General features: G+C 66.1%; 56 protein-coding genes, 1 tRNA gene and 1 pseudogene (1 of these 58 running past the window's edge). 26 read left to right on the forward strand and 32 right to left on the reverse strand.

Translation table 11 applies throughout. The features are described from left to right. Positions 1-263: 263 nt before the first annotated feature. Genes trpS through secB form a run of 3 tightly spaced genes read right to left on the reverse strand, consistent with a single transcriptional unit; the run spans position 264 to position 3,384 of the window. The gene (trpS, locus tag C8J40_RS15535) at positions 264-1,271 is read right to left on the reverse strand and encodes a tryptophan--tRNA ligase (RefSeq protein ID WP_132897795.1); all 1,008 of its coding nucleotides are present in this window, start codon (positions 1,269-1,271) and stop codon (positions 264-266) included. 9 nt (positions 1,272-1,280) lie between these two features. Then, positions 1,281-2,846 (reverse strand): murein biosynthesis integral membrane protein MurJ, encoded by a 1,566-nt coding sequence (murJ, locus tag C8J40_RS15540; protein ID WP_132897796.1) that lies wholly within the window; start codon positions 2,844-2,846, stop codon positions 1,281-1,283. Between the two features lie 25 nt (positions 2,847-2,871). Next, positions 2,872-3,384: a protein-export chaperone SecB gene (secB, locus tag C8J40_RS15545; RefSeq protein WP_132897797.1), complete on the reverse strand. Its 513-nt coding sequence runs from the start codon at positions 3,382-3,384 to the stop codon at positions 2,872-2,874. 164 nt (positions 3,385-3,548) lie between these two features. Between secB and C8J40_RS15550 the strand changes: the two genes are divergently transcribed. From C8J40_RS15550 to C8J40_RS15560, 3 genes are read left to right on the forward strand one after another with little or no spacing between them, the layout of a single operon-like run. Then, positions 3,549-4,193 (forward strand): Tim44/TimA family putative adaptor protein, encoded by a 645-nt coding sequence (locus C8J40_RS15550; RefSeq protein WP_132897798.1) that lies wholly within the window; start codon positions 3,549-3,551, stop codon positions 4,191-4,193. Continuing rightward, positions 4,190-5,569, forward strand: a complete 1,380-nt coding sequence (locus C8J40_RS15555) for a murein transglycosylase A (RefSeq protein ID WP_243693424.1) — start codon at positions 4,190-4,192, stop codon at positions 5,567-5,569. Before C8J40_RS15550 ends, C8J40_RS15555 begins: the two co-directional genes overlap by 4 nt. After that, positions 5,544-6,194 (forward strand): Smr/MutS family protein, encoded by a 651-nt coding sequence (locus C8J40_RS15560; protein ID WP_165911479.1) that lies wholly within the window; start codon positions 5,544-5,546, stop codon positions 6,192-6,194. Before C8J40_RS15555 ends, C8J40_RS15560 begins: the two co-directional genes overlap by 26 nt. A gap of 181 nt (positions 6,195-6,375) precedes the next feature. On the opposite strand, the gene dapE is transcribed toward C8J40_RS15560, so the two are convergent. The 9 genes from dapE to C8J40_RS15605 form a co-directional block, all read right to left on the reverse strand. Continuing rightward, the gene (gene dapE, locus C8J40_RS15565; protein ID WP_132897799.1) at positions 6,376-7,491 is read right to left on the reverse strand and encodes a succinyl-diaminopimelate desuccinylase; all 1,116 of its coding nucleotides are present in this window, start codon (positions 7,489-7,491) and stop codon (positions 6,376-6,378) included. Between the two features lie 13 nt (positions 7,492-7,504). Continuing rightward, entirely contained in the window at positions 7,505-8,176 is a 672-nt protein-coding gene (locus tag C8J40_RS15570) for a glutathione S-transferase (RefSeq protein ID WP_132897800.1), read from the reverse strand. Between the two features lie 67 nt (positions 8,177-8,243). Then, entirely contained in the window at positions 8,244-9,671 is a 1,428-nt protein-coding gene (locus C8J40_RS15575; RefSeq protein ID WP_243693425.1) for a S41 family peptidase, read from the reverse strand. Between the two features lie 157 nt (positions 9,672-9,828). Then, positions 9,829-10,446 carry a ribosome biogenesis GTP-binding protein YihA/YsxC gene (gene yihA, locus C8J40_RS15580; protein ID WP_056052878.1) on the reverse strand — a complete coding sequence of 206 codons (618 nt, stop codon included), beginning with the start codon at positions 10,444-10,446 and terminating at the stop codon, positions 9,829-9,831. Positions 10,447-10,517: 71 nt separating this feature from the next. Further along, positions 10,518-12,227 (reverse strand): membrane protein insertase YidC, encoded by a 1,710-nt coding sequence (gene yidC, locus C8J40_RS15585; RefSeq protein ID WP_132897801.1) that lies wholly within the window; start codon positions 12,225-12,227, stop codon positions 10,518-10,520. Then, complete coding sequence (yidD, locus tag C8J40_RS15590) at positions 12,224-12,472, reverse strand: membrane protein insertion efficiency factor YidD (RefSeq protein WP_132897802.1); 249 nt, start codon at positions 12,470-12,472, stop codon at positions 12,224-12,226. Before yidD ends, yidC begins: the two co-directional genes overlap by 4 nt. 178 nt (positions 12,473-12,650) lie before the next feature. Then, complete coding sequence (rnpA, locus tag C8J40_RS15595) at positions 12,651-12,989, reverse strand: ribonuclease P protein component (RefSeq protein ID WP_243693426.1); 339 nt, start codon at positions 12,987-12,989, stop codon at positions 12,651-12,653. 56 nt (positions 12,990-13,045) lie between these two features. Further along, the gene (gene rpmH / locus C8J40_RS15600) at positions 13,046-13,180 is read right to left on the reverse strand and encodes a 50S ribosomal protein L34 (protein WP_031393806.1); all 135 of its coding nucleotides are present in this window, start codon (positions 13,178-13,180) and stop codon (positions 13,046-13,048) included. Between the two features lie 87 nt (positions 13,181-13,267). After that, the gene (locus C8J40_RS15605; RefSeq protein ID WP_243693427.1) at positions 13,268-13,570 is read right to left on the reverse strand and encodes a hypothetical protein; all 303 of its coding nucleotides are present in this window, start codon (positions 13,568-13,570) and stop codon (positions 13,268-13,270) included. Between the two features lie 130 nt (positions 13,571-13,700). Here C8J40_RS15605 and C8J40_RS15610 point away from each other — a divergent pair, with 130 nt between their 5' ends. Next, positions 13,701-15,209 carry a YifB family Mg chelatase-like AAA ATPase gene (locus C8J40_RS15610; RefSeq protein ID WP_132897804.1) on the forward strand — a complete coding sequence of 503 codons (1,509 nt, stop codon included), beginning with the start codon at positions 13,701-13,703 and terminating at the stop codon, positions 15,207-15,209. Positions 15,210-15,275: 66 nt separating this feature from the next. Next, positions 15,276-15,360 (forward strand) — tRNA-Leu (locus C8J40_RS15615). Positions 15,361-15,473: 113 nt separating this feature from the next. Here the strand turns inward: C8J40_RS15615 and C8J40_RS15620 are convergent. The 13 genes from C8J40_RS15620 to C8J40_RS15675 form a co-directional block, all read right to left on the reverse strand. After that, positions 15,474-16,073: an SAM-dependent methyltransferase gene (locus tag C8J40_RS15620; RefSeq protein WP_132897805.1), complete on the reverse strand. Its 600-nt coding sequence runs from the start codon at positions 16,071-16,073 to the stop codon at positions 15,474-15,476. Continuing rightward, a complete protein-coding gene (locus C8J40_RS15625) occupies positions 16,063-16,749 on the reverse strand; it encodes a PIG-L family deacetylase (protein WP_243693428.1) in 687 nt (228 codons plus the stop codon). The genes C8J40_RS15620 and C8J40_RS15625 overlap by 11 nt, the downstream gene beginning before the upstream one ends. Further along, positions 16,743-17,843 (reverse strand): acyl-CoA dehydrogenase family protein, encoded by a 1,101-nt coding sequence (locus C8J40_RS15630; RefSeq protein ID WP_132897806.1) that lies wholly within the window; start codon positions 17,841-17,843, stop codon positions 16,743-16,745. The genes C8J40_RS15625 and C8J40_RS15630 overlap by 7 nt, the downstream gene beginning before the upstream one ends. Next, positions 17,840-18,874: a glycosyltransferase gene (locus C8J40_RS15635; protein WP_132897807.1), complete on the reverse strand. Its 1,035-nt coding sequence runs from the start codon at positions 18,872-18,874 to the stop codon at positions 17,840-17,842. Before C8J40_RS15635 ends, C8J40_RS15630 begins: the two co-directional genes overlap by 4 nt. Beyond that, complete coding sequence (locus C8J40_RS15640) at positions 18,871-19,818, reverse strand: glycosyltransferase family 2 protein (RefSeq protein WP_243693429.1); 948 nt, start codon at positions 19,816-19,818, stop codon at positions 18,871-18,873. Before C8J40_RS15640 ends, C8J40_RS15635 begins: the two co-directional genes overlap by 4 nt. 44 nt (positions 19,819-19,862) lie before the next feature. Beyond that, on the reverse strand, positions 19,863-21,035 hold the full coding sequence (locus C8J40_RS15645) for a glycosyltransferase (RefSeq protein WP_132897808.1): 1,173 nt from the start codon (positions 21,033-21,035) through the stop codon (positions 19,863-19,865). 300 nt (positions 21,036-21,335) lie between these two features. Continuing rightward, a complete protein-coding gene (locus C8J40_RS20395) occupies positions 21,336-21,527 on the reverse strand; it encodes a hypothetical protein (RefSeq protein WP_165911480.1) in 192 nt (63 codons plus the stop codon). Positions 21,528-21,679: 152 nt separating this feature from the next. Then, complete coding sequence (locus C8J40_RS15650; protein ID WP_132897809.1) at positions 21,680-23,116, reverse strand: hypothetical protein; 1,437 nt, start codon at positions 23,114-23,116, stop codon at positions 21,680-21,682. Positions 23,117-23,512: 396 nt separating this feature from the next. Beyond that, positions 23,513-24,907: a dihydrolipoyl dehydrogenase gene (lpdA, locus tag C8J40_RS15655; RefSeq protein WP_132897810.1), complete on the reverse strand. Its 1,395-nt coding sequence runs from the start codon at positions 24,905-24,907 to the stop codon at positions 23,513-23,515. Further along, the gene (locus tag C8J40_RS15660; RefSeq protein WP_132897811.1) at positions 24,900-25,571 is read right to left on the reverse strand and encodes a hypothetical protein; all 672 of its coding nucleotides are present in this window, start codon (positions 25,569-25,571) and stop codon (positions 24,900-24,902) included. Before C8J40_RS15660 ends, lpdA begins: the two co-directional genes overlap by 8 nt. Further along, positions 25,568-25,915, reverse strand: coding sequence for an acyl-CoA thioesterase (locus tag C8J40_RS15665; protein ID WP_132897976.1), 348 nt, complete (start codon positions 25,913-25,915; stop codon positions 25,568-25,570). The genes C8J40_RS15660 and C8J40_RS15665 overlap by 4 nt, the downstream gene beginning before the upstream one ends. 44 nt (positions 25,916-25,959) lie before the next feature. Further along, on the reverse strand, positions 25,960-26,172 hold the full coding sequence (locus tag C8J40_RS15670; protein WP_132897812.1) for a hypothetical protein: 213 nt from the start codon (positions 26,170-26,172) through the stop codon (positions 25,960-25,962). 126 nt (positions 26,173-26,298) lie between these two features. After that, positions 26,299-27,651, reverse strand: a complete 1,353-nt coding sequence (locus C8J40_RS15675; protein ID WP_132897813.1) for a pyruvate dehydrogenase complex dihydrolipoamide acetyltransferase — start codon at positions 27,649-27,651, stop codon at positions 26,299-26,301. A 122-nt stretch (positions 27,652-27,773) separates the two neighbouring features. On the opposite strand from C8J40_RS15675, the gene C8J40_RS15680 reads away from it, so the two are divergent. Beyond that, positions 27,774-28,229 carry a universal stress protein gene (locus C8J40_RS15680; protein ID WP_132738806.1) on the forward strand — a complete coding sequence of 152 codons (456 nt, stop codon included), beginning with the start codon at positions 27,774-27,776 and terminating at the stop codon, positions 28,227-28,229. A 61-nt stretch (positions 28,230-28,290) separates the two neighbouring features. Here the strand turns inward: C8J40_RS15680 and C8J40_RS15685 are convergent, their stop codons facing one another. Continuing rightward, positions 28,291-28,977: a PAS domain-containing protein gene (locus C8J40_RS15685; RefSeq protein ID WP_347812477.1), complete on the reverse strand. Its 687-nt coding sequence runs from the start codon at positions 28,975-28,977 to the stop codon at positions 28,291-28,293. A 172-nt stretch (positions 28,978-29,149) separates the two neighbouring features. Between C8J40_RS15685 and C8J40_RS15690 the strand changes: the two genes are divergently transcribed. Beyond that, positions 29,150-30,475, forward strand: a complete 1,326-nt coding sequence (locus tag C8J40_RS15690; RefSeq protein ID WP_132897815.1) for a M20/M25/M40 family metallo-hydrolase — start codon at positions 29,150-29,152, stop codon at positions 30,473-30,475. 67 nt (positions 30,476-30,542) lie between these two features. Here the strand turns inward: C8J40_RS15690 and C8J40_RS15695 are convergent, their stop codons facing one another. Both C8J40_RS15695 and C8J40_RS15700 read right to left on the reverse strand, forming a co-directional pair. Beyond that, positions 30,543-32,900: an EAL domain-containing protein gene (locus C8J40_RS15695; protein WP_132897816.1), complete on the reverse strand. Its 2,358-nt coding sequence runs from the start codon at positions 32,898-32,900 to the stop codon at positions 30,543-30,545. Between the two features lie 120 nt (positions 32,901-33,020). After that, positions 33,021-34,784 (reverse strand): fatty acyl-AMP ligase, encoded by a 1,764-nt coding sequence (locus C8J40_RS15700; protein ID WP_132897817.1) that lies wholly within the window; start codon positions 34,782-34,784, stop codon positions 33,021-33,023. Positions 34,785-34,880: 96 nt separating this feature from the next. Between C8J40_RS15700 and C8J40_RS15705 the strand changes: the two genes are divergently transcribed. The 5 genes and pseudogenes from C8J40_RS15705 to C8J40_RS20790 form a co-directional block, all read left to right on the forward strand. Then, positions 34,881-35,588, forward strand: a complete 708-nt coding sequence (locus C8J40_RS15705; protein ID WP_347812478.1) for a RecX family transcriptional regulator — start codon at positions 34,881-34,883, stop codon at positions 35,586-35,588. 93 nt (positions 35,589-35,681) lie between these two features. Beyond that, entirely contained in the window at positions 35,682-36,377 is a 696-nt protein-coding gene (locus tag C8J40_RS15710) for a cold shock domain-containing protein (RefSeq protein WP_347812479.1), read from the forward strand. 68 nt (positions 36,378-36,445) lie between these two features. Further along, positions 36,446-36,871: a DUF192 domain-containing protein gene (locus tag C8J40_RS15715; protein WP_207901255.1), complete on the forward strand. Its 426-nt coding sequence runs from the start codon at positions 36,446-36,448 to the stop codon at positions 36,869-36,871. 343 nt (positions 36,872-37,214) lie between these two features. Next, on the forward strand, positions 37,215-37,607 hold the full coding sequence (locus C8J40_RS15720) for an NADH:ubiquinone oxidoreductase subunit NDUFA12 (RefSeq protein ID WP_132738795.1): 393 nt from the start codon (positions 37,215-37,217) through the stop codon (positions 37,605-37,607). Positions 37,608-37,804: 197 nt separating this feature from the next. Continuing rightward, positions 37,805-38,131: pseudogene (locus C8J40_RS20790) on the forward strand (DUF2155 domain-containing protein); the annotation flags it as partial. Here the strand turns inward: C8J40_RS20790 and aat are convergent. From aat to C8J40_RS20400, 4 genes are all read right to left on the reverse strand, one after another. Beyond that, complete coding sequence (gene aat / locus C8J40_RS20795; RefSeq protein WP_132897819.1) at positions 38,074-38,805, reverse strand: leucyl/phenylalanyl-tRNA--protein transferase; 732 nt, start codon at positions 38,803-38,805, stop codon at positions 38,074-38,076. The pseudogene C8J40_RS20790 and the gene aat overlap by 58 nt on opposite strands. Continuing rightward, positions 38,802-39,512, reverse strand: a complete 711-nt coding sequence (locus C8J40_RS15735; protein WP_132897820.1) for a ParA family protein — start codon at positions 39,510-39,512, stop codon at positions 38,802-38,804. Before C8J40_RS15735 ends, aat begins: the two co-directional genes overlap by 4 nt. A gap of 108 nt (positions 39,513-39,620) precedes the next feature. After that, complete coding sequence (locus tag C8J40_RS15740) at positions 39,621-40,004, reverse strand: hypothetical protein (protein ID WP_132897821.1); 384 nt, start codon at positions 40,002-40,004, stop codon at positions 39,621-39,623. Positions 40,005-40,126: 122 nt separating this feature from the next. Beyond that, positions 40,127-40,297, reverse strand: coding sequence for a hypothetical protein (locus C8J40_RS20400; RefSeq protein WP_165886524.1), 171 nt, complete (start codon positions 40,295-40,297; stop codon positions 40,127-40,129). A gap of 155 nt (positions 40,298-40,452) precedes the next feature. Here C8J40_RS20400 and C8J40_RS15745 point away from each other — a divergent pair, with 155 nt between their 5' ends. The 14 genes from C8J40_RS15745 to murB form a co-directional block, all read left to right on the forward strand. Continuing rightward, positions 40,453-41,421 carry a cysteine synthase A gene (locus tag C8J40_RS15745; protein ID WP_132897822.1) on the forward strand — a complete coding sequence of 323 codons (969 nt, stop codon included), beginning with the start codon at positions 40,453-40,455 and terminating at the stop codon, positions 41,419-41,421. A gap of 59 nt (positions 41,422-41,480) precedes the next feature. Beyond that, entirely contained in the window at positions 41,481-41,750 is a 270-nt protein-coding gene (locus C8J40_RS15750) for a hypothetical protein (protein ID WP_243693430.1), read from the forward strand. Between the two features lie 833 nt (positions 41,751-42,583). Further along, on the forward strand, positions 42,584-43,111 hold the full coding sequence (locus C8J40_RS15755) for a division/cell wall cluster transcriptional repressor MraZ (protein ID WP_243693431.1): 528 nt from the start codon (positions 42,584-42,586) through the stop codon (positions 43,109-43,111). Further along, entirely contained in the window at positions 43,108-44,058 is a 951-nt protein-coding gene (gene rsmH / locus C8J40_RS15760; protein ID WP_132897823.1) for a 16S rRNA (cytosine(1402)-N(4))-methyltransferase RsmH, read from the forward strand. Before C8J40_RS15755 ends, rsmH begins: the two co-directional genes overlap by 4 nt. Beyond that, positions 44,055-44,744: a hypothetical protein gene (locus tag C8J40_RS15765; protein WP_056060249.1), complete on the forward strand. Its 690-nt coding sequence runs from the start codon at positions 44,055-44,057 to the stop codon at positions 44,742-44,744. The genes rsmH and C8J40_RS15765 overlap by 4 nt, the downstream gene beginning before the upstream one ends. Continuing rightward, entirely contained in the window at positions 44,741-46,459 is a 1,719-nt protein-coding gene (locus tag C8J40_RS15770) for a penicillin-binding protein 2 (protein ID WP_132897824.1), read from the forward strand. The genes C8J40_RS15765 and C8J40_RS15770 overlap by 4 nt, the downstream gene beginning before the upstream one ends. Positions 46,460-46,469: 10 nt before the next feature. After that, positions 46,470-47,885: a UDP-N-acetylmuramoyl-L-alanyl-D-glutamate--2,6-diaminopimelate ligase gene (locus C8J40_RS15775; protein ID WP_132897825.1), complete on the forward strand. Its 1,416-nt coding sequence runs from the start codon at positions 46,470-46,472 to the stop codon at positions 47,883-47,885. Between the two features lie 127 nt (positions 47,886-48,012). Beyond that, positions 48,013-49,404 (forward strand): UDP-N-acetylmuramoyl-tripeptide--D-alanyl-D-alanine ligase, encoded by a 1,392-nt coding sequence (gene murF, locus C8J40_RS15780; RefSeq protein WP_132897826.1) that lies wholly within the window; start codon positions 48,013-48,015, stop codon positions 49,402-49,404. Then, positions 49,405-50,475 (forward strand): phospho-N-acetylmuramoyl-pentapeptide-transferase, encoded by a 1,071-nt coding sequence (gene mraY, locus C8J40_RS15785; RefSeq protein WP_132897827.1) that lies wholly within the window; start codon positions 49,405-49,407, stop codon positions 50,473-50,475. It begins immediately after the preceding gene. Next, positions 50,472-51,872, forward strand: a complete 1,401-nt coding sequence (gene murD, locus C8J40_RS15795; RefSeq protein WP_243693432.1) for a UDP-N-acetylmuramoyl-L-alanine--D-glutamate ligase — start codon at positions 50,472-50,474, stop codon at positions 51,870-51,872. Before mraY ends, murD begins: the two co-directional genes overlap by 4 nt. 5 nt (positions 51,873-51,877) lie before the next feature. Beyond that, entirely contained in the window at positions 51,878-53,119 is a 1,242-nt protein-coding gene (locus C8J40_RS15800; protein WP_243693452.1) for a putative peptidoglycan glycosyltransferase FtsW, read from the forward strand. After that, positions 53,116-54,258 (forward strand): undecaprenyldiphospho-muramoylpentapeptide beta-N-acetylglucosaminyltransferase, encoded by a 1,143-nt coding sequence (murG, locus tag C8J40_RS15805; protein ID WP_132897828.1) that lies wholly within the window; start codon positions 53,116-53,118, stop codon positions 54,256-54,258. The genes C8J40_RS15800 and murG overlap by 4 nt, the downstream gene beginning before the upstream one ends. Continuing rightward, complete coding sequence (murC, locus tag C8J40_RS15810) at positions 54,255-55,673, forward strand: UDP-N-acetylmuramate--L-alanine ligase (RefSeq protein WP_132897829.1); 1,419 nt, start codon at positions 54,255-54,257, stop codon at positions 55,671-55,673. Before murG ends, murC begins: the two co-directional genes overlap by 4 nt. Before the next feature lie 41 nt (positions 55,674-55,714). Beyond that, positions 55,715-56,525: the 5' portion of a UDP-N-acetylmuramate dehydrogenase gene (murB, locus tag C8J40_RS15815; protein WP_243693433.1), read on the forward strand. 257 nt of this gene lie beyond the right edge of the window; the window shows 811 of its 1,068 coding nt (coding positions 1-811); the start codon lies at positions 55,715-55,717; its stop codon lies beyond the right edge, outside the window.

Here is a 56,525-nt window from a genome sequence, read left to right on the forward strand (position 1 = left end):
TGCTCATCCGTCAGCCAGTACAGGTCGCTCATCCACGCTCTCCTCACGGAGCCTGAATCAGATCGCGCCTCTCATATCAATGGGTCCTGACCCTAGCTGAACCCCACCCCAAGTCCGTCATCCCAGCGAAAGCTGGGATCTAGTCGTGTGGCGGGTGTTGCGTGCAACGGGGGAGACCCCAGCTTTCGCTGGGGTGACGATCATATTGTTAGGTGACGGGCAGCGCTTAGCTCGCGGACAGGGCTTAGGTCGCGGGCAGGGGTTTAGACCTGCAACCCCATCGCGTCCTGCGTCGCCTTCAACACCGGTGCCGCCAGCGCGCGCGCCTTCTCGGCGCCCGACTGCAACACCGCCGTCACCGCGTTGCGGTCATCCAGCAACCGCACCATCTCGTCACGGATCGGCCCGAGCTTGGCCACCGCGAGATCCGCCAGCGCAGGCTTGAACGCGCCGAAGCCCTTGCCGCCGAACTCGCCGAGCACGGTCGCGACATCGCTGTCCGCCAACGCCGCGTAGATCGTCAGCAGGTTGCGCGCTTCGGCGCGGTCGCCCAGTTCCTCGACCGTCGCGGGCAACACGTCCGGATCGGTCTTCGCCTTGCGGAACTTGTCCGCGATCGTGTCGTCGCTGTCGATCAGCTTGACCACCGACTGCTCGGACGGGTTCGACTTCGACATCTTCGCCGACGCATCGCGCAAGCTCATGATTCGCGGCGCCGCCTTGCTGATCAGCGGCGCGGGGAGCGTGAACAGGTCGACGCCGTAGTCGCCGTTGAACTTGGTCGCGATGTCGCGCGCGAGTTCGAGATGCTGCTTCTGGTCCTCGCCGACCGGCACGTGGGTCGCGTTGTAGAGCAAAACGTCGGCCGCCATTAGCACCGGGTAGTCGTACAGCCCGACGCTCGCGCCCTCGCGGTTCTTGCCCGCCTTGTCCTTGAACTGCGTCATCCGGTTCAGCCAGCCGACGCGCGCGACGGTGTTGAGCAGCCACGCCATCTCGCTATGCGCCGGCACGCGCGCCTGGTTGAACAGGATCGACTTGGCCGGATCGATCCCTGCCGCGATCATCGTCGCGGCGACCTCGATCGTGTGCGACGACAATTCCGCCGGCGCGATCCATTCGGTCGGCGCGTGGAGATCGGCGATGAAGAACATCGACTCGCCGCCCTGCGCCGCGACGTCGTCCTGCAGCGTCACCCACTGCTTCACCGCCCCCAGGTAATTGCCGAGATGGAGATTACCGGTAGGCTTGATGCCGGACACGACGCGCATGGAAAAACCTTACTTGGAACGACGCAGAAGCGTGGAGATGTCGCCCAACCGAAACGCGCCGGTGAGCAATGTCGCGATCGCATAGACCACCCCGCCGGTGGTAACCAGCACCAGCATCGCGCCCCAGCGCTGGATACTGGTGCCGGTCACGAACGGCTGGAACAGGTCGTTGAGGAAAAACATCACGACCCCCATGATCAGCGCGGCGACCAGCAGCCGCCACGTCCGCCTGCGCAGCCGCGCGTCGGGGGTGAAGTGCCCGCGACGGACCAGCGTACGGTACAGCATCGCGACGTTGACCGTGCTCGCGATCGCGGTGGCGAGTGGCGGCCCCATATGGCCGAGCGGCTTGATGAAGGCGAGGTTGAGGACGAGGTTCACGACCATCGACATCGTCGCGTAGCGCACCGGCGTGCGCGTGTCGGAGCGCGCATAATAGCCGGGTGTGAGGACCTTCACGAGGATGTACGAGGGCAGCCCGATCGAGAAGGCGGCGAGCGCCTGCGCCGTCAGTACGCTGTCCTCCAACGCGAACTTGCCGTGCTGGAAGAGCGCGCCGACGATCGGCACGCCGCACACGATCAGCGCGACCGTGGCGGGGAGAGTCAGGAACAGCGCAAGCTCCATGCCGCGGTTCTGCGTCGTCATCGCCTCCGCATCCTCGCCGCGGCCGAGCTGGCGCGAGATCGTGGGAAGCAGGACGGTACCAAGGCCGATGCCGATCAGCCCGAGCGGCAACTGGTTCAGCCGGTCTGCGAAATAGATGTACGAAACCGATCCTGCCGGCAGCAACGCGGCGGCGAGCGCGGTCGAGACGACGAGGTTGATCTGCACCGCGCCAGCCCCGGCGGCGGCGGGCCAGATCAGCGACATGAGCTTCTTCACGTCGGGATTGAGCTGCGGACGCTTGAGGCGAAGCTTCACGCCGGACGCGCGACACGCCCAGATCAGCCACCCGAGCTGCAACGCCCCCGATATCGTCACCGCGATGGCCTGGTTGCGTGCGGTCAGCAACGGCTGGTGCTCGTGGAACAGCAGCAGCGCGGCTATCAGCGTGGCGTTCAGGAGGATCGGCGCGGCGGCATTGATCCAGAACTTGTGCAACGAATTGAGGATACCGCCGAGCAGCGACACGAGGCTGATCAGCGGCAGATAGGGCAACATGATCCGCGACAGATGGACGACATAGTCGAACCGCTCAGCGCTCGCGCCATTGAACCCGAAGGTCAGCAGCCACGTCATCGGCCACGCCGCGAGTTCGAACAGCACCGTCATCAGGATCAGCGTCGGCAGCAGCACCGACAGCGCGTCCTCGGCGAACGCGATCCCGTCGGGCAGCCCGCGGCCATCCTTGTCGCCGACCTTCCGATTGAACATCGGAATGAACGCGGCCGAGAACGCGCCCTCCGCGAACAGCGCGCGGAACATGTTGGGGAGGCGGAACGCGATCAGGAACGCGTCCGACGCGAAGCCGGCACCGACGAACCGCGCGAACAGCGAGTCGCGCACCAGCCCCAGGACCCGGCTGGCAAGCGTCAGCCCGCCGACCGATCCCAGCGCCTTGGTCAGGTTCATCTAATTACGCTCCGCCTCCGGTCGATCAGGCCTGGCCGAAGTCGCCGACGTTCGGCTGGATGCCGGCCTGCTCCGACTGCGTCAGGTACAGCTGGCCGAAGTCGATCGGCTCGAGCAGCAGCGGCGGGAAACCACCGTCACGCACCGCATCCGACAGCACGCGGCGGGCGAACGGGAACAGCAGGCGGGGTGCCTCACCGAGCAGGAACGGCTGGACATGCTCGGCGGGGATGTTGCGCAGTCCGAACAGGCCTGCATAGGAAAGGTCGACGATGAACGCGACCTGGCCTTCGCTCTCGGCGCGGACGTCGATCTTCAGCACGACCTCATGCACCTCGTCGCCGACCTGCGCCGCGCCGATGTTGAACTGCACGTCGATCGCCGGCGGGGTCTGGTTCTGGTAGACCGCGGGAGCGTTCGGGTTCTCGAACGACAGATCCTTGACGTACTGCGAGATCAGCCCGGCGGCTGGGATCGTGTCCTCGCCATTCGCGATAGCCTGGTCCGGCATGGTGATGCCGTTGTCCTGATCGTCCATTCGTCATGTCCTTGAAATGCGCAAAGATGGGACCGAAGCGGAATGCTCGTGCGTTCCATTGGGTCGAGGCGGTGCGATTAGCAGTGCCCGAGGGGCGTTTCAACGGGCGCGGGTTTGAATAAGCGCAGCTTTGGCCTATGTTAGCCCGAAGATCGGAGGCACGGTTGTTTTACGTAGTACTTCTCGCGATGGTTGCAGGCTTTTTAGCGATGCGACTGTACAGCGTGCTCGGTAAGCGGACGGGGCATGAACAGCCCTTGCCGCGCGCAGCCGAAGACCGGCCTGCGCTTGCCGCAGTTCCGCGAACGGTCGATGCGACGCCAGAGCCGCGCGAGGTCGTCAGCCGCAACATCGAGCCGCGCGCCGAAGCAGGCCTGCGTTCGATCGTCGCCGCCGAACCCGGGTTCGACGTCAACCAGTTCCTCGAAGGCGCACAGGCGGCGTACCGCATGGTGCTCGAGGCGTTCTGGAAGGGCGACGAGGAAGAACTGGGCTATCTGGCCGAAGACGATGTCCGGACGGCCTTTGCCGAGGCGATTGCGGCCCGGATTGCGGCGGGCGAAGTGCTCGACAACCGTCTTGTCTCGATCGAGCGTGCGGTAATTTCGGATGCGAGCGTGTCGGGTCGCGACGCGCGGATCACGGTGCGGTTCGACGCGGATATTGCTGCCGTTACGCGTGATGGCGAGGGTAATGTACTGGCCGGCTCGCTGACCGACGCGGTGGAGACGCACGACGTCTGGACCTTCGCACGGACGCTGAAGAGCAGCGATCCGAACTGGAAGCTTGCCGACACCGACGAGGCGTGACCGTGCGTTTCAGGGGGGCGGGGCTTAGCGCACTGGGTCTAGCTCTGGCGCTTAGCGCGTGCGTCGGCGGCGTCGAGCCACCGCGTGCAGGCCCCGCGCCGGTCGATCGCGGCGGCAATTCCGACCGAGAGCCTTCGCGCGAGCCGGTCCGCGTCCACCCGTCGCGTGATACCGGAGCCTCGCCTAACATCCGTGGCATTCAGATGCCCGCGCGGATCGTCGGCGCGGTGCCGCTGTTACCGGCTCCCGTCCTTGCACCTGCGGCCCCCGTCAACGCGGCGTCCGCCGGCATCACCGCTGGTCCGGCGATAGCGAGCCTGCCGATCGACGATACGCAGGCGCAGTCCGCGCTCGCGGCTTTCGTCACGAGTTGCCCGTCGCTGATGCGCCGCAACGATGCGTCGGGGCTGACGCGCGGTGCCGATTGGCAGCCGGCCTGTGCGGCGGCGGCGTCCGTCCCCCGCGGTGGCGCGCGGAATTTCTTCACGCAGTGGTTCGAGGCGGTCCAGGTCGGTGACGGCAAGGCGTTCGCGACGGGCTATTACGAGCCCGAGATTGCCGGCTCGCTCGAGCGTCGCGACGATTATGCGCCGATCTACGGGCGGCCGAACGATCTGATCGATGTCGATCTCGGCGCGTTCTCGACAAGCTTGAAGGGCAAGAAGATTCGCGGTCGTGTCGATCGCAGCAATCTGGTGCCCTATTACGACCGCACCGCGATCGAGCAGGGCGCTATCTCCGGGCGTGCACCGATCCTCGCCTGGGCGCGCGATCCGGTGGAGTTGTTCTTCCTCCAGATCCAGGGGTCGGGACGGCTTCGGCTGCCCGATGGCGAGATCCTGCGGATCGGCTACGCGACGCAGAATGGCCGCGATTACACCGGCATCGGTGCGCTGATGAAGTCGCGCGGGCTTCTGCAACCGGGACAGACCTCGATGCAGGGGATCGTCGCTTGGTTGCACGCGCATCCGGCCGAGGGGCAGGCGATCATGCGCGAGAACAAGAGCTTCGTGTTTTTCCGCGAGTTGGAGGGCGCGCCTTTGGGGGCGCTCGGATTGCCGGTGACTGGCCAGGTCAGTGCCGCGGCGGACGTTAAGTTCGTGCCGTTGGGCGCACCGGTGTTCCTGTCGCTCGATCGGCAGGATGCAAGTGGCTTGTGGGTCGCACAGGACACCGGCGGCGCGATCAAAGGGAGCAACCGCTTCGACACGTTCTGGGGCGCAGGGCCGGCGGCAGAGTCGACCGCGGGCGGCATGGCGGGGCGCGGCACCGCGTTTCTGTTGCTGCCGATCGGTACCGTCCAGCGCCTCAACAGCCAGCGGTTCAACGGTCTAGCGAATGGGGCGCAAGATGGCGGGTCGACCCCTCAACCCTGACCCCCTCACCCCCGAGGAGGCGCAGCTCTGGGCACGCGTGATGGCGAGCGTCCGGCCGATGCGCACGGTCGCAATCCGCATTCCAGAGCGCGCCCCGCCGCTGCCGCCTCCACCGAAACCGGTGATCGGACCCAATGGCAAGGTCGTGCCGCTGCCCCCTGCACCGATGGGGCGGGTAAAGCCCATCGTTCGTACCGCGGTAACACCGTTCGCCAGCCGACCGGGTGCGAAGCCGGTGGCGGCACCGCGGCCGGTTGCCAAGCCGATCACCGCGAACACGCTCGATGGCGGCTGGGACAAGCGGCTGACGCGCGGCGTGGTCAGTCCCGACAGTTCGATCGACTTGCACGGGCATACGCTGGCGTCGGCGCATGCGATGCTCGACGTCGGGCTCGGCCGGGCGATCGCACGCGGCGACCGGGTGCTGCTGCTGGTGACGGGCAAGCCACCCCGCCCCGAAAGCGAACGCCCGCATGCGCGCGGTGCGATCCGGTCGGCGGTGGCGGACTGGCTGGCAGGGTCGCGTCACGCGGACTCGATCGCCGCAGTCCGCGGCGCGCATCCGCGACACGGCGGACAGGGGGCGTTGTACATCGTCCTGCGCCGTGGGCGGGGGGGCGAGTAGGCGGAGGTTTCTCGACCTTTCCAATTCCGTCATCCCAGCGGAAGCTGGGATATTTCACCGTCGCCCGCGTCGCCCGTCAAACGGGATACCCCAGCTTTCGCTGGGGTGACGGTATTCGCGGGGAGTGATCGGTTCTAGGGAACGGCGGGGTCGTTAGGCGATAGGGACCTGCGTCGGCGCGCTACCGCAGCGCCCGCGTGATCACACCTGCATAGATATCCGTCAGCGTCCGCAGATCCTCGACCGCGACCGCTTCGTCAACCTTGTGCATCGTCGCGTTGACCAAGCCGAACTCGACCACCGGGCACAGCTTCGACAAGAACCGCGCGTCGGAGGTGCCACCGGTCGTCGACAGCTCTGGTGTGATGCCGGTTGCATCCGCAATCGCATCCGACAGCAGCGTCGAGAACGCACCCGGCTCGGTCAGGAACGCCTCGCCGGATACCTTGCCCGTCACGACCGTGCCCGGCGCATGGCGCTCGGCGATCGCGCGGATGCGGTCGATCAGATCCGCGCCAAGGTGGCGGTCGTTGAACCGAATGCTGAGCCGCGCGGACGCCTTGGCCGGAATGACGTTGTGCGCGGGGTTGCCGACGGTGATGTCGGTGACCTCGATGTTCGATGGCTGGAACCAATCGGTGCCCTGGTCGAGCACCACGGCGTCAATCTCCGTGAGGATCGCGATCAGCCGCGGGATTGGATTGTCGGCGAGATGCGGATAGGCGACGTGGCCTTGGCGCCCCGGGACGTCGATCCAGATGTTCACCGAGCCGCGCCGCCCGATCTTCACCATGTCGCCGAGCCGTGCGGTCGAGGTGGGTTCGCCGACCAGGCACAGGTCGGGCACGATCCCCCGCGCCGCCATCCGCTCCATCAGCGCGACGGTGCCGTAGGTCGCTGGCCCTTCTTCGTCACCCGTGATGATCAGCGACAGCGTTCCCGCATCGCTGCGGCTGGCGGCGGCGGCGAAGGCGGCGACCGCGCCCTTCATGTCGACCGCGCCGCGTCCGTACAGCAGTCCGCCGCGGACCTCGCCGGACCAGGGCGATCCGGTCCAGCCGTCGCCGGGTGGAACGACGTCGACATGCCCGGCAAACGCCAGATGCCGCGGACCTGCGCCGCGTGTCGCGAGCAGATTCTCGACGGGGCCGTCGGGCGCTTCACCGACCACGAACCGGTCGACCGCGAAGCCGATCGGCACGAGCGCTGCCTCCAGCACGTCGAACACGGTTCCCCGCGCGGGCGTTACGCTGTCCGCGCGCAACAGCGCTTGGGTCAGTTGGACGGGGTCGATCATCGTGTTGTCCCGATCAAGCGGGCGTCGCAACCGGCTGTTCGAATTGTTCGAGGACCCATTCCTCTTCCTGCGCGGCGGCGATCCAGTCCTGCATGAAGGGATGTTCGAACATCGCCTGCATATAGCCTGCCGCAAAACGGGCGATCGGCAGCTGATAGGTGACGATCCGCGTGACGAGCGGCGCGAACATGATGTCCGCCGCGCCGAACTGGCCGAACAGGAAATCGCCCCCGCCACCGAAGCGCGCGCGCGCCTGGGCCCATAATTCCATGATCCGCTGCAACTCGATCAGGACGTCATCGTCGGGTTGCTGCGCGGGGAACACCTGGCGCACGTTCATGCTGTGCTTGCGACGCAGCGCGGCAAAGCTCGAATGCATCTCGGCTGCCATCGACCGCGCCATCGCGCGCGCGGCATTGTCCTCTGGCCAGAAGCGGTCGCGCCCGACCTTGTCGGCGAGATAGTCGACGATCGCCAGGCTGTCCCACACCACCGCGTCGCCGTCCCACAGGATCGGCACCTTGCCCGATGACGGCGCGAACTCGTCGCCCGAGCGGCGCTTTTCCCAATCGGCGTCGTACATCGGCACGACCACCTCTTCGAACAGCAGTCCGGACTGCTTGCACGCGAGCCAGCCGCGAAGCGACCAGGAGGAATAGGCCTTGTTGCCGATGATCAGTTTCATGCGCGCGGTGCTAGGCGAGGGGGCGGCGAGAGGCAACTCGCTCGCCGTCCCCTCTTGGCTCCAGCGGTCAGAACAGGCCGGGAACCTCACGCTGCGCGGTGCCGGGCCGATCCGGCATCAGCAGGTCGCGCCGTGGCTCCGACGTGCGCAACGACCGTGCGCTCGCGTCGCCGGTGATCGGCGTGCAACTGCGCCCGGCCAGGAAGTTCAGCGCCTGACGCGTCGACGATTCGAGCGGATCGCCGAGTTGATAGCCGATATCGTCCGAGGCCTGACAGGACGCCTCGACCTTGGTGGCGAGCCCATCATAGTAATCACCGGTGCGCGCGGCATTCTGCGTCGCCAAGGCCACCACGCGTAGGCGATCGTCGCACGCTTCCTTGTCGAGCGCGATCTGCCCGACCGGCTTGCCATAGGTGTTGGTGCCGATCAGCCCGGCGTTGGTGTGCAGATACGGCGTGAACGCGTTGATCACGAGTTCGCTCGCCGACGCCGTTCCGCCGGTGCCGATGAACGCGATCCGCGTTGGCGCGATCGATTCGGGCTGCGGTGCGAAGAACCGCGTCGTGTTGTTCGAGGCCTTTTCGGTACGGAACGTGACGTAATCGAAGACCTCCGATGTCGACCGCGCTCCACCGAGCAGATCCCCTAGATACTCCGCCGTCTCGATCAGGCCGCCGCCATTGTAGCGCAGATCGATGATGACCTTGGTCACGCCCTTCGCGCGGAAATCGGCAAACGCCGTCTTCAGCGCGGGTTCCGCGGTTTTGATGAACGTCCGAAGATTGATGTAGCCGACGCTCTGCCCACCATCCTGGATGACCTTCGCACCATAGCGAGTCGACACCGGCAACAGCGAGAAGTCCGCCTTGGCGACGGTGACGGTACGCGTACCCGCGGCGTCGTTGATCTGGAGGACCCGCGAGGTTCCGACGGTATCGGGGCCAAGCGCGGCGGTCAGTCCGGCGGTACCCTCCGCGGCGACGATCGCACTGACGGTGCGCAGATTGGCAGCCGTCGTCCCGATCGCCAAAATCTCCGTCCCGCGATCGATCCCGGCGGCAAGAGCGGGCGCGCCCTCGAACGATTCCGCCGAGAACAGGCGTTGGCCGGTTTGATCCAGCGCGAGTCGGAATCCAAACCCGGCGCTGGACCCGGCGTTATAATAGGCGGTCTCTTCCTTGATCGACGTCAGATAGGTGAAATACCGATCTTTGCGCTGCGCTCGCGCGGTGGCGGTCAGCGCGTCGATATAGTCGTCGACCGTCGTGTACGCCGCCGGGCTGAGGCTGGCGGGCAGCGTATCGGGGAACAGATACCATTCGCGAAGCTGTGCCGCGGCCCAGTCCTGGCGTTCGCGGAGCGAACAGCCCGCGGTACTCGTAGGCGTTGGCGAAGGCGTGCTGCCGCCCGTCGAGATCGAGCCGTTATCGCTGCCGCCACAGCCCGACAGCATCGCCGTCATCGCCAACAGCCCCACCAATGTCCTACGCATACCCACGATCCCCTTTGACGAGAGGCTACGAAGTTTGACGGACCGTGTCAGGCGGAAATATTAGATTGATCGAAAGTCGATTGTTTCTCAGTGTGCCGGTCGATACCGACCTTCGATCCTCCCACTTGCGGAGGAGGATCGATGAAGACCGAATCGCTTAGCTGACCGCTTCGACGACTGCTGCACGCAGTTCGGGAATGCCCATGCCGTATTCGCTCGACGTGACGAGGATGTCGGGATGCGCGGCGGGACGCTTGCGCGCCTCGATCGCAGTGCGCTCGGTGACCTCGACCAGCTCGGACGCCTTGATCTTGTCTGCTTTGGTCAGCACCATGCGATAGCTGACCGCCGCCTTGTCGAGCATCTCGAGGATCTCGCGATCGACGTCCTTGATGCCGTGACGCGAGTCGATCAGCACGAGCGCACGCTTGAGAACATCACGCCCGCGCAGGAAGTCGTTGATCAGGAAGCGCCATTTCTTGACGACGTCCTTGGGCGCCTTGGCAAACCCGTAGCCGGGCATGTCGACGAGCCGGAACGCGAGCGGCGCGCCGACGTCGAAGAAGTTCAGCTCCTGCGTGCGGCCCGGGGTGTTCGACGTGCGTGCCATCGAGTTGCGCCCGGTGAGCGCGTTCAACAGCGACGACTTGCCGACGTTCGAGCGGCCCGCGAACGCCACCTCCGGCACCGACGCATCGGGGAGAAACTCCAGCGTCGGCGCGGACTTCAGGAAGCCGACATGCCCCGCGAACAGCTTCCGCGCATGTTCCAGCATCTCCGGCGTGAACGGCGCGTCGGTCTGCTCGAGGTCGGGGCCCAGATTCGCGCCGGGGTTGGAAACGTCGTTCACTTGGTCACCGGCGCTTGGAGGCCCGGATGGCGGGCGTAGAGCAGCTTCTGCTGTATGATCGTCAGGCAGTTCGATGTGATCCAGTAAACCTGGAGGCCGACCGCGAACGGCGCCATCACGAACATCAGTACCCATGGCAGCAGCTTGAAGACCTGCTTCTGCGTGTCGTCCATCGGCGTCGGGTTCAGCTTGAACTGGAAGTACATGCTGATGCCGAGGATGATCGGTACCACGCCGATCGCGATCATGTGCGGCGGCGTGAACGGCAGCAGGCCGAACAGGTTGAGCGGCGTCAGCGGATCGGGCGCGGACAGATCCTTGATCCACGCGACGAACGGCTGGTGACGCATCTCGATCGTCAGCATCAGCACCTTGTACAGCGCGTACATGATCGGGATCTGCAGCAGCGTCGGTGCGCAGCCGGCGAGCGGATTGACGCCCTCGGCCTTGTACAGCGCCATCGTCTCCTGCTGCAGGCGGACCTTGTCGTCCTTATGCTTTTCCTGGAGCAGCTTCGCCTTGGGCTGGACCGCGCGCATCGCCGCCATCGACTTGAACTGGCGCTGCGCGATCGGGAACAGTAGGCCGCGGATCGTTACCGTCAGCAAGATGATCGCGACGCCGAAGTTGCCGATCACGCGGAACAGCCAGTCGAGATAATAGAAGATCGGCTTCTCGACGATCCGGAACCATCCCCAGTCGATCGCGTAGTCGAGCTTGGCGACGCCGCCGGCCTGATCCGAATAGCGATCGAGCAGGCGGACTTCCTTCGCGCCCGCGAAGAAGCGCGAGGTCTGCGTGATCGCCTGGCCGGGTGCGACCTGCTTGGGCTGGAGCGCGTAATCGGCCTGGTACGCCTTGTTGGCGCCGGCGCGGAACTGGCCGTCGAACGCCTGGCCTTGATCGGGGATGATCGCGGTCAGCCAGTATTTGTCGGTAAAGCCGAGCCAGCCGCCGGTCGTCGTAAACTTCTGCGCGGCCTCGTCGATGTCCTTGTAGTTCGGACGGTAATGCGCGCCGCCATTGTCGACCGACATCGGCCCGACATGGATCGTCATCGACGACGGATCCTTCGAGATGCCGACGCGGTTGACGAGGCCGTAGGTGGCGACGGGGACGGGCGCAGTGCCGGCATTCAGGACGGTCTGGCGGACCGTGAACATGTAATCCTGGTCGACCGCGATCTGAATGCGGAAGCGCTGACCCGTGGCGTTGGTCGCGTCGAGCGTGACCGGCGTGGTCGGGGTCAGCGTGGTTGCGCCAGACGGCGTCCAGACGGCGTCGGCAGCAGGCGGGGTCAGGCCCTGCGCGCGCCAGCCGAAGCTTGCGAAATACGCGTCGGGCGCGCCGGCGGGCGACAGCAGGCGGATCGGCGGCGAGTTCTTCGCGACGGTCTCGTCATAGCCCTTGAGCACGAGATCGTCGATCCGCGCGCCCTTGAGGTTGATCGAACCGGACACGCGCGGCGTCTCGATACGGATGCGCGGCGTGCTGGCGATCACCGCGTTGCGATCGCCGATCGCGGCGGCACCGTCCGCGGCCGGATCGGCGGCGGGGTTGGCGATGGCCTTGGTCTTGCCACCTTCGATCTTCGTGACCGGCGGATTCGCGGTCGGGAAAAACTTGCCCTGGATCAGCGGCCATCCGAACAGGATCAGCGCCGCGATCACCGCGAACAGCACGAAATTCTGCTTGTCGTCTTTCACAGGGCGGCGTCTTTCAATTTTTTAGGCTTCAGCTCTGGGACCGGATCGGGGCCGTACCCGCCCCACGGATGGCACCGCGCAATACGCTTCGCCGCCAACCAGCCCCCCTTGAGCGCGCCATAGCGCCCAACGGCCTCGATTGCATAGGCGGAACACGAAGGATCGTAGCGGCAACTCGACGGCAGGACGAGCGAGGGGCCGAGTTGCCAGCCGCGGGCGAAGAGGATGAGGAGGCGGGCTAGCATGGTGCAGCCAAGGCTTGCGCGCCCCGAGATTGTTTCCCCGCGAAGGCGGGGACCCAGACTGGGCTCCCGCGTTTGCGGGAGAACAAAGGCCAAGAGAGCCGCTTCGAGCGAGGCATTTCCACCCCGGCGAAGGCCGGGGCCCAGTTGGGGGACGTCGCTAACGAATGGCGGTGCTGAATCACGGCCGCTTTCCCACCTGGGCCCCGGCCTTCGCCGGGGTGGTGGCTTGCGCCGGTGCGGTATCAGCAGCCTGCGGCGTAACCTTACGAAACGCCTTGCCCAGCTCACTCCGCAACAAAGCGAAATCCCGCTCGACCCCGCCGTTACGCCCGATCAACACATGATCCGCCCCGGCAACACCGCGTTCCGCCAACAGCTCGCGCGCCAAAGCCCGCAACCGCCGTTTCATGCGGTTCCGGACGACGGCGTTGCCGATCTTCTTGGTCACGGTGAAGCCGATTCGCATCGTCGCGTCACCGTCATCGCGGGGGCGCATGAGCAGGACGAATCCCGGCATCGGTGCGCGCTTCCCCGCATTCGCCGCGAGAAAATCGCGGCGTTTGTCGAGAATAGTTAGGCCGACAGCTTCTTGCGACCGCGGGCGCGGCGTGCGTGGATCACTGCCCGGCCGCCGACCGTCGCCATCCGTGCGCGGAAGCCGTGACGGCGTGCGCGTACCAGGTTGCTCGGCTGAAAGGTCCGCTTCATTGGTCATTCCCTAGGTCATCAAATAGAAAACGGCCGCCACAGGGACGGCCTTGATGGCTGGGCGCTTACGGAAACGGGGCGGGTAAGTCAATTCGCACCGGCCTTGGCAGCAGCGCTTTTCGACGCCTTCGTCCGCTCGTGGCGCCGCATCGCGCTTTGTCGCCGCATCATCCGGTCGACGAAATGCCCGGTCCGCGGCCAGCGCCGCTTGAGCCGCGCCCATTTCAACCGCGCCCAGCGCGAATTGCGCAGGACCAGAACCATCCCGCCCGCAAACAGGAAGATGCCCGCCGGTCCTGGCAACGGCGCAAGGAGTGGCGCTGCGACGATCAACAGCATCCCGAGCAGCAACTGGCCGAAGCGGAGGACGGGGGAGCGGACTGCTTTCACGGAAGGCATGTGGGTCCGGTGTATTAGGATGGCAAGACGGCGCGGATCGACGGCGTTGGGCCGCGCGTCCTTGCAGACATGGCAAATCGGGTATGAATAAGGCGTGACGTCGTGTCGCGGGGGAGCGGGCATGGCGGCGATCGTGGCGACGGTGGCGTATCTGGGGCTCGAAGCGCGCGCCGTCGAGGTGCAAGTGCAACTGATTCCAGGACTTCCTGCGTTCAACGTCGTCGGCCTTGCGGACAAGGCGGTCGGCGAAAGCCGCGAACGCGTGCGTGGTGCGATCGCAGGCATGGGGCTGTCGCTGCCGCCGAAACGCATCGCGGTGAACCTGTCGCCCGCCGATCTGCCTAAAGAAGGATCGCATTTCGATCTACCCATCGCGCTCGCGTTGCTGGCCGCGATGGGGGTGGTCGATGCCGAAGCCCTGGCGGACTACGTGATCGTTGGCGAACTCGGTCTCGACGCTAGGATCACAGCGTCGCCGGGCGTGCTGCTGGCCGCGCTGCATGCCTCGGAAGTGGGGAAGGGGCTTGTCTGCCCCGCCGCGCAAGGCTCGGAGGCGGCTTGGGCTGGAGAGATCGAAGTGATCGCCGCGCCCGACTTGCTGTCGCTGCTAAATCACTTCAAAGGCCACGGTCTGCTTAGCCCGCCCAAGCCAGGCATCGCCGAGCAGGCCGATCACGGTCCGGACTTGCGGCAGGTCAAAGGGCAGGAGACGGCCAAGCGCGCGCTGGAGATCGCCGCTGCGGGATCACATAATTTATTGATGGTAGGTCCGCCTGGGTCTGGAAAGTCTCTCATGGCCTCCTGCCTGCCCGGCATCCTGCCGCCGCTCGACCCCGCCGAGGCGCTCGAAGTGTCGATGGTCCAGTCGGTCGCCGGCACGCTCTCCGGCGGTCGCCTGACCCGCACGCGCCCGTTCCGCGCCCCGCATCATTCCGCATCGATGGCCGCGCTGACCGGCGGCGGGCTGAAGGTGAAGCCGGGGGAGGTAAGCCTCGCGCATCTCGGCGTGCTGTTCCTGGACGAACTTCCGGAGTTCCAACGCGCCGTCCTCGATTCGCTCCGCCAGCCCTTGGAGACCGGAACGGTCAGCGTCGCTCGCGCCAATGCGCACGTCACGTTTCCTGCTCGCGTGCAGTTGATCGCGGCAATGAACCCGTGTCGGTGCGGACACCTCGGCGATGCGAGCCTGGCCTGCGCGAGAGCCCCGAAATGCGCAGCAGACTATCAGGCGAAGGTCTCGGGGCCGCTACTCGATCGGATCGACCTCCACATCGACGTCCAGGCGGTCAGCGCCGCAGACCTGATCCTACCGCCACCAACCGAAGGCTCGGCAGAGGTTTCCGTCCGCGTCGCTGCCGCCCGCGCGATCCAGTCCGACCGCTACCGCGATCACCCGGTGCGTACGAATGCCGAGGCGGATGGGGCACTGCTCGATGCGGTCGCCACGCCCGACGAAGCCGGCCGGAAACTGCTCGCGCAAGCCGCCGAGGCGATGCGCCTTACCGCGCGCGGCTACACCCGCATCCTCCGCGTCGGTCGCACGATCGCCGATCTCGCCGGCAGCGACACCGTCGGCCGCATCCACATCGCCGAAGCGCTCAGCTATCGTCGCCAGCCACCGAGAAACTGAACCGATACGTTTTCCGATCAAGACAGCTTGCGGCAAACGAAAGCTTCGTCTAGCCAACCCGCCGCTGCCCCTGTGGCGAAATTGGTAGACGCGACCGACTCAAAATCGGTTGCCGCAAGGCATGCTGGTTCGATTCCGGCCAGGGGCACCACCGCACTTCGCCGCGCATTTGTGCAAGGCGAGGCGGATCTACCATCCGCGTCGGCTCGCACATTCCACGCCGCGATGTGACCGATCGCTGTCGACCATAGCTCGTTGGCTTCCCTACCGCCGGGTCCACAGATCCAGTCGGTACGATGTCGTCCGCTCCGCCCGCTCGACCGTGATGGCGTCGCCGAGCGTCGCGGATATCTTGTCGACGGCCGCGTCTCCGGTCTGCGGATAGTCGGTCTCGCCGATCCAGTGCACCAGCAATATCCGTCCGCCGGGGACGACATGCGCCCGTAACCACGCCCCGGCGGTGGTGATGTCGTCATCGCTCCAATAATACACGACCTCGGAGAGTAGGACGAGATCGAGCGCGTTGGTCGCGGGAACCTGATCGGGGAAAACGACCTTCTCGAAGCGGACCTGCGGCAGGCCTTCGCACCGCTTGCGTGCATAATCGATCGCCTGCGCGGCAATGTCGATGGCGAGGAGATCGTCGCATAAAGGCGCCAATTGCCGTGTGAGCACACCGTGAGCACAGCCGATCTCGAGCGCGGCGGCGTAGCGACGATCGTCCAGCACGGCGATGGTGCGCGCAAACTTGGCCGCTTCATATGGGCTGCTGGCGAGCGACCACGGATCGTCGTCAGCGGCAAAAATGTCCTCGAAATAGGCGGCGGCCAGGCTGCCCCCGCTATGGGGCGGCTTATCGGGCATCGGCAATTCCGTTCAGATGAAGGACGTCCTCCGCCGGCATCCGCCAGGCGGTCCGCGCGAGGCGAAAGCCCGCGCCATAGGCTGCACCCGTCTGGCTGCGATGCGCCAGGAGTGCCCGGCGGCGCTGGCCGACCGGCATCGGGCGCGTGCGGAATGTCGTACGCGCAGGCGGCACGGCGGGATCGGTCCATACGCGGTAGTCGAATATCGTCACCGAGCGCCGGGCGGCATGGATTGCGGCGAGCGCGATCGTCCGGAACGCGGTATGATCGCAATGTGGTTCGTCGGCGCCGGTGACCGCGATCGCATCGACGCCACGTGAGCGGATCAGTGATGCAAGGCGCCGGACCGTCGCGCGCCATGCCGCGCTGTCGGGGCGATGGGGATGCGCGTCGGGCCAGTCGAGGAACACGGGCAACGCCGCATCGCGTCCGGCCAGCCGCCGGACCGCCAACGCCGCCTCACGCCGCCGCACCCGTGCCAGCCAGGCGCCGCCCACGTCGTGCGATCCGGCGCCATCGGTCAGGTAGACGACCCCCGCAAGGCGACGTGCGGCCGCCGCCTCGGCAACCAGCGCACCTGCGCCCAGCGTCTCGTCATCGGCATGCGGCGCCAGCACCAGCCAGCGCGCGCGTGCGAACCTGCTCGTCGCGAGCGGGCGGGCAATGCCTACCACAGGCGATCCTCGCCCCAGCAATCATGATCGATCCAGTCGCGCACGGCGGCGTCGCGGACCTGGTCGGGCCCTGCCTGACGCAGGTACAGGCTGAGATCGCGGATGATCTTGTCGATACGCTGCCCCTCGAACGTGCTGCGGGTGCCAACAAGCCGTGCCGCATGCTCCATCACGTCGAGCCCGGCGCGCTCGACGACGCCGCGGGTCATCCGTGCGAACGCCGCCGCGTCGGCATCCTCGCGCGCCGCGCGCACCGCCGCCTCGCGCACCCACAGCCCGGCGGTACGGGTTGCGACGACCGCGTGCCCGAATGCCGCGCGCGCCAGCGGATCGGCGCGTGCCGCCCCCGAGAGCGCCGCGCGGGTCTCCGCCAGCAGCGCCTCGATCCCGCCGAGTTGGACCGCGGTGAACCGCCACGCACCCGCGGTGAAGCGCGGTTCGCGATCATAGTCGCCGGGCTGGCCGAGCAGCGCATCCTCGTCGATCGGATAGCCGTTCAGATCATAGGCGCCGCTCATGCTCGCGCGCATGCCCCGGACACGCCAGCCGCTGGCATCGGTCCGGTCGGGATCGTCGGCGCCGACGATGGCCAGTCGGCGGTCGCCGCTATCGGGCTGGATCGTGACGATCGCATAGGCGATCCCGCCTGCGCCGCTGGCGAAGCTCTTTGCGCCCTGCAATGTTCGCCCGCCCAAATTCTCGATCAACGCGACGCCTGGCGCCGGCTCGGTCGCCCATACGCCGAACGCGGCGCCATGATCGAGCACGCGGCGCAGCCAGTCCTTCTGGCTGGCGGTCGCATACCAGCCGAACAGCGCCATCGCGTTGACATGACCTTCGAACAACCGACCGACGCTCAGATCGCCGCGACCGACCCGACGCAGTGCGTCGAACATTGCGCGATGGCGGGCGTTGGCATCGGCAAACGCCTCGCCACCCGATTCGACCGGGGCGAACCGGCGTAGCAAACCCGCCTCCGCGAGCAGCGCGATGCTGTCGGCGGGATGCGCGCGCTCCGCGTCATAGCGTTCGCCCAGCTTGGCGAGCGCAGCGACCAGCGGATCGTCGAGCACCGTCGTCATTCGTTCGCTCATCCGCGCTCTCCATCGGCCAGGGCCATCACATACGCTGCCAGACGGGCTGCACCATCCGGGTCGTCGAGCGCCGCTTGCGCGGCGGAATCGAGCCGTTCCGCATGCGTCAGCAGCATCGGCCAGTCCGCTGCGGCGGCATCGTCGCACATCAACGCTGCACCCGCCGCGACCAGTCGCTCGGCCTTCGATCGCTGTTCGGCGAACGGTCGATCCTCCGGCAGGCAGATAAACGGTCGGCGTGCCGCCAGCACCGCACCGACCACGCCGTCCCCTGCGCTGCCGATGACGATCGCGGCGCGTGCGATCCACGCCGCGGCATCGTCGACCCAGCCTGATTGCTCGAGATTGGCTGGCGCGTCGACGACTGGCGGGCAATCGCCGATGATCCGCCACATACGGTCGGGCGTGGCACGCGCCGCGCGGGCCCAGACCGTGCCATCGATCGCCGAGCCGCCCCTGCCGCTAACGACAAGGACCGATCGGGGTTCGATCGATGTCGTCCGGACACGGTCGACTAGGCCGGGGGCATAGACGGTCTTTCGTCGGACCCAATCGGGGGTGGCCGGATCGTCGAGTGCTTCGGCAAATGGCGCAACGATCGCGATCGCGGCGCGAAACGCGTCATGATGCGGGGCGTCGTCACGCCGGCCGCCGAGCCTGACGTACACGGTCGGTACCGACGCCAGCCGCGCCAGCATCGCGATCTCGCACGATACGTCGACGATCATCAGCGCGGGTTGCTGTTCGGCGATCCAGTGCGTGATCGCCGCGACCCGGCGACGTATGCCGTCATGGTCGAGCGGTGCATAGTGCAGCGCCGCGGGCCGATCCGCGGCATCGTCGCGACCGTCGAACCCGCAAGCAAGCCGGTCGTCCGGAATGTCGACATAGCGGTGGGCACCGCTCCGCCCGGCGATGTTCGTGCCGATCAAAGTGATTCGCCCGTCGGCATGATCCGCGATCGCCGACGCTCGCATGCGGTGTCCGGCGCCGTGGTGATGGACGTAATAGCCGATCGGACGTCGGCTCATGATGCAAGCAAGGACGTGGCGGGCTCGATCGAGATCGCGCCGGGATATTGGGGCAGGGGCATGTCGCTAGGCATCGGCGGCAGGTCCGCCTCGCGTGCCAGCATCGCCGCGACGCCGTGTGCGTGGCGGGTTGCACGCCGCCAATGAGCACGGGTCCGCCAATGCTCGAACGCAGGTACCCACGGATCCGCGCCCCGATCGAGCGTTGCTGCGAGTTCGGCCATCGCGAGCGCCATGCCCCCTGCGGCACGCCCCTCGGTGCGCGCCGACACGCGGGTCCAGACCGAAGGCGGATGGACCAGCCGCCCGCCCGCTGCGACCGCGTCGATGACCATCGATCGATCCTCGCCCGATGCGATTGGCGGGACCCCGCCGATCATGCGGTACAAGGCTGCGTCGATCGCGATGCTTGCCCCTGTATGGTCGCCGTGACGCGGGGGCGGATCGTGCGGGGATGGGTCGACCGCGTCCTCGATCGCGCGGACCGCGGCCCAATATCGATCGAACCGTTCGCGCATCGCGGTGATCGCCGCATCGATCGGCTCCGCGTCGTCGAGGACGATCCGTCCACCAACGATATCCGCACCTGCGTTGATCGCGGCGAGGTTGGCCGCGAGCCAGCCAGCGGGAGGACGACAATCCGCGTCCGTGGAAATCAGCACGCCGCCGCGGTCGTCGCCGCCGATACCGCCGCCGCCGCCAATCCCACCGTCAACGACATGGCGATATCCCATCTCCATGGCGTGGCCACGCGCGCTCCCGGCATGTACTAACGCGGGTTCAAAGGTGCGAGACTCGACCACGATGTCCAGCCGACCGGCGTACCGTATCGCGACATTGCTCATGACCCCGACGCTGTCGTCGTCGCTATTGTTGATACACAGCGCAATCGGGATACGCCCGCCGATCGTTTGCGCGGCAAGTGCCTCAAACAATATCGGCAAGCGCAGGCTTTCGTTGCGGGCAGGTACGCAGACGCAGAACGGCATCATCGGCGCAGCGCGCGGTTAGCAGGCGCGGGTCTGCTGGCGGCCAGGGCAGGCCACATCGCCGACGCCAGCGGTTCCGGGATCGGCACGGGCATGGGCGGAGCAGCAGTCTTCGCGCGCATTTCCGCGCACATCTCGGCATACAACGCCTCGTAACCGTCGATCATCGTTTCGGCATCGCAGATCGCAACGGCGCGCGCGCGGCTGTCCGATCGGGCGAGGTGCATCGCCCGTACGGCTGCGGTGGCAAGCGAGTCGACATCGTCGGGCGTCGCCAGCACGCCACTACCGTCATCGAGCAAGGTCGGGATCGCACCGCGCGCGAATGCCGCGACCGGTGTGCCGCACGCCAGTGCCTCGGCAACGACCAGCCCGTACGGTTCGTCCCAGCACGGCGTGCACAGGAATACCCGGGCACCTCCGATCAGCAACGATAGCAAGGCGTGATCGAGATGGCCGACATAGCGCACGGCATCGCGGAGATGCGGGGCCACCTCCTCGGCGTAATAGTCCGGATCGGAGATCGGACCGGCAATACGCAGCGGCAGCCCGACCTTTTGGGCCGCCGCGATCGCCAGATGAAGGCCCTTTTCGGGGACAATGCGACCATACCAGACCAGATAGGGATCGGCGTCGGGGACGGCCCGATAGGGGAAGCGGTCGAGATCGATACCGTTGCCGACGACCCGGTCGATCGGGACGATCGGCGACCACATCGTGCGGATCGCCTCCGATACGGCGACGAACCGGGTCGCTTCGGCGCGGCACAACCGAATGCCGCTCTCTAGCCAGCAGAATGGCGGGGTATGCAGCGTCGTGACCATCGGCATCGGCAACGTATCCGCCATCGCAACCGGCAGATAATGCAGTGAATTGTTGTGGACGATATCGAAGCCGCCGCGACGCAGCTCAGACATCAGCCGCAGATAGGCGTGATGTTCGCGGAAGAACGCGATGTCGGTCGCTTCCGCGACGCCGGTCGCCATCAGCGCGGTCTCGTCGCAGATCGCGGTCAACCCGGTCGCGGGATCGGACCGGGTCGACGCGAACAACACGACATCATGGCCACGCGCGCGAAGCCGGGTGGCAAGAAGATGCGTGTGCATCTCGAGTCCACCGGCAAACGGCTCGACGATCGCATGCTTCAGATGAGAGATAATCGCGATACGCATGATCGAGCCGAGCGTCCCCTTTATGGTTCAGCGTCGTAACGAGCGTGCGTCGGTATAAGACCCATATACAGATCGTGAATCGTGCTGATGGGGATCAATAGACCCGGTATACTATAGTTTAACCGGCTAGTGCGCTCGAATACGCGCAGCGCGCCGTGGAGACTATACGGGTTGTTCGCGCGAAATCTGTGTTCGGCAGAACAGTGATCCGAGGGTGTGCGATGATCACCGCCCGGCCGATGCGGACCTTTTAGGCAGGATGTCAGCGATGCGGCAACAGGATCACACGCTTGGGACGAGTCAGCGGATCGACTTGTCGACTGGCTCCGTTGCGGCGGCATACCTGGTGGCAATGCTGCCGATCTCGACATCGTCCTCGGCGACTTCGATCGCACGGTGAAGATGACAGGCGGCCAGATCGGCCCGGTCGCGGTCGAGCAACGCGAGCGCCATCTTCATCAGCGAAACAGCGGTTTGAGAACGTGTTAGCATGATCTAAGTTAGGATGACTGGTTTGAGGAGGCAAGCGAAAGCGGCGTGTTTCGTCCGGTTCGGATGCGACGGCACGGTGTGATCTCTTCCGCACGACGCCATGCCGATCGCCCTGATGTACAGCGTCACGCGCCTCTCTTGGGCACCGGCAATCAACCCAACATACCCGCATAGGTCTGCGGCGGCGGCGGCAACAGGACCCGCGCGCCGCCGCCGCTAGCCAGTACCAGCAGCAGTATGACGATACCGGCGCGGGCGATGTGTCGGGGCGGCGCGCGATCGGCCAGCAAAACCACCGCCACCGCGGTCGCGATCATCGGCCACAGGTGATAGCGCAGGTCCGACGCGATGCTGAGGACCGCGAAGCTCGCTTCCAGGGCGAGCGCGGAGACGAGTAGCGCCGTGGCAAGATCGCGGACCGGATCGCGGGCCGGATGGGGGGGACGCGACAGGCCTGTCGCCAGCGCGGTGACCGCGATCACGATCCAGCTGATCGGCCAGCCCAGCGGCGTCTCGACGATCATGGCGGTCAGGCTTTCCCAGTGCCGGGCGGCGGCGTTCGGACTGGCGAGACCGATCGTGTTGGGCTCCGACAGGGTCGGGGGGGCTGCGCTCGGCCAGTGCAACGGGACCAGCCAGCGATCGGTCGAGTTCAGATGCGCGAACCGGTGCGCCGCATAGGCGATCGGATGATGCAGCGCCGATCCGGCGAGTGTCTGGTAGAGCGTACCGGCGGGTAGCGCCCGGAGGCGCGCCATCGTCGTTCCGCAATGCGCGTCGTCGCCGAGCGGGTCCCAGAAGAAGGGCGAGGCGCAGTGGCGCGCGACCACGGTTTCGGCTTCGGCGCGGGTCAGGCCGATTGCGGTCCCGTCGGGTACGCGCGCGGCGATGCCGGCCAGATCGAACAACGCCTGCGTCGATTCCACGCCGCTGCGTTGCGCGCGCAAGATCTGGTGATTGACGACCGGCGCCACGCCTAGGACGACGACCACCGCAATCAGGCCGGTGATGATCTTGGCGACGGTTCCGGCGGGGCGGGGAGCGAGCGTCACCACCAAGGGCACGACGATGAAGACGGCGTTTGCGCGGACGAGGACCGCATAGGCCAGCAGCAATGCGGTCGGGACCCAGAGTGCGCGTGGCATGGGGCGGTGCGAGAGTCTGTACCAGCCGACGAGTCCGCATGCCCCGAGCATCGCGCCGGTCAGTTGCGCGTCCTTGAGGACGACGCCTTGCCACCCGAGAAACGGTGGCAACAGGCCGATGACGATGATCGCCACCGCGCTGCGGCTGCGCCCCGCTCGCGCCAGCGCGGCGGCGATCAGGCCGAGGCCGAGCCAGTAGGTGCCGAGCTGCAGCACCAGCATCGGCGTCGCAGCCGACCCGAGCGGTGCAAGCAGCGCCCAGGCGCGCGCCATCGCCGGCGGATGCCAGTCGTCGTACACCCCCGACAGGACCTGCTTATATTGCGCGACGGTGTCGTACATCGCGACCCCCGGCCAGAACAGCGCGAGCGAGGCCACGCACAGCGCCGTCGCAACGAGCGCGATGTGGCGCGGGGTGAGGCGGGAGGCAGGGTCGATCGACATTCGCGGGTCCTGCACCGGTGGCTCATGCGCCGCGAAATCCTGAGAACAGGACGTCGGGGCAAGGCGACCTTTCGGAGGCTCGTGCGCGAGGGTCAAGAGAGTTAGGGCCGAAACGGGATGGCTTGCCCGGTCTGGTCGGTTGGTTGGGTATCTCGCAACGTGATCCTGACGATCGTCAGGAGTCGGAGCCAAGAGCGTTGCGGGTGGTACCCCTGGGCCCCGACTTTCGTCGGGATGTCGGGGAGGGGGCATGCTCGAACTCTGATCCTCCCCCGCCCGGGGGGAGGTGGCGCCGAAGGCGACGGAGGGGGAGGATGCGGAACGGAGGTTTCCCTTTCCGCCCCCTCCGTCAGGCAAGCGCCTGCCACCTCCCCCTGGCGGGGGAGGATACCGGCATTAGTAGTGGATCGCGCGGCCATAGGCGGCGAGGACGCTCTCGTGCATCATCTCGGACAGTGTCGGATGCGCGAACACCGTTTCCATCAGCTCGGCCTCGGTCGTCTCGAGCTGGCGCGCGACGACATAGCCCTGGATCAGCTCGGTCACTTCCGCGCCGACCATGTGCGCGCCGAGCAGCTCGCCGGTCTTCGCGTCGAACACCGTCTTCACGAAGCCCTCGGCCTCGCCCAGCGCGATCGCCTTGCCGTTGCCGATGAAGGGGAATTTGCCGACCTTCAGCTCGTAGCCGGCTTCCTTCGCCTTCGCCTCGGTCATGCCGACCGATGCGACCTGCGGGCGCGAATAGGTGCAGCCGGGAATGTTGGCCTTGTCCATCTGGTGCGGCGAGCCGCCGGCGATCTTCTCGACCGCGATGATGCCCTCGTGGCTGGCCTTGTGCGCGAGCCACGGCGCGCCGGTGACGTCGCCGATCGCCCAGATGCCGTCGACGTTAGTGCGGCCATAGCCGTCGGTCTTGATATGGCCGCGGTCGGTCTCGACGCCCAAGGCCTCCAGCCCGATATTCTCGGTGTTGGGGACGATGCCGATCGCGATGATCGCGTGGCTGAAGGTCTCCTCCGAAACCTTGCCGTCCTTCGCCTTGATCTTGGCGGTCACACCGTTTGCCGAGGGGACGAGACCTTCGAGCCCGGTCTGGGTCAGCAGCTTGATGCCCTGCTTCGACAGCGCCTTGTCCATGAACGCCGACACTTCCTCGTCCTCGACGGGGAGGATGCGGGGGAGCATCTCGACAATCGTCACGTCGGCGCCCATGTCGTTATAGAAGCTGGCGAACTCGACGCCGATCGCGCCCGAGCCGATGACCAGCAGCTTGGTCGGCATCTCGGTCGGCACCATCGCATGGCGATAGGTCCAGATCCGCTCGCCGTCGGCCTTGGCGAACGGCAGGTCGCGTGCGCGCGCGCCGGTCGCGACGATGATGTTCTTGGCTTCGAGCTCGACGGTCTTGTCGCCCTGCTTGACGCTCAACTTGCCCTTGGCCGTCACGGTGCCGACGCCCTCGACGACGGTCACCTTGTTCTTCTTCATCAGGCCCTTCACGCCCGCGTTCAGCTGGCCGGCAACCTTCCGCGAACGGTCGACGATCTTGGCAAGGTCGAAGCCGACATTGTCCGCCTTGAGGCCGTAGCTCTCGGCGTTCTGCATATAGTGATAGATTTCGGACGTGCGGAGCAGCGCCTTGGTCGGGATGCAGCCCCAGTTGAGGCAGATGCCGCCCAGCCGCTCACGCTCGACGATCGCGACCTTTAGGCCGAGCTGCGACGCGCGGATCGCGGCGACGTACCCGCCGGGGCCCGAGCCGAGGATGACGAGATCATAGGTATCAGCCATTCGAAACCGTTTCTTTCATAAATTTTACAGCTGCCCGGCAATCAATGTCATTCGCCAACGCGTCAAGATAGCGCAAAACCCCTACCGCATTGGGCACGGAGACCTGAGATCCAAACCGGTCATGCTTGCATCCAACTTTCTCGATAAAGGTTTTATTTATCGTTGACCTGTTGTGCACAATGAGATTTCTAATTTCGACTATTCTTTTCACCCGACGCTTGGTTAACCAATGATCAAATATGGGGAATGATAGAGACTTTTTAATTTCGTCGCTAAGATCGACGATATTCATGTATCCGTACGACGATACGGTCTTTTCGATAGCAATTTTTCTTAGCTCTAAAATATCCGCAGATCCAAACAGCTCTCGGTATGTCACGCTGCCTTTTGGTACGATCTCTGGTCTAACCAGGTAAATCTTCAACAGCAGGTCGACAACGTAGCTTTGAAAATTATCGACTATTCTCGCGAGTAACATTTCTTCAACGGCGCGTTCAACTTTATCGAAGTCATAATCAGACTTCGTAAACTTCTTTTTTGTTCTTGCTCGGTGTAAGCCGAAATAGGCGACGCTTCCTACCTCGGTTACCCCGATGCCATGGTTCCAAAAGCGATCAAAAGCCTCTGTGGCGGTAGCCGGATAGGCAGCTGAAGCATATGTCACACGCCGGTCTCAGAAGGCGGCACTGGCCGCGGTTTGCGATCGTCGCCGACCGCCACGAAGATGAAACGCGCCTGGGTCACCTTGCAGCTGTCGTTGCTGTGGCGCGCGCGGCGCCACGCCTCGACCTCGATCGTCATCGAGGTGCGGCCGACCGCGATCAGTTCGGCGTAGACCGAGACCTCGTCACCGACGACGACGGGCATGTGGAATTTCATCGCGTCCGCGGCGATCGTGACGGCACGACCGCCGCTGCGCCGGGACGCGACCGAGCCGGCGGCAAGATCCATCTGACCCATCAACCAGCCGCCGAAGATGTCGCCATACGGGTTGGCGTCGGCGGGCATCGCGGTGACGCGGATCGTCGGGGCCTTTTCAGGCGGCAATTCGGTCACGCTTCACTCCTGCGGGTAGTTCTGTCGAGACGACGGGCGCGGCGCAATGGCCCCACGCCCATCAGCACGGTCGCGACCATCGCCGCGGCCCCGCACGCCCAGATCACGTCCTGCCCGAGCGGGTAGGACCATGCCGCCGCCCAGGTGATCGCGACGGCAACCGCGAGCCCTGCGAGGATGTGCAGGATCTCGATGGTCGTCTTCTTCATGTCGAAGCCGAACCGCACACCCCCGTTCGCCCTGAGCGAAGTCGAAGGGTGTCAGACTCACCTGCTTCGACTTCGCTCAGCACGAGCGGGGTGGGGGTGCGGGGTGCGGCGGTCATGCTTTCGAGCTTACGCCAGCATGCCCAGCGGGTTCTCGACGAGGTGCTTGAACGCCTTCATGAACTGCGCGCCGTCGGCACCGTCGATCGCGCGGTGGTCGAAGCTGCCGGTCGCCGACATGACGGTCGCCACGGTGAGCTCGTCGCCGACGACGTACGGACGCTTCTCGCCCGCGCCGACCGCGAGGATCATCGCCTGCGGAGGGTTGATGACCGCATCGAACTGCGTGATGCCGAACATGCCCATGTTGCTGATCGAGGCGGTGCCGCCCTGATATTCCTCGGGCTTGAGCTTGCCGTCGCGAGCGCGGGCGGCGAGGTCCTTCATCTGCGTCGAGATCGACGACAGCGAGGCGGTGTCCGCACCAACGATGATCGGCGTGATCAGACCCGATGGCGTGCTCACCGCGACCGAGATGTCGGCGCGCTGGAAGGTGATCAGCTGGTCCGGCGTGAACATCACGTTGCAGGTCGAAACCTGCATGAGCGCGACGGCCTGCGCCTTGATCAGCAGGTCGTTGACCGACAGCTTCACGCCGCGCGATTCGAGGCTCTTGTTCAACTCGCCGCGCAGCTTGAGCAGCGCGTCGAGGCGGATGTTCACGGTGAGGTAGATGTGCGGGACGGTCTGCTTCGACTCGGTCAGGCGACGCGCGATCGTCTTCCGCACGTTGCTGAGCTTAGTCGCTTCGTGCGGGATGTCGGGCACGGTCGCAGGCTTTGCGGCAGGTGCGGGGGCCGCAACGGCGGTCGGCTCAGTAGCTTCGGTCTTCGCAGCAACGGGCGCCGCACCCGGCTTGGCGTTGTCGACGTCGGCCTTGACGATGCGACCCTTCGGCCCCGAACCCGACACGGCACCGAGATCGATCCCCTTGTCGGCAGCAAGACGGCGCGCGAGCGGGCTCGCCTTAACGCGGTCACCGCTGGCGGTGGGCTTCGCCGCACCGGCGTCGTCGGGACGACCGTGATCCTCGGCCGACGCTTCGGTGCGCTCGACCGGCTTGGCCTCGGTCCCGGTCTTGTTCGGGTCCGTCGGATCGGGCTTGGCTTCCGATTCCTTCGCGGCGGGCGCGGGCGTCTCGCTCTTAGTGGGTGCCGACGAGACCGACGACGCATCCTCGCCCTCTTCCGCGATGATCGCGATGACGGTGCCGACCTTCACGTTGTCGGTACCCTCGGCGACGAGGATCTTCACCACGGTGCCCTCATCGACGGCTTCGAATTCCATCGTCGCCTTGTCGGTCTCGATCTCGGCCATCAGGTCGCCGGATTTCACGACGTCGCCCTCCTTGATCAACCATTTGGCGAGGGTACCCTCCTCCATGGTCGGGGACAGCGCAGGCATCTTGATCTCGATCGACATGGATTTCCCCAGGGCGTGACGTAACGGCATGCCTACTCGCGCCCTCGTCCGCTCGGGTCAACCCCGCCGCACTTGCGTATCTAACCGCCTCGGCCCAATTACCGGCAATAACGGGGGCTAAAATGCGCATTTATCTGGTGGTTATCGACGATAGTCCGGAAGCGGGCATTGCGTTGCGGTTCGCGGCACGGCGCGCGGTAAAGACCGGCGGCGGCGTCGAGATCCTCACCGTGATCCCGCCCCAGGAGTTCATCGCGTTCGGAGGCGTCCAGGCGACGATCGAGGAGGAGGCGCACCTTCACGCACAGGGTCTGGTCGCGGGTGCGGCGGGGACGTTGCTGGAGGAATCAGGCTTGCGTCCGTCGATCACGGTGCGTGAAGGCGAGGGGCCGAAGATCATCCGCGAGATGATTGAGGCGAACCCGGAGATAGCTGCGCTTGTGCTCGGCGCCGCGGCGACCGGCGCGCCGGGCGAACTGATCGCGCATTTCACCGGCGCCGATGCGGGCGCGCTGCCGGTGCCGGTGATGATCATCCCGGGCTCGCTGACGCGCGAGGCGATCGATCGGCTGAGCTGAGCGCCCGGGGCGGGCCGTTGGCGATAGCGGCCAGTGTCGTTGATGCCGCTAAGAAGGTCGATCAGCCGACGGGTACGGCGATCTTCTGATCCAGCAACAATTCCACCTTGTCGATACCGGTCTGCGTCAGTTGTAGCGCATCGATGCCGGGAAGCGTCGGTTCGAAGAGCGCCTTGGACTGCAGCACGCGCAGCCAACGAACGATCGTGGTCTGCGATAGCGGTATATGGCTGGCGACGGTCGCGATCGACGCGATCCGGCCCTCGGCTTCGGCGACATAGGTCAGCAGCAGGATCGTCCAGGCGTGATCGGCGAACAGGTCCGCCCCGAGGATGTCGTCACGCGCGCGCATGATATCTAGGAGTTCCCGAGCGCGACGCCACAGTCGATAGGGCGCGGGGTCTTGATCGAGGATGTTGTCGATCGTCGACAAGGTTCCGACCAGATGGCCACCATCGGATCCCATCACCCGGGAAACCTGAACGTCCACTGCGATGATGTCTCCCCTGCCACCGATATAGCGTTTGCGGATTTTTGCGGATTGTCCGTTGGCCTGGAGTGCGGAGACCTTCGCCAAGTTTAGCGCAAGATCGTCGGGATGTGTGATCGACATATACGAAATACCGATAAGTTGATCTCGCTCGCGCTGCAGCAGTGTTGCGACGGGGCCGTCGATCGCCTGTATGACACCGTCACTGTTCGATACTGAATGCCCGATGATCATCGATCGTCCTCTCAAGACAATCATATGTTTAGCATAAATATGAAAAATTTATCATACTTCGATCAGTTTTCGACCAATTCGAGTTTTGTAAGGTTCTGACATCAAAGCGGAGCTTGGTAAGCCTGCCGCTATCGCTGATCGACCGGTGCCTTACTATTGGCTTGAGCAGCGGTGCCGATCGCGGCACGGTCTGCCAATGTCGATATACGCTCTCCCGTCGCTGCTTGCCGCCGCTGCCGCTGCCGCTGCCCCGCTTCCTGCTCCAACGCCATTGCCCGCACCGTCTGTGAAACGGTTGCAGGCGGACGTCACGACGATGGTCGGTTTCGGTACCCGGCATACCGCGTCGACGACGACCGATCCGAGGCGGGGGATCGGCGCGGCTCGGACCTGGGCCGCAGAGCGATTCACGCAGATCGGCGCATCGTGTGGCGGATGTATCGTCGTCGACCGGATCGCCCGCTCGTTCACCGGGCCGCGTGCACAGGCCGGCGTCGTGGTCGAGGATGTGCTGGGGATCCAGAAGGGCCGCAACCCGAACCGCGTGGTGATCGTCGGCGCGCATATCGATAGCCGCGTGACCGACGTGATGAACGCCACCTCCGACGCGCCCGGCGCCAATGACAACGCGTCCGGCGTCGCGCTGGTGCTGGAGGCGGCACGGTTGCTGTCGCAACGGCAGTTCGACGCGACCATCGTCTACGCGGTGTTCTCAGGCGAGGAACAGGGCCTTTGGGGTGCCGAATTGCTCGCCGACACTGCCAAGGCGCGTGGTTGGTCGGTCTCGGCGATGCTGAACAACGATATCGTCGGCAACACCGTCGGGCAGGGCGGCGTCCGCGTTGCCGACAAGGTCCGGGTCTTTTCCGAAGGTATCCGCGCCTCGGAGGATCTGGCCGCGCAACAGGGGCGTCGTGCGGACGGCGGCGAGGATGATGGCCCCAGTCGGTCGCTGGCCAAGATGATCGACGGAGTCGCAGGCGATGTGCCGGGCGGGCTCGACGTGATGCTCGATCGCCGCCCGGACCGGTTCGGGCGCGGCGGCGATCACGAGCCATTTCTGAAACTCGGCTATCCCGCCGTGCGGTTTTCGGTCGCGGCCGAAAACTGGGACCGCCAGCATCAGGATCTCCGCACCGAGAAGGGCGTGGTCTATGGCGACACGATCGAGGGCATGGACTTTCCGTATCTCGCCAAGGTGACGGCGATCAACGTCGCGACCTTGGCTCGGATCGCAGCGGCACCCGCGGCTCCCGAAGACGTGTCGATGGCCGGAGCATTGTCGCGCGACACGACGATCAAGTGGACCGCAGTGCCGGGCGCCGTGAAGTACAGGGTTCGCTGGCGTCGCAACGATGTCCAGGACTGGACCGATGTGCGCGAGGTGGCAGCGACCGGACCCAATCCGCAGACAATGCTGTCGCAGGTGCCGGTCGACGACAATTTCGTCGGCATCTCGGCGGTTTCGGCCGATGGCGCGGAAAGCCTGGTAAGTTTTGCGGGACGCGAACGCCGCCGCTGATCGCGCGTATTCGGGAGGTGGGTCCGGCTCGCGCCGGGCCTGCTATCGTCCGCTGGCCAGGTAGCGATCAGGCGGCGACCGCATCTTTCCAACCACGGTTGGCGAGCGTGCGTGCGTCCTCGGCTGACATCGGCCGCCCGAAATAGAACCCCTGCGCATTGGTGCAGCCGAGATCGCGTAGAGCTCTGAGTTCGGCTTCGGTCTCGATACCCTCGGCCGTGGTGGCCATGCCGAGGCTCGTCGCAAGGGCGATCCCGGCGCGGACGATCGCCACGGCCTCGCGCACGCCGCAGGCCGCGTCGCGCACGAAATTGCGATCGATCTTGAGCGAGGAAAAGCGCGTGCGGCTGAGATAGCCGAGCGAGGAATGACCTGTGCCGAAATCGTCGAGGCTGAGGCGAACACCGAGTTCGGCCACACGATCGAGAATCTGCGTCGCACCAAGACCTTCATGCATGAAGACGCCTTCGGTCACTTCGAGCTCGAGCCGTTCGGGTGACACGCCCGTGCTCGCGAGCGCCGACGCGATCGTGGTCACGAAACTCGGATTGCGGAGTTGGTCTGCAGACACGTTGACCGCGATCCGCATGTCCGATGGCCAGCGCGCGGCTTCTTCGCAGGCGGTCCTGACCACCCAGGCGCCGATTGGACCGATCAGCCGGGTTTCCTCGGCAAGCGGAATGAACTTGGCCGGCGATACGCAGCCGAATTCGGCGCTGGTCCAGCGCAGCAACGCCTCGAAACCGCAGGGCAGCGCGCTGTCGGTCTCGACGATCGGCTGGTAGACGAGGTGCATCTCGCCCTTCTCGATGGCGTCGCGCAAAGCCATTTCGAGTATCCGCCGCTCTTCCGCCTGAACGTGAAGTTCTGGTTCGTACCGGCGGAACACGCCGCGTCCGGCGTCCTTGGCGCGATAGAGTGCGAGGTCGGCCGAACGGATCAGCATGTCGGCAGTGCGGCCGTCACGCGGACCGATCGCAAGGCCGATGCTGGCACCGATATGGAGTGTATGGGCGTCGATCTCATAGGGACGCGACAGCGAGGCGATGATCCGCTCGGCAAGCCGCTCGACCGCGGCGGCGTCGCTCGCGTCGCGGACCACCACCGCGAATTCGTCCCCGCCCAGGCGTCCGCAGGTCTCGTTGACGCCCATCAGCGCGTGGATCCGCTCCGATACACGACCAAGCAGTCGATCGCCGATCGGATGGCCAAGCGTATCGTTGACCGCTTTGAAGCGATCGAGATCGAGCATCATGAACGCATAGCGCCCGCCCCATCGATCGGCATCGGCCATCGCCTTCACAAGCGTCTCATTGACCATCAGTCGATTCGGCAGGCCGGTCAGGGTGTCGAAGCGCGCCATCCGGTTGATCTTGTCCGCTGACGCACGCTGTTCGGTTACGTCGGAGCCAACGCCGCGAAAGCCGTAGAACTCGCCGTGATCGTCAAAACGTGGCGACGCTGCCATGCTCCACCAGCGATCCTCCCCGCCAATCTGGACGGGAAGGCGCAGATCGCGGAAGCTTTCCCGCCGTTTCAGCCGCTCGGCCAAAGTGCGCAATGCGGTATCGAACTCGCCGGTTTCCCAGCTCGGGCCGGCCAGCAGCTGTAACAGCGGCAGGCCATTGATACTGGCCGGATCGAGGCCGCACGCAAAGGCAAACCGCGGGCTGGCCTTGACGACGCGGCGGGTCGCGTCGGTTTCCCAGAGCCAGTCGGCGCCGGTGCCGTCGAACTCGCCGAGCAACAGGCTGACCGTCTCGTTGCGATCGTCTAGAACGATCTCGCTCGCGCGGAGCATGATCAGCGCGCGCGCGCGATGGATGCACGCCACCATCAGCAAACCGGTGAACAGCAACAGGCCGAGCGCGGCGGCGAAACTGCTGGCGAAGGCGAGTTGGATGGCCATTGCCACACCAAGATAACCCAGGAATACGAGCGTCGCGGGTGCGAGCGGCGCCATCGCCAGGGCCGCCGCCGCCATCAGCACGGCAAGCGTGAGACCCAGCCCCGCGGTCGTCCCGGTCGGTGCATGCGTACAGAAGAAGACCGGCACCGCAGACCAGACGAGCGCAAGAACGAAGCCGTCCCAGATCGTGTGACGAAGCTGGCGCAGGCTCGCATAGCCGTCGCCGCGATGATCGGTGGCGAGCCGGCGAAACCCCACCCACACCGCCGCAGCGGCGACCAGCGCCGCCCACGCCGCGATCTGCCAATGCGGCACGACGCCTCGCAGCAGGAACGCAATCGCCAGCATCGCGACGATGTTGCTGGTGAGCAGGAACAGCGCCACGCGGCGCCCGGCGAACAACTGCGCCGCGCGGATCCGGCCCCAGACGACCGGATCGCCGCCTTCGCGGATCGCCAATAGCGTGGCGAGGTCGACGACGATGCGGCTCGACGCGGAAGGCGGGGTCTTGGTCACGCCAATGGCATAACCACGCGTTAGTTAGCGGAACGTATGCATCACACCAAACTGGATCTAATTGCTGTCGTTTTGGTCAAATCTAACCAGAACACGATCATTTTTAGCGCGGTCGGCCTGTTAGGCGGCAATATCATACGGTTTGATGTCACCGCTGAGATACAGGTTGCGCGCCTTGGCGCGGCTGAGCTTGCCCGACGACGTGCGCGGCAAAGTACGTGGCGGGATCAGTTCGATCAGGCAGTTCATGCCCGTCACCGACCGCACGCGCTCGCGGATTTCGTCGCGCAGGCGCAGGCGTTCGGCCTCGTCCGAGCTGCGGCACTGGACCAGTACCGCGGGGGTTTCCTCGCCGCCGGGCGTGGTGATCGCGAACGCGGCGATGTCGCCGGCCTTGAAGCCGGGGAGCTGCTCGACCGCCCACTCGATATCCTGCGGCCAGTGGTTCTTGCCGTTGACGATGATCATGTCCTTGGCGCGGCCGACGATGTAGATGTAGCCGTCCGACATATAGCCCATGTCGCCGGTATCGAGCCAACCATCCGCCATGCACGCCTCGGTCGCGGCGTCGTCGCGGAAATAGCCGACCATCACCGACTTGCCGCTGCACCACACCTTGCCGATCGCGCGATCGGGGAGCGGCGTGCCGTCCTCCTCGCGGATCTCGATTCGCATGTCGCGGACCGGCTTGCCGCAATTGACGATCGCCCGGTAGCGCTGGGGGCGGTCCCCGCCGCGCGAGCCGCCCGACAACTGCGTTTCCTCGACGAGTTCGACGCGGATGCCTTCGCCCGGCGGCATCAGCGATACCGCCAACGTCGCTTCGGCGAGACCATAGCTCGGCAGGAACGCGCTGGCCTTGAAGCCCGCATCGGCGAACGCGTCGACGAACGACTGCATCACGTCGGGGCGGATCATGTCGGCGCCGTTGCCCGCAACGCGCCAGCGCGACAGGTCGAAGCGGTCGCTCGCCTTGGTCTGCGACGACATGCGGCGGGCGCAGATATCGTAGCCGAAGGTCGGCGAATAGCTGAGCGTCGTGCCTTCGTTACGGCTGATCAGATCGAGCCAGGCGAGCGGGCGGCGCGCGAAATCCTCGGTCTTGAGATAATCGGTCGAGACCTGGTTGGCGATCGGCGACAGGAAGCAACCGACCAGCCCCATGTCGTGATACCAGGGCAGCCACGACACGCAGCGATCGGTGTCGCACACTTCCATGCCGTGGCTGTGCGCGGCAAGGTTGTTGAGCAGCGCGGCGTGCGTAATGACGACGCCGTGCGGGAAGCGCGTCGAGCCGCTCGAATATTGCAGGTACGCGATGTCGTCGGGCTTGGCCTCGGGCAGCGTTGCCACGGGGGCCTCGCGCATCGCGAACTCGGACCAGTCGATCCCGACGGTACCCGACAGGCGCGCAGCCTCGCCGGCCATCTGCGCCAGTTCGGGCGGGAAGATCAGCATCTTCGGATCGCAGCTCGCCAGCTGGACGCGGAGCTGTTCGATGTACGAGTCGCGACCGCCGAACGAGGTCGGCAGCGGCAGCGGAACGGGCCATGCGCCAGCATAGACGACGCCGAAAAACAGCGCGGCGAACTCGGGGCCTGTCTCGGCAACGAGCGCGATGCGGTCGGCAGGCGCGACGCCGGCGGCGATCAGGCGGTCGGCCATCGCGCGGGCATCGGTACGGAGTTGCGCATAGGGGTAAGGCTGCGACAATGTGCCACGCGCGTCGTGGAAGTTAAGTCCACGCTTACCGCTGGCGGCGTAGTCCAGCGCTTCGCCCAGCGTACCGAAATCGGCGAAACGACGCGGCAGGGCGTCTTCGGTCGGCGTCGCAACGATTGCCGCTACGGTCGTGCCGTCCTTGTTGGCCGTGTCGGTCGTCATCGCAGTTCCTGCCTTGGTTGGTCGCGGTGCTCGCACACCACACCTATCTTAAGTCTAGCCGTTCAACTTCGGGTGCCAGTGTGGCACAATGATGGCGTGACCGATGATAGCCACAGCGAAAGCAACGCGTTTCCCTCGTCGCCGGATGCCGGCGACCCGGAAAACGACGCGTTCGACGAAAGCGGTGGCACGAAGCGGCGCGGCGGCAAGAGCTGGGGCAAAGGCGGCGGGAAGGGCGGCGGCAAGGAGAGCGGCAAGGAACGGGCCCGCGAGCGTCCCGCGCCGAGACCGCTCGATGCCGCGGCGCTCGAACAGATGGCGTTGCGCTATGTCGAGCGATTCGCGACGACGCGGGGGCGGCTCACCGATTATCTTATGCGCAAAATCCGCGAGCGTGGCTGGGACGGGGGCACCGGCGCGGCGCTGGCGGAGCCCGGCGACCTCGCACAGCGGATGGCCGATCTCGGCTATGTCGATGACCGCGCCTTCGCCGAACAACGGGCTGCTGCGATGCAGCGACGTGGCTTGGGGGCACGGCGGGTTGCGGGCGCATTCCGAGAGGCCGGCATCGACGAAGGCGATGCGGAGTCGGTGGCGCCGGCGATCGCGGACCGCGCAGTCGAATCGGCACTGGCCTATGCACGGCGCAAACGAATCGGGCCGTATGGCAGTGGCGAGGGCGACCGGAAGCTGCACGAAAAGCAGCTCGCGGGAATGCTGCGCGCGGGGCACAGGTTCGATCTCGCACGCAAAATTGTTGCTGCACCGCCGTCCGACACCCCCGAGTTGCTCGATTTCGAGTGAACACGACAACGGATTCATTGCGACTGCGACGAACCGTGCTAGCAAGGCGCTCAGGGGTGTAACAATGCGTAACGACACGCAGCAGGTGCTGACATGCCGGTAGAAATGGGGCCAGTGGAGGTGGGAACGACGACGCTTGCGGGCGGTGGCTTCGCGACCGGTGGTCTTGTGGGCGGCGGCCTGACGAGCGGCGGTCTCACGAGCGGCGGCCTCGTGGGGGACGGCCTCGGGGGCGGGGAGCGCGTGAGTGCCGTGATCGTCGGCGGTGTCGTGCCGGAGGCCCGTGCCATCGGCGGGGTCATCAAATGGTTCGACGTGACGCGCGGCTTCGGGTTCGCGGTCGCGGACGACGAGACCGTCGGCGATATCCTGGTGCATTTCTCCGTCCTGCAACCCCATGGCCGCCGCAGCCTTCCCGAAGGCGCGCGAGTCGAGACCTTGTCGGTGCAACGCGGCCGCGGGTTCCAGGCACGCGAGATCGTCTCGATCGACATGACCAACGCGGTCGACGAGACGGTCCGTGCGCCGTCGTCACCCGACCGGATCGATCCGATCGCGATGATCGACGCCGCCGGACCGTTCGAAGCGGCATCGGTCAAATGGTTCAACCGTTTGAAGGGCTATGGTTTTCTGATACGCGGCGCCGATGGCAGCGATATCTTCGTCCACATGGAAACGCTGCGCCGCGCCGGGATCGAATCGGTCGAACCCGATCAACCGTTGCGGGTGCGCGTCGTCGACGGGCGCAAGGGGCCGCTGGCCGTTGCGGTCGAAAAGGATCTGGGATGAGTTTCACTGCCAAGGCCGCGTTGGCGGCGGTGCTGGCGCTGGGCGCCGGCGCCGGGGGTGTCGCGTACATGAATAGCGGCGCTGATACCGAGGTGACCAAGGACGGCACACTCGCGCTCACGATCAAGAGCACGAACGGGATGCATGCGTTCACGGTCGAGAGCGCGAAGACGCTCGACGCGCAGGCGCGGGGGCTGATGTTCCGTACCGACCTGAAGCCCGATGGCGGCATGCTGTTCTGGCCCTATCCGCCGGCCGGTGGCGCGCCTGTGGTCGCGAACTTCTGGATGAAGAATACGCCGAGTTCGCTGGATATCATCTACATCCGCGCCGACGGCACGATCGCGCGGATCGCCGAGAATACGGTGCCGTTCTCGGAAACGCCGATTCCGTCGGGGGAACCGGTCGGGGCGGTGCTGGAACTGATGGGCGGCCGGGCTGCGGAACTGGGGATCGCCGAGGGTGATCTGGTGACGTGGGACAAGGCGAAGTAGGCGCTTCCTCCGGGGTGGGCAAAAAACGCTCTCCCAAAAGCTCGTCATCCCAGCGAAAGCTGGGATCTCCCCGTTCCAAGCCAGCGCTCGCCAACGGGGATACCCCAGCTTTCGCTGGGGTGACGGAATAGTGGGGGTGGCGGAATAATGGGGGCGAGTGATTACGGTCCGAGGATGCTTGGGCTGACGGAGGGGGAGTTCGTTATCGAGGGGGCGTCACCCCTCCGACTGGCTTCGCCAGCCCCCTCCCTTTGCGGGGGGGGATCAATCCTGACGGCATCGGTGGCTGTATTCCCCTATCATCGAGGTTGAAGCCCGCCCCCACTCGGGTTAAGCGCCCGTCATGGGCTTTCTCGCATCGACATTCACGTGGTGGAACGGCGCCACCCTCGGCACCAAATTCGGCCTGCGCAGCATGGCGAAGATGGGTGAGGACGCGCTCGGCAACGTCTATTACCAGGGCGGCAAGGACACCGCCGGCAACCCGCGTCGCTGGGTGATTTACCAGGGCGCGACCGACGCGAGCCGCGTGCCGCCGGCGTGGTTCAGCTGGCTGCATCACCAGGTCGACGATGTGCCCGATCGCGCATTGCCGCCGATCCGCGCCTGGCAGAAGCCCGCCGTGCCCAACATGACCGGCACCGCGCTGGCCTATCGGCCATCGGGTGCGCTTGAAAAGGGTGGCAAGCGTGCCGCCGCGACGGGCGATTACGAAGCCTGGACGCCCGAAGGGTGATCATGCGCTGGCTCGCCGCGACCGTGTTGGTCGTGGCGTTGGCGGTGGGCGGCTGGTTCGGATACCGCGCGCTTACCACGCCTGCGACTCCGGTTGCCGCGGTCCAGCAGGACCTGCCCGGGCCCGATGACGCCGGCAATTCCTCGATCGAGACGATCGATACCGGCGCCGCCGCGATCGCCAATGGCGGCACGCCGATGGCGCAGCGCGTCGCGGTGCTCGGCCTGCTCAACAAGCGTAACGGCGAAACCCGCGAAGTGACGCTGAGGCCCGGGCAGGCGACTCGGATGGGCGATGTCGTGCTGCGGCTTCGCGCGTGTGAGCAGACCGCGCCGTGGGAGCAGGAACAACTGACCGGCGCGTTCGTCCAGGTGCTGGTGCGCGGCGTCGACGCGCATTGGCGGCGGACGTTTTCGGGTTGGCTGTACAAGGAACGCCCCGCGCTGAACGCGGTGCAGCATCCGATCTACGACGTCTGGACCAAGAGCTGCGCGATGACCTTCCCGGCGACCGGCCCCGACACCGCGCCGCCGGCCGAAGCCTTGCCCGCCAAGCGATCGAGCGCACGGAAATCACCGGCTGCCGAGGCCGCCCCGGCGGCGGACGACGGCTTGAGCGCACCGTCGAGCGCCGCGCCCAGCAACGCCACGTAATCCGCGCGGTCGATCTCGATCGCGCCGAGCGAGGCGAGGTGCGAGGTCTGGAACTGGCAATCGAGCAGCGTGAACCCGCCCGCGCGTAGCCGGGCGACGAGGTGTGCGAGCGCGACTTTCGACGCGTCGGTCGCGCGGCTGACCATGCTCTCGCCGAAGAATGCGCGGCCGAGCGACAGGCCGTAGAGCCCACCGACCAGCTTGCCGCCGTCCCAGCATTCGACCGAATGCGCGAACCCCATCGCGTGCAGCGTCTGGAAGACGCGTTCGATGCCGTCGTTGATCCACGTCTCGGGGCGGCCCTCGACGCTTTCGGCGCACAATTGCACGACGCGGTCGAAGGCGGTGTCGACGGTGACCTGGAAGCGGTCGGCGACGATCGTTTTCCGAAGCGAGCGCGAGAGCTGGAAGCCGTCGAGCGGGAGGACGGCGCGGCGGCGGGGCTCGACCCAGTAGACGCTGGCGGCGTCGCGGCTGTCCGCCATCGGGAACACGCCGACCGAATAGGCGCCGAGGACGAGTTGCGGGTCTAATATGTCGCTCATGCAGTCAGCCGGTGTTCGATCCGGCGCCAGAGATCTGCGAACGCCTGCGCCGCGGCCGACTTCGGGGCGAACACGCCGACCGGGGCGCGCTTGACCGCCATCGACTCGATCCCGCTCGCCATCGGGATGACCGGCCAGTCGGGATGCCGTTCGAGGGCCTCGGCATGCAGCGCGCGGCGCTTGTCGACCATGACGTGCACCGGGAGCAACGCCGTCCGCCCGCCGAGATGATCGACGACCGCGTCATAGGCGCGGGTCGAGAGCGGGGACGGGATCACCGGAATCACGATCAGGTCGGCGGCGCGCATCACTTGGTCCGCGGTCTCGGTCAGGCCGGGCGGGCAGTCGAGGATCACGCGGTCATAGGTCTTCAGGTCTGCGAGCAACTTCGCGAGCCGCTTCTTTTTGTCGAGATCGTGGAACAGCTGGTCGAGCCCGCGCAGCGACGCGTCGGCGGCGATCAGGTCGAGGTGGCGGTAGGCGGTCGGCCGCGCCTGCTTGGCGACCGGCACGTCCTTCGAGAACATCGCCTGCGCCTGATCGACTTTGCCCGCACCGCCCAGCACCCAGGTCGAGGCGGCCTGCGGGTCGAGGTCCCACAGCAAGGTGCGGCGTGCGGACAGGGTCGCGGCGCACCACGCCAGGTTCACCGAAAGCGTCGTCTTCCCGACGCCACCCTTGAGGCTGTAGATCGCAACTGTTGCCATCGCGGCAGCGTGCCGGTCCGCGGCGGCGAGGGCAAGAGTGCGCGGCACAAAGAAAAACGGCCGGCGGATGATCCGCCGGCCGTTTCGGAACGAACAAACGCCAAAGACTTACGCGTGGCAGATCTGGGCCGACTTGCCCGGCGCGGTCAGCGTGACGTTGGTCTCACTGCCGGTCATCGACCAGCCGCCCTCGGCGGTCTTCGGCGCGCCGGCGACATCCGACTTCAGCGTCGTCGGGGTGCCGTCCTTCTTGGTACGCACCACCGCCTGCTTGTCGCCCTGGAAGAACGTCACGTAGAGCAGGCTGTTGTCCTTGCAGCGCAGCGTCGCCTCGGACTTGATCGCCGGCGGCAGCTCGACCGGCGCGGCGTTGGCGAGCGTGTTGGCCATCGGATCGGGATTGCTGTCCAGCACCTCGGGCGTAGCGGGCTTGGAGTTGCAGGCGGCCAGCACGAGCAGCGCGGCGACGGCGGAGAGGGGGAGGATTTTCATAGCGGAACCTCGCTTCGCGCATGCAGCATGGAGCGTCAAGGCTTATGGCCTTTCGTTCGCCCAGACGTTCGCCGCGCCGATTTTGCCTGACGACGAGCCGTGGCGTTTTCGCGACGGCGGCGTTACCGGATATGGGGCGGCACGAAATCCGGCGTGTCGCCAAGCGAATCGATCCGGTCGTCGAGCACCGCGATCGGCGTCATCAGATGCGCGGCAATCAACGTCTCGCCAAGTCCGTCGAGGAGGCGCAGCGCTTCGTCGAGAAGCGCGCGGACGTTCAAATACGGTTCCACGATGCTTTGCCTCCGCCCAGAGATGAGGCGTCGATGTAACATAGATCAAGCGGGAGACCTAAATTCGGCGGTCGATGGGTTCATGCGGTTGGCGGTTTGATACGACAAAGTTTCGCTCGCTTGCCCGGTGTCGCTGGGGACGCCACATACAGTCCATGCAAACGACACCCGACACGCTCGCCCTTATCGGCAACACCCCGCTCGTCCGGCTGAAGGGACCCAGCGACGCCACCGGCTGCGACATCTTCGGCAAGTGCGAATACGCCAATCCCGGCGCGTCGGTGAAGGATCGCGCGGCGCTGTTCATCGTCGAGGACGCCGAGCAGCGCGGCTTGCTCCAGCCCGGCGGCACGATCGTCGAGGGGACCGCCGGCAATACCGGGATCGGCCTCGCGCTGGTCGCCAATGCGAAGGGCTACAAGACGATCATCGTCATGCCCGAGACGCAAAGCCGCGAGAAGATGGACACCCTGCGCGCGTTGAATGCCGAACTCGTGCTCGTCCCGGCCGCGGCCTTCTCCTCGCCCTGCCATTTCGTCCACACCTCGCGGCGGATCGCCGAGGAGACGCCGGGGGCGGTGTGGGCGAACCAGTTCGACAACACCGCCAACCGCCGCGCGCATATCGTCGGCACTGCGGAGGAGATCTGGACGCAGATGGAAGGCCGCATCGACGGCTTCACCTGCGCCGCAGGAACCGGCGGGACGATCGCCGGCGTCGGGCTCGGGTTGAAGGCGAAGGACGAGAGTGTCTGCATCGCGCTGACCGACCCGCACGGCGCGGCGCTCTATAATTACTATGCGCACGGCGAGCTGAAGTCCGAGGGATCGTCGGTCGCCGAAGGAATCGGGCAGGGGCGGATCACCGCCAATCTCGAGGGCGCGCCGATCGACACGCAGTTCCGGATTTCCGATCAGGAGGGCTATGCCTGGGTCCGCCGTCTGCTCGACGAGGAGGGGCTGTGCCTCGGGCTGTCGTCGGGAATAAATGTCGCGGGCGCGGTGGCGCTGGCGCGACATCTGGGACCAGGCAAGCGGATCGCGACGATTCTGTGCGACACCGGATTCCGCTACCTATCGACCTTGTACGACCCGGCGTGGCGTGAGGCGAAGGGGCTCGGGTGAGCGACGTCATGCGCGGGAATCGACAGCGGCGCGGCGGTCGGGTATCCTGGCGCGGCAAGATGAAGCTAAACCATGAACCCTCGCAGAGCATGCAGCGCATCAAGGTCGGGATGATCGGCCTCGCCGCGGTCGTGCTGCTGATCGGCCTTGCGAGTGCGATCATCGGATCGGCCAGCCGCGAGCGTCCGGTCGCGACCGCGGGGACGGCACAAGCGGACGTGGTCGCCAACATGGCGGTCTCGAACGTAATCGACACGAAGAGTGCGGGGGAGCCACTGGCCGAGATGGGCGTGGCCCCGAGCGCGAACGCCCAGGCGCCTGCGCCATAGGGTTTGGCCTTGGTTTTGTGACCGCAACTTCGGTTTGACGGGCCTCGCGATCGATTTGGCCCGTCGCCTCGACCTGGCTCGGCTCGTCACCTCGACCTAGCTCGTCACCCCAGCGAAAGCTGGGGTCTCCCGTGGGGCAGATGACGTACTCCCTACGATGAGACCCCAGCTTTCGCTGGGGTGACGGGTGGTTGGGTGACGGATGGATGGGTGAGGCCATGGCTGGGTGAGACCTGGCTAAGTAAGTGATGGCCAGGTGACGTCGCAGCCCGGCTCGTCACCTAGGCCTAGCTCGTTACCCCAGCGAAAGCTGGGGTCTCCCGCGAGGCAGGCGACGCATGCCTTACGATGAGACCCCAGCTTTCGCTGGGGTGACGGATGGTTGGTGCGGGCATGGCCGGGTGACGTCGCGGCCCGGTTCGTCACCTCGACCTAGCTCGTCACCCCAGCGAAAGCTGGGGTCTCCCGCGGGGCAGATGGCGCACGCCTTGCGATGAGACCCCAGCTTTCGCCGGGTGACGAATGGTTGGGGTGACGGTGGCTGGGTGAGGGCGGGCCTGGGTGGCGGGATACGCTGACTTACACGCACCGATGTAACCCTATCCCCGAAAATCCCCCGCCCAGATCGCCACCGCCACGCCGATGGAACCCGATCTGCACGGAATTCCCTCCAAACCGGCGCGCGAAACTCGTCGCAAATCCCTACAATCCCCAAAAATCCCGTTGCGTCCCCGAAGCTCTATGGTAGATGGAGGTTAATACAGGGGCATTTTCATCGTTCGCTGAAAACGCGGTCGAAACGTAGCGATGGCTGCTTTTCGAGGCGGTGAAGCGTGCGCGCCAGTTCGAAGGGTTTTGGCGTGTCGGTACGGGGTCGCTATCAAGGAGACGGTATCGGCCTTGTCGACGACAAGGGCCGGGTAGCCATCCCCTCGGCACTCCGCACGATGCTCTCGGCAAATGCGCCCAAGGCGAACGGCAAGGACGGCGGGACCATCATCATCGGCGCGCATCAGAAGAATCGCTGCCTGGTCGCGTATGATCCCGGTTACGTCGACATCCTCGCCGAGCGCCTCGATCGCCGCGAATCCGAGAATCCTTCCGAGAATGGCGAGTACGACTACAATATCAAGCGCGCCGCCGCGTCGGGCGAAGCGGTGCCGTTCGATGGCTCCGGTCGCTTCATCATGCCGGCGTTCCCGCGCTTCTACGCCGGCATCAAGGGCCATGCGTTCTTCTATGGCGTGCTCGATTATATCGAGATCTGGGACCCCGCGACGCTGATCGCCACCGACGGCATGCCCCCCGTCGTCAAGGAGATGGCGCGCTTCTACATGGCCGAGAAGGGGGTGCAGCTGTGAGCACTCTTGAAGCTCCGCATATCCCGGTATTGCTCGACGAAGTCCTGGCCGCGCTTTCCCCCGAGCCCGGCGAGACGATGGTCGACGGCACGTTCGGTGCGGGCGGCTATACGCTGGCGCTGCTCAAGTCGGGTGCCCGGATCGTCGCGTTCGACCGCGATCCAGACGCGATTGCCAATGGTCGAGCCATGGAAGAAGCCGAAGAAGGCCTGACCCTGATCGCCGCGGACTTCTCGGCGATGGCGTCCGAGCTTGAAGCGCGTGGCCTCGCGCCGGTCGACGGCGTGACGCTCGATATCGGCGTGTCGTCGATGCAGCTCGACCAGGCCGAGCGCGGCTTCTCGTTCCAGTCGGATGGCCCGCTCGACATGCGGATGGCGCAGGCCGGCATGTCGGCGGCGGACTTCGTCAACGAGGCGGACGAGAACGAGATCGCCGACGTGCTGTATCAGTACGGCGACGAGCCCAAGTCGCGTCGCGTGGCCCGCGCGATCGTCGCGGCGCGCCCGCTGACGCGGACCGGCGAGCTGGCGCACATCGTCCGCCGCGCGCTCGGCTACAAGGCGCACGACAAGAAGGACCCCGCGACGCGGGCGTTCCAGGCGATCCGCATTCATGTGAACCGCGAGCTGGGCGAACTGGCGGACGGATTGCTCGCGGCCGAACGCGTGCTGAAGCCCGGCGGTCGGCTCGCGATCGTGACGTTCCACAGCCTCGAGGACCGGATGGTGAAGCGCTTCCTGCGCACGCGGTCCGGTGGGTCGCCTTCAGGTTCGCGTCATCTTCCGCAGGTGAAAGCCGTTGCGGAACCTAGTTTTTCTCATGTCGGCCGCGGTGTTCGCGCCGGCGAGGCCGAGATCGCACGCAACCCGCGTGCGCGCTCGGCGACATTACGGACGGCGCGGCGGACCTCCGCGCAACCCTGGACGGAAGAGGTGACGACATGACGGCGGCGTATCGGATGAAGGGTGTGGGCTGGTTCGGGGGCTGCGTAGCCGTCGTGCTCGGTTTCTACCTCGTGTCGCTGCAGGTCGCCGCTGAGCGCAAGAAGCTGGAGGCGGTCAATGGTCAGATCCGCTCCGCGCAGCGCGACATCCGCGCGCTGGAAACCGAGTTCGACACGCGGGGCAATCTTGCGCAGCTCGAGCGCTGGAATGGCGACACGCTGGCCTTGTCGGCGCCAACCGCCGGCCAGTTCGTCGTGAGCGAGGCCGCGCTCGCGGCGCTCGACGTCAACAGCCTGCGCGCCGACGGGGTCCAGACCGCCGCGCTGCTGGTGCCGTCGGGGGCGGGGTCCGTCGTCTCCACGTCGATCGTGCCGGTTACCGCTGCTCCTGCCGTGGTGAAGCTTGCTCCGGTGCAGATGGCGCAGGTCAGCGCACCGCGCGCGATGAACGTCGCGATCCAGGCTGCGTCGAAGACCGCGCTCAAGCCGGTCGTGATCCGCGCGTCGGTATCGACGCCGCGCTCGGCCGAGGCCGCACTCGTCCGCGCTGCCAAGACCGAACGCCTCGCCGCCGTCGCGAAGGTCCGTCCGCAGGCAGTGGCGATGCTCGACCGCAAGCTCCTGTCCGACACGACGCTGGGCGACATCATGAGCGGCGCCCGCTCCGAGAGCCGTAAGCGGCGGTGACCGCCTTGGTCGCCCGGCCCGTCTCGCAGCAACGTAGCGCCAACCAGCGTCATGCACTGGTGGCGACGGCGCACACGCGCCTGATGATGCTGATGTTCCTGTTCGGAGCAGCGGTGCTGGTGGTGGTCGGGCGGCTCGGGATGCTGGCGGTGCAGGCGTCGCTCGCCGATCCGCAGGCGCGCTCGGCGGCGATCGCGGCACGCGGCGATATCGTCGATCGTAACGGCGCGCCGCTCGCGCGGACGATCGATGCGTGGACGATCGCGGTGCACCCGAAGAAGCTGATCGGCGATCCGACCGAGATCGCCAGCAAGCTCGCCGCGCTGATGCCCGAGGCGGGCGACCAGGCGCATTATTATGCGCTGCTGACGTCGGGCAAGAGCTTCATCTATCTCCAGCGACGCGCGTCGCCGGCACTGGTCGAGCAGGTCAACGCGATCGGCGAGCCCGCGATCGTGTTCGACCGCGATACGCAGCGACTGTATCCGCAGTCGACGATGGCGGCGCATGCGCTCGGCTTCCTGTCTACCGCGGGCCACGGCATGAGCGGGATGGAGCGTGTCCTCGACGAGCGGCTGACCAACCCGGCGCTGAACGGCACGCCCGTCGCGCTGTCGCTCGACAACCGCGTCCAGGCGGCGATGGAGAGCGAACTCGGCCGCGCTATGACGACGTTTTCGGCCCGTGGCGCTGGCGGCATCGTCCTCGACGTCTCGACCGGCGAGGTGATCGCGATGGTCTCGCTGCCGACCTTCAATCCCAACCGCGTCGGCATGTCGGGCAGCGAGCAGCTCCGCAATATCACGACGCAGAGCGTGTTCGAGCTCGGCTCGACGTTTAAGCCGATCACGATGGCGACCGCGATGGATACCGGCGTCGTGACGTCGTTCGCGCGGCGGTTCGACGCGACGCATCCGCTCCAGGTCGGGCGTTTCACGATCCACGACGAGCGCGGCGATCCGAAGCGGTGGCTGAACATGGCCGAGACGCTGATCTATTCGTCCAACATCGCTACCGCGCGCGTCGCCGACGAGGTTGGGCCCGCGAAGATGCAGGCGATGTTCAAGAAATTGGGCTTCGATACCAAGCCCGATATCGAACTGCGCGAGAAGGGCCGTCCGTTGTGGCCGAAATACTGGGCGCGCACGACGACGATGACCACCGCCTACGGGCACGGCATCGCGGTGACCCCGCTGCATCTGGCGAGCGCGTATGCGGCGCTGGTCAATGGCGGGATCTGGCGGCCGGCGACGTTGCTGAAGGTCGCGCCGGGGCATGCGGTTGCCGGTCGTCGCGTCATCAGCGAGCAGACCAGCGCGCGGATGCGGCAGATGCTGCGGCTGATCGTGCAGCGCGGCACGGGTCGCAAGGGCGATGCACCGGGCTACCGCGTCGGTGGCAAGACCGGGACGGCCGAGGCCGCTGTGTCGGGCGGGTATGATCATTCGCGCAACGTCGCGACGTTTGCCGCGGCGTTTCCGATGGATGGACCACGGTATGTCGTGCTCGCGATGCTCGATTCTCCGCTCGGCACCAAGGAGACAGGCGGGTGGAAGACTGCGGCGTACAACACCGCACCAGTCGTCGGACGGACGATCTCGCGCGTCGGTGCGATCCTGGGCGTGGTGCCCGACGCGCACCGCGACATCGACGAGTCTGACATCCTGCCGACTTTGTGGCAGGACCCGTCGCGTACACAGCCGACCGGGCAATGAGGACTATTGCATGAAACTCGCAGCGCTGACCGACGGGACGGAAGAAGCGCAGGTGACGGGGTTCGCGATCGATCACCGCAAGGTCGCGCCGGGCACGGTGTTCGGCGCGTTCGAAGGCGCGCGCGTCAACGGCGAGGATTTCATCGAGGACGCGATCCGCTCGGGCGCGATCGCGGTGGTCGCGCGGCCGGGGCTGACGGTCGAGGGCGCCACGTACATCGCCGACGACAACCCTCGCGAGCGGTTCGCGCAACTCGCGGCGAAGTTCTTCGCGCCGTTCCCCGAGACGTCGGTGGCGATTACCGGGACCAACGGGAAGACGTCGTGCGTCGAGATGACCCGGCAGCTCTGGCGGATGGCGGGGTTTCATGCGGCGTCGATCGGGACGCTGGGGGTTACGACGGCGGACGAGCGGGTGACGACCGGGCTGACCACGCCGGATGTGGTGACGTTCCTGTCGAACGTGGCGGGGCTTGCGCGTGAGGGTGTCACGCACCTCGCGTTCGAGGCGTCGAGCCACGGGTTGACGCAGTATCGGACCGAGGGGCTGAAGGTGGCCGCCGCGGCGTTCACTAATTTAAGCCGCGACCATCTCGACTATCACGGCGACATGGCCGCGTATTTTACTGCCAAGATCCGGTTGTTCTCCGAAGTGCTTTCGACGGACGGTGCGGCGGTGGTGTGGGCTGACGATCCGCAATCGGCGCGGGTGATCGACCTGGCACGCGAACGTGGCAACCGGTTGGTCACTGTCGGGACGCAGGGCGAGACTTTGCGGCTGGTGGGCCGCGATCCGACCTTACTCGGACAGGGACTGACGATCGAGGCTGACGGCCAGACGTACAAGGTCACCTTGCCGCTGATCGGCGCCTACCAGGCGGCGAATGCGCTGGTATCGGCCGGACTGGTGATCGCAACCGGTGGCGATGTGGGCTCGACGATTGCCAACCTCGCGCGGTTGCAGCCGGTCCGCGGGCGGCTGGAACGCGCGGTGATCGCGAAGTCTGGCGCGCCGGTCTACGTCGACTATGCGCATACGCCCGATGCGTTGGAAGCAGCGATCGCCGCGCTCAAACCGCATGCTGGCGGAAAGTTGATCGTGGTGTTCGGTGCGGGCGGCGACCGCGACACCGGCAAGCGCGAAACGATGGGGCAGGTCGCGGTGCAGCACGCCGACCGCGTGATTGTCACCGACGACAACCCGCGGACCGAGGACGCTCGCGCGATCCGTTGCGACGTCCTGAAGGGCGCGCGGGGGGGCGAGGAAATCGGCGACCGGCGCGCGGCGATCGGCGCGGCGGTGCGCGAGGCTGGGCCTGAAGATATCGTGCTGATCGCCGGTAAAGGACACGAGCAGGGCCAGATCGTTGGCGACATGGTGCTGCCGTTCGATGATGTGACGGTTGCGCGGGAGTGCGCGGCGTGAGGGCGACGACATCTTCATTCCCCTCCCGCCTGCGGGAGGGGCTAGGGGAGGGCGCGACGTACGTACTGGCGTCCGGTTTGTTTGGTCAGCCCCTCCCCCGACCCCTCCCGCAAGCGGGAGGGGAGCAGTGAGCTTGTGGACTTCGGCTGAGATCACGGCCGCTACCGGTGGTGTGGCGTCTGGTGACTTCGCCGTCACTGGCGTTGCGTTCGACTCGCGCGAAGTTGGGCCCGGCGATCTCTTTGTTGCGATGAAGGGCGAGGCCAGCGACGGACACCTGTTCCTCGATCAGGCCTTCGCACAAGGCGCGGCGGGCGCGATCGTCTCCGAACCCTGCGACCACCCGCACGTGCTCGTGGCGGACAGTTTTGCCGCATTAAACGCGCTTGGCGCCGCCAGCCGCGCGCGCTCGTCCGCGAAGATCATCGGCGTGACTGGTTCGGTCGGGAAGACCAGCGCCAAGGAAGCGCTGTTCGCCTGCCTCGACCGCGCAGCCCCCGGCGATGTGCACCGCTCGGTCAAGAGCTACAACAACCACACCGGCGTCCCGCTGAGCCTCGCCCGGATGCCGCGGGACGCGAAGTTCGGCGTGTTCGAGATGGGGATGAACCATGCCGGTGAACTCGCCGAGCTGACCCAGCTCGTGCGGCCGCACATCGCGATGATCACTGCGATCGCGCCTGCGCATACCGCGTTCTTTCCCGACGAGAGCGCGATCGCCGATGCCAAGGGGGAGATCTTTGCCGGGCTCGAACCGGACGGGACTGCGATCGTGCCCTATGACAGCCCGCATCGCGATCGGCTGCTCGGCCATGCTGCGCCACATGCCGCGCACATCGTCACGTTCGGTAGCGAAAAGGGTGCCGATGTCCGCGCGATCGAGGCGATGCGGCTGCCGACCGGCGGGACGTTCGTCACTGCGCGGATGGGGCAGGGGGCCGAGCACGAGCTGAGCTTCACGATCGCGCAGCCGGGCGCGCATTGGGTGTCGAATGCGCTCGGCGTGCTGGCGTGCGTGCAGGCGGCCGGAGGCGATCTCGGACTCGCCGGGCTGGCACTGGCCGAACTCGGTGGCCTGCAAGGTCGCGGTGCACGGTCGCTGGTGCCCGTTGGCGAAGGCCAGACGCTGGTGATCGACGAAAGCTACAACGCCAACCCAGCCTCGATGCGCGCGACGCTCAGCGTCCTCGGGCATGAACCCGGCCGCCACATCGCGGTACTCGGCGAAATGCGCGAATTGGGTGAAGGCTCCGATGACTATCACGCCGGCCTCGCTAAGCCGATTCTCGCCGCGCGCGTCGAAATGGCGCTGCTGGTCGGTGAAGCGATGGCGCCGCTTGCGCAGGTGCTTGAGGGACAGATCGAAACCGTCCATGTGGGCGACGCTGCGGCCGCGCTCGCGTCGTTACGGACGATCCTGGCGCCGGGCGATGTCGTGCTCGTCAAAGGATCGAACGGGGTGGGCCTCGCCCGCGTCGTGGCTGGTCTTCAAGCTGGCCTCAAAGGCGGGATTAACTGAATGTTGTACTGGCTCGCCGAGCATCTGGGGTTTCCCGGCCTGCTGAACCTCATCCGTTACCAGACGGTGCGGACCGGTGGTGCCGTCGCGACCGCCTTGATCATCGGCCTTATCATCGGGCCGAAGTTCATCGGCTGGCTGCGCGTACGGCAGGGCAAGGGGCAGCCGATCCGCGCCGATGGCCCGCAGTCGCATCTGTCGAAGCGCGGCACGCCGACGATGGGCGGGCTGATGATCCTGACCTCGATGTGCCTCGCGATCCTTCTGTGGATGGACCTGAGCAATCCGTATGTCTGGGCGTGCGTGTTCGTGACGCTGGGCTTCGGGACGATCGGGTTCCTCGACGACTATGACAAGGTGCGTAAGGCGAGCACCGCGGGGATCAGCGGGCGGACGCGGTTGTTGCTCGAGTTCATCATTGCCGGCGTCGCCGCGACGATCATCATGTCGCAGAACGGTCCGCACCTGTACCTGCCGTTCACCTCGCGCATGTATCTGGATCTCGGCTGGTTCTTCCCGGTGTTCGCGGCGTTCACGATCGTGTCGTTCGGTAACGCCGTGAACCTGACCGACGGGCTCGACGGGCTGGCGACGATGCCGGTGATCATCGCCAGCGTCGCGTTCATGGTGATCGTGTATCTCGTCGGGAACGTGAAGTTCGCGGATTACCTCGGCATTCCTCATGTCCCTCGTGCGGGTGAACTCGCGATCTTCTGCGGGGCTATCGTTGGGGCAGGGCTCGCATTCCTGTGGTTCAATGCGCCGCCGGCGGCGGTCTTCATGGGCGATACGGGGAGCCTGGCGCTCGGTGGTGCGCTTGGGACGATCGCAGTCGTCGCGCATCACGAGATCGTGCTGGGGATCATCGGCGGGCTGTTCGTGATCGAGGCACTGTCGGTGATCATCCAGGTGTTCTTCTACAAGCGCACCGGCAAGCGCGTGTTCCGGATGGCGCCGATCCACCATCATTTCGAACAGCTCGGCTGGGCCGAGGCGACAGTGGTGATCCGCTTCTGGATCATCGCACTGGTGCTGGCGCTGGTCGGTCTTTCGACGTTGAAGTTGCGGTGATTATTGCGAAGGCTTGGCGCGGGAAACGCTACGCGGTGCTGGGGCTGGCGCGGTCGGGGGCTGCGACTGTGCGGGCGTTGGTGGCTGGTGGCGCGAGCGTTGTCGCTTGGGATTCGGATGAGGCTCGGCGTGACGCAATCCTCCCCGGTACGGGGAGGGGGACCAGCTCTGCTGGTGGAGGGGGGACTGTTCCAGGCGTCGCGCTTGCGGACGCCCCCCTCCACCCCCAGCCTGCGGCTGGCGGTCCCCCTCCCCGTGCCGGGGAGGATTTGATCGTCGCGCCGTTGGAGGACCTTTCGGGGTTCGACGCTTTGGTCGTATCGCCGGGAGTGCCTCTGAACACGCACCCGCTCGCCGCCGCCGCTCGCGCAGCTGGCGTGCCCGTCATCGGCGACATCGAACTTTTCGCGCAGGCCCGCGCGGACCTCCCCCCACACAAGGTCGTCGGCATCACCGGCACCAACGGCAAGTCGACCACCACCGCGCTCGTCCACCACATCCTAAAGACCGCCGGCATCCCGACCCTGATGGGCGGCAACATCGGCCTGCCGATCCTCGAACAGCAACCGCTCCCCGAGGGCGGCGTCTACGTGCTCGAGCTGTCGAGCTACCAGATCGACCTGACGCAGACCCTAGATTGCGATGTCGCGGTGTTGCTCAACATCACGCCGGACCATCTCGACCGCTACGACGGGTTCGAGGGCTATGCCGCCTCAAAGGCGCGGTTATTCGCGATGCAGTCGGCCGAGCATGACGCGGTCATCGGGATCGGTGACGCACCATCCGCGCTGATCGCGCGCGGGCTGTCGGCGAAGAGCGAGCATCTCACCAAGATCGCGCCGGGCGTATGCCTGTTCCAAGGCAATTGGCCTGCGCTTCAGGGACCGCACAACGCCCAGAACGCGCTCGCCGCGATCGCGGTCGTGAAAGCGCTGGGCGTGAGCGAGGTCGATATCGATCGTGGCCTCACTAGTTTCACCGGCCTGCCGCACCGCATGCAGCAGATCGCGTCTTATGGCGGCGTCGCCTATGTCGACGACAGCAAGGCGACCAATCCCGAGAGCACAGCGCCGGCGCTCGCCGCGTTCGACAGGGTCCACTGGATCGTCGGTGGGCGCGCGAAGGGCGACGACCTCGACGCCTGCAAGCCCGCCTTCGGCCACGTCGTCCACGCCTACACGATCGGCGAGGCTGGCCCAAAATTTGCCGAAATCCTGAAAGACTCGATGCCCGTAGATAACGTCGGCACGCTCGACGCCGCCGTCCGCAGCGCCGCCGCCAACGCGCGTCCCGGCGACACGGTGTTGTTATCCCCCGCTTGTGCTAGCTTCGACCAGTTTCGCGATTACGAAGCGCGCGGGGCGGCCTTCCGCGCCGCGGTGGAGTCGCTGGCATGACCGATATGCGCGCTGGGACCATGGATATGGGTGTGTCCGGACAGAAGAACGGGATCGTCGCGAAGATGAAGCGACGCGGCGGGCGTGGCGATCAGTCGCCGCTCGGCACGTGGTTCTGGGATATCGACCGGATGCTGCTGTTGCTGACGCTGTTTCTGATCGCGATCGGGCTGATCGCGGTCGCCGCGGCGTCGCCGGCGAGCGCGGTCCGCTATTCGGGCGAGCATCACAAGATTGCGCCACTTTATTATTTCTGGCGGCAATTAATGTGGGTCGGGGTGTCGCTCCCCGTGCTGTTCGGCGTGTCGATGATGCCGGTGTCGATGGCGCGGCGGATGGCGATCGGCGGGTGTGCGCTGTTCGTGCTGATGCTGATGGTGACGCCGTTCATCGGGGTCGAGGCGAACGGCGCACGCCGCTGGCTCGGCGTCGGCTTTGCGCAGTTCCAGCCTTCCGAGTTCCTGAAGCCGCTGTTCATCGTCACGGTCGCGTGGCTGTTGTCGCTGCGCGCGAAGGATGCCGAGCTGCCGACCGTGCTGATCACCGGCGCGATGACTGGGGGCGTCGCGGTGCTGCTGATGCTGCAACCCGATTTCGGCCAGACGATCATCTTCTGCACGGTGTGGATGACGCTGCTGATGATCGCGGGGACGCCGGCCAAGGTGATGTTCGGGCTCATGGCGATGGCACCGGCCGGGCTGGTGGCGGCCTATATCTTCTACGGCGTGGCGCGGTCGCGGATCGATGCGTTTCTGTTTCCGGGGGTCGAGGGCGAGGGCGCGGGCGATCATTTCCAGACCAATGCGGCGCATAACACGCTGACGGCGGGTGGCTGGACCGGGACCGGGCCGGGCGCCGGTGCGGCGAAGTTCGGCCTGCCTGAGGCGCATACCGATTACATCTTCTCGGTGATCGGCGAGGAGTTCGGGCTGATCGCGTGTTCGGTGATCGCGGTGATCTTCCTCGCGATCGTCGTCCGCGTGTTCGTTAAGCTGCTGGACGAGCAGGATGAGTTCAAGCTGCTGGCCTCGGCGGGCCTCGCCACGCAGTTCGGCGCGCAGGCGCTGGTCAGCATGGCGGTTAACACCGGCCTCGCGCCGTCGAAGGGTATGACGCTGCCGTTCATCAGCTATGGCGGGTCGTCGATGATCGCGTTGTCGGTCGGCATGGGGTTGCTGCTGGCGTTTACCCGGCGCAATCCGTTTCTCACGCGGAGCCCCTATGTCGTCCGCTGGAGTGGTGAATGAGTAAGCATTACGTCCTCGCAGCCGGTGGGACCGGGGGACACATGGTCCCGGCAGCGGCGCTCGCGGCCGAACTGTCCAAGCGTGGCCACCGCGTCGCGCTGGTCAGCGACGCGCGCGGCGTGCGGTTTCCGGGGCTGTTCGAGGATATCCAGACGCATGTCCTGCCGGCGGGGCGCTTTACCGGTGGGCCGCTCGGCTGGGCTCGGGCCACGCGGGAGATGTGGCGCGGGCGGGCGATGGCGCGCGAGCTGTACCGGACGTTCAAGCCTGCCGCGGTGATCGGCTTTGGTGGCTATCCTGCGTTGCCGGCGTTGCTGGCGGCGTTCGCTGACAAGATCCCGACCGCGGTGCATGAGCAGAACGCGGTGCTGGGTCGCGTGAATCGCTTCGTCGCGGGACGGGTGGATGCGATTGCGACCTCGTCCGAGCCGACCGAGCGCCTCGCGCCGAAGTTGCTGGGGAAGGCGCATCTGGTCGGCAATCCGGTGCGCGAGGCCGTGCTGGCGCTGCGCTCGCGACCGTATCCGTTGCTGGAGGAGGATGGGATCTTTCGCGTGCTCGTAACCGGGGGGAGCCAGGGGGCGAGCATATTGTCGCAGGTCGTGCCCGACGGTCTGGCGATGTTGCCAGTGACGTTCCGCCGGCGGTTGCAGGTGACTCATCAGGCGCGGATCGAGGATATCGATGCGGTGCGCGCGAAGTACGCGGAGCATCATATTCCGGCCGAACTGGCGACGTATCTGCCCGATATGCCCGAGCAACTGGCGTGGGCGCATCTGGTGATCGCCCGCGCGGGGGCTTCCACCATTTCGGAACTGACCGCGGCGGGGCGGCCGGCGATCCTCGTGCCGCTGCCGGGGGCGACCGACGATCACCAGACCGTGAACGCGCGCGAGATCACGCGGGCGGGCGGCGCGCGGACGATCGCGCAGGGAGACTTTACCGCAGTGGAACTGGCCAAGCAGATGCAGAAACTCGGGCTCGATCCAGCGGCGTTGCAGAATGCGGCGGGGCGTGCGCGGAGTTGCGGGCGGCCGAATGCGGCGAGCGATCTGGCCGATCTGGTCGAGAGCCTCGACGCGCCGTTGTCGCGCATTCCGGTCGGTGCGCCCTCGAAGCCAAAGGCGCAGTTCGCATGAGGGGCGTCGCAACGGATATCGGCACGATCCATTTCGTCGGCATCGGCGGGATCGGCATGTCGGGCATCGCCGAGGTGATGAAGAACCTCGGCTACCGCGTGCAGGGGTCGGACGTGGCCGAGGGCTATGTCGTGCAGGGTTTGCGCGACAAGGGCATTCCGGTGGCGATCGGTCACGCGGCGTCGAACATCGGCGACGCCGCGGTGGTGGTCGTCTCGACCGCGATCGTGCGCTCGAACCCTGAGGTGGAGGCGGCGCTCAACGCGCGCGTACCGGTAGTGCGGCGCGCGGAAATGCTCGCCGAACTGATGCGGTTGAAGTCGACCGTCGCGGTCGCCGGCACGCATGGGAAGACCACGACGACGTCGATGGTGGCGGCTTTGCTCGATGCGGGCGGGGTCGATCCGACGGTCATCAATGGCGGGATCATCAATTCGTACGGCTCGAACGCGCGGCTGGGCGCGAGCGACTGGATGGTGGTCGAGGCGGACGAGAGCGACGGCAGCTTCCTGCGGCTCGACGGCACGATCGCAGTCGTCACCAACATCGATCCCGAGCATCTCGACCATTACGGCTCGTTCGACGCGGTGAAAGATGCCTTCGTCGAGTTCGTTGAGAACGTGCCGTTCTATGGTGCGGCGCTGCTGTGCCTCGATCATCCGGAGGTGCAGGGGATCCTGCCGCGGGTGCGCGATCGTAGGGTCGTAACGTACGGTTTCTCGGCGCAGGCAGACGTGCGCGGGGTGGAGGTTACGCCGATCCCGGGCGGCAACCGGTTCGATTGCGTGGTGCGCGAGCGGGATGGCGCGACGCGAACGATTGCGGGGATCGAGATGCCGATGCCGGGGCGGCACAATGTGCAGAACGCGCTGGCGGCGATCGGCGTGGCGCTGGAACTGGGGATCGCGGATGCGACGATCCAGCAGGGGTTTGCCAAGTTCGGGGGCGTGAAGCGGCGGTTCACCAAGGTAGGCGAAGTGGCTGGCGTGACGATCATCGACGATTACGGGCATCACCCGGTCGAGATTCGGGCCGTGCTGGCGGCGGCGCGCGAGGGCGTGAAGGGTCGCGTGATCGCAGTCGTGCAGCCGCATCGGTATTCGCGGCTCGGCAATCTGATGGAGGATTTCCAGACGGCGTTCAACGACGCGGATCGGGTGTTGGTGACGCCGGTCTATGCCGCGGGCGAGGCGCCTGTGGAGGGCGTCGACGCGGCGGCTCTGGTCGAGGGGTTGAAGCGGCGCGGGCACCGGTTCGCGGGTGTGGTCGCGGACGCGGATGCTTTGGCGGTGGAACTGGCGGCGACGATCGAGGCGGACGACATGGTCGTGTGTCTCGGCGCTGGCGACATTACTAAGTGGGCGGCTAACCTTGCCGATGCGATTGCTGCCGAGCGCGCAAAGGTGCTGGCGTGAGTGGTGCGTCGCAGATCCTCCCCGGGACGGGGAGGGGGACCATGCAAAGCATGGTGGAGGGGGCTGTCCGCGAGCGTAACGCTTTGGGCGGGCCCCCCTCCACCACCTTCGGCGGTCCCCCTCCCCGTGCCGGGGAGGATTTGCGCGGGTCTCTGACGGCCAATGGCAGTCTGGCGGACTTTATCTGGTTTCGTACTGGTGGGCCGGCCGAGTGGCTGGTCCGACCTGCGGATGTTGAGGATCTGGCCGAGTTATTAAAGACGCTCGATCCTTCTACACCGGTGCTGCCAGTCGGGGTCGGCTCGAACCTGATCGTGCGCGACGGCGGCGTACCGGGGGTCGTGGTGCGGCTTCCCAAGGCGATGGCGAAGGTTTCGGTGCAGGACGGTCGCGTTCGAGCAGGCGCAGGGGCGATGGGGATTACCGTTGCCAGTGCTGCGCGAGATGCTGGGATTGCCGGGCTTGAGTTTCTGCGCGGGATTCCGGGAACTGTTGGTGGCGCGGTTCGGATGAACGCGGGTGCTTATGGACGGGATGTTAGCGATATTCTGGTCGAGGCTACCGTCGTCACGCGCGAGGGTTCGGTCGAAGTCTGGCCTGCGGAAAAGCTCGGTTTCACCTATCGCCATTCGGACCTGCCAGGAGGCGCGGTGGTGGTCGAAGCGGTGTTCTCCGGCACGCCCGGCGAGCCTGCCGTGATCGGGGCGGAGATGGACCGGATCGCAGCGGAGCGCGAGGCTTCGCAGCCGCTCCGTTCGCGCACCGGGGGGTCGACGTTCAAGAACCCTGACGGCCACAAGGCTTGGGCGTTGATCGACGCGGCCGGGTGTCGGGGGCTGACTCTCGGCGATG

Source organism: Sphingomonas sp. PP-CC-3A-396 (genome assembly GCF_004343105.1).
Lineage (GTDB): Bacteria > Pseudomonadota > Alphaproteobacteria > Sphingomonadales > Sphingomonadaceae > Sphingomonas.

Excerpts from the sequence above, each read along its gene's own strand:
- murC (WP_132897829.1), top strand. The coding sequence starts at position 54,255 with ATGAGGGGCGTCGCAACGGATATCGGCACGATCCATTTCGTCGGCATC.
- C8J40_RS15575 (WP_243693425.1), bottom strand. The coding sequence starts at position 9,671 with ATGCGTAGGACATTGGTGGGGCTGTTGGCGATGACGGCGATGCTGTCG.
- C8J40_RS15670 (WP_132897812.1), bottom strand. The coding sequence starts at position 26,172 with ATGAAGAAGACGACCATCGAGATCCTGCACATCCTCGCAGGGCTCGCG.
- C8J40_RS15560 (WP_165911479.1), top strand. The coding sequence starts at position 5,544 with ATGGCGGGTCGACCCCTCAACCCTGACCCCCTCACCCCCGAGGAGGCG.
- secB (WP_132897797.1), bottom strand. The coding sequence starts at position 3,384 with ATGGACGATCAGGACAACGGCATCACCATGCCGGACCAGGCTATCGCG.
- C8J40_RS15710 (WP_347812479.1), top strand. The coding sequence starts at position 35,682 with ATGCCGGTAGAAATGGGGCCAGTGGAGGTGGGAACGACGACGCTTGCG.
- murJ (WP_132897796.1), bottom strand. The coding sequence starts at position 2,846 with ATGAACCTGACCAAGGCGCTGGGATCGGTCGGCGGGCTGACGCTTGCC.
- C8J40_RS15570 (WP_132897800.1), bottom strand. The coding sequence starts at position 8,176 with ATGAAACTGATCATCGGCAACAAGGCCTATTCCTCCTGGTCGCTTCGC.
- C8J40_RS15650 (WP_132897809.1), bottom strand. The coding sequence starts at position 23,116 with ATGTCGATCGACCCTGCCTCCCGCCTCACCCCGCGCCACATCGCGCTC.
- C8J40_RS15635 (WP_132897807.1), bottom strand. The coding sequence starts at position 18,874 with ATGAGCCGACGTCCGATCGGCTATTACGTCCATCACCACGGCGCCGGA.
- C8J40_RS15765 (WP_056060249.1), top strand. The coding sequence starts at position 44,055 with ATGACGGCGGCGTATCGGATGAAGGGTGTGGGCTGGTTCGGGGGCTGC.
- C8J40_RS15680 (WP_132738806.1), top strand. The coding sequence starts at position 27,774 with ATGCGCATTTATCTGGTGGTTATCGACGATAGTCCGGAAGCGGGCATT.
- dapE (WP_132897799.1), bottom strand. The coding sequence starts at position 7,491 with ATGATCGACCCCGTCCAACTGACCCAAGCGCTGTTGCGCGCGGACAGC.
- C8J40_RS15685 (WP_347812477.1), bottom strand. The coding sequence starts at position 28,977 with ATGATTGTCTTGAGAGGACGATCGATGATCATCGGGCATTCAGTATCG.
- trpS (WP_132897795.1), bottom strand. The coding sequence starts at position 1,271 with ATGCGCGTCGTGTCCGGCATCAAGCCTACCGGTAATCTCCATCTCGGC.
- yihA (WP_056052878.1), bottom strand. The coding sequence starts at position 10,446 with ATGCTGGAACATGCGCGGAAGCTGTTCGCGGGGCATGTCGGCTTCCTG.
- rpmH (WP_031393806.1), bottom strand. The coding sequence starts at position 13,180 with ATGAAGCGGACCTTTCAGCCGAGCAACCTGGTACGCGCACGCCGTCAC.
- C8J40_RS15720 (WP_132738795.1), top strand. The coding sequence starts at position 37,215 with ATGGGCTTTCTCGCATCGACATTCACGTGGTGGAACGGCGCCACCCTC.
- C8J40_RS15740 (WP_132897821.1), bottom strand. The coding sequence starts at position 40,004 with ATGAAAATCCTCCCCCTCTCCGCCGTCGCCGCGCTGCTCGTGCTGGCC.
- aat (WP_132897819.1), bottom strand. The coding sequence starts at position 38,805 with ATGAGCGACATATTAGACCCGCAACTCGTCCTCGGCGCCTATTCGGTC.
- C8J40_RS15610 (WP_132897804.1), top strand. The coding sequence starts at position 13,701 with ATGGCGGCGATCGTGGCGACGGTGGCGTATCTGGGGCTCGAAGCGCGC.
- C8J40_RS15750 (WP_243693430.1), top strand. The coding sequence starts at position 41,481 with ATGAAGCTAAACCATGAACCCTCGCAGAGCATGCAGCGCATCAAGGTC.
- C8J40_RS15735 (WP_132897820.1), bottom strand. The coding sequence starts at position 39,512 with ATGGCAACAGTTGCGATCTACAGCCTCAAGGGTGGCGTCGGGAAGACG.
- C8J40_RS15715 (WP_207901255.1), top strand. The coding sequence starts at position 36,446 with ATGAATAGCGGCGCTGATACCGAGGTGACCAAGGACGGCACACTCGCG.
- yidD (WP_132897802.1), bottom strand. The coding sequence starts at position 12,472 with ATGCTAGCCCGCCTCCTCATCCTCTTCGCCCGCGGCTGGCAACTCGGC.
- C8J40_RS15645 (WP_132897808.1), bottom strand. The coding sequence starts at position 21,035 with ATGCGTATCGCGATTATCTCTCATCTGAAGCATGCGATCGTCGAGCCG.
- mraY (WP_132897827.1), top strand. The coding sequence starts at position 49,405 with ATGTTGTACTGGCTCGCCGAGCATCTGGGGTTTCCCGGCCTGCTGAAC.
- C8J40_RS15675 (WP_132897813.1), bottom strand. The coding sequence starts at position 27,651 with ATGTCGATCGAGATCAAGATGCCTGCGCTGTCCCCGACCATGGAGGAG.
- C8J40_RS15665 (WP_132897976.1), bottom strand. The coding sequence starts at position 25,915 with ATGCCCGCCGACGCCAACCCGTATGGCGACATCTTCGGCGGCTGGTTG.
- C8J40_RS15775 (WP_132897825.1), top strand. The coding sequence starts at position 46,470 with ATGAAACTCGCAGCGCTGACCGACGGGACGGAAGAAGCGCAGGTGACG.
- murG (WP_132897828.1), top strand. The coding sequence starts at position 53,116 with ATGAGTAAGCATTACGTCCTCGCAGCCGGTGGGACCGGGGGACACATG.
- lpdA (WP_132897810.1), bottom strand. The coding sequence starts at position 24,907 with ATGGCTGATACCTATGATCTCGTCATCCTCGGCTCGGGCCCCGGCGGG.
- rnpA (WP_243693426.1), bottom strand. The coding sequence starts at position 12,989 with ATGCCGGGATTCGTCCTGCTCATGCGCCCCCGCGATGACGGTGACGCG.
- C8J40_RS15700 (WP_132897817.1), bottom strand. The coding sequence starts at position 34,784 with ATGACGACCGACACGGCCAACAAGGACGGCACGACCGTAGCGGCAATC.
- C8J40_RS15800 (WP_243693452.1), top strand. The coding sequence starts at position 51,878 with ATGCGCGCTGGGACCATGGATATGGGTGTGTCCGGACAGAAGAACGGG.
- C8J40_RS15745 (WP_132897822.1), top strand. The coding sequence starts at position 40,453 with ATGCAAACGACACCCGACACGCTCGCCCTTATCGGCAACACCCCGCTC.
- C8J40_RS20395 (WP_165911480.1), bottom strand. The coding sequence starts at position 21,527 with ATGCTAACACGTTCTCAAACCGCTGTTTCGCTGATGAAGATGGCGCTC.
- C8J40_RS15630 (WP_132897806.1), bottom strand. The coding sequence starts at position 17,843 with ATGAGCGAACGAATGACGACGGTGCTCGACGATCCGCTGGTCGCTGCG.
- C8J40_RS15690 (WP_132897815.1), top strand. The coding sequence starts at position 29,150 with ATGTCGATATACGCTCTCCCGTCGCTGCTTGCCGCCGCTGCCGCTGCC.
- C8J40_RS15620 (WP_132897805.1), bottom strand. The coding sequence starts at position 16,073 with ATGCCCGATAAGCCGCCCCATAGCGGGGGCAGCCTGGCCGCCGCCTAT.